This window comes from Rhodoferax sp. GW821-FHT09E07 (assembly GCF_059416145.1).
This window is the reverse complement of sequence record NZ_JBWKOP010000002.1, coordinates 227,730-282,544: the sequence shown is the minus strand read 5'-3', so window position 1 is coordinate 282,544 and position 54,815 is coordinate 227,730. Positions and strand designations below refer to the sequence as shown.

General features: G+C 61.2%; 58 protein-coding genes, 1 tRNA gene and 1 other RNA gene (2 of these 60 cut by a window edge). 39 read left to right on the top strand and 21 right to left on the bottom strand.

The features are described from left to right. A protein-coding gene (locus AC07OE_RS04560; protein WP_495069381.1) for a potassium transporter Kup crosses the window boundary here: on the top strand, positions 1 to 1,289 show its 3' portion. It extends 589 nt beyond the left edge of the window; the window shows 1,289 of its 1,878 coding nt (coding positions 590-1,878); the start codon falls outside the window, past its left edge; it ends in the stop codon at positions 1,287 to 1,289. Here AC07OE_RS04560 and AC07OE_RS04555 read toward each other — a convergent pair. Continuing rightward, positions 1,286 to 1,789, bottom strand: coding sequence for an Lrp/AsnC family transcriptional regulator (locus AC07OE_RS04555; protein WP_495069380.1), 504 nt, complete (start codon positions 1,787 to 1,789; stop codon positions 1,286 to 1,288). The two genes, AC07OE_RS04560 and AC07OE_RS04555, sit on opposite strands and share 4 nt — an antisense overlap. A gap of 108 nt (positions 1,790 to 1,897) precedes the next feature. Here AC07OE_RS04555 and hppD point away from each other — a divergent pair, with 108 nt between their 5' ends. The 5 genes from hppD to phhA are packed head-to-tail and all read left to right on the top strand — an operon-like array spanning position 1,898 to position 6,083. Next, complete coding sequence (gene hppD, locus AC07OE_RS04550; RefSeq protein ID WP_495069379.1) at positions 1,898 to 2,995, top strand: 4-hydroxyphenylpyruvate dioxygenase; 1,098 nt, start codon at positions 1,898 to 1,900, stop codon at positions 2,993 to 2,995. Positions 2,996 to 3,031: 36 nt separating this feature from the next. Continuing rightward, a complete protein-coding gene (locus AC07OE_RS04545; RefSeq protein ID WP_495069378.1) occupies positions 3,032 to 3,577 on the top strand; it encodes a VOC family protein in 546 nt (181 codons plus the stop codon). Further along, on the top strand, positions 3,574 to 4,860 hold the full coding sequence (gene fahA / locus AC07OE_RS04540; RefSeq protein WP_495069377.1) for a fumarylacetoacetase: 1,287 nt from the start codon (positions 3,574 to 3,576) through the stop codon (positions 4,858 to 4,860). The genes AC07OE_RS04545 and fahA overlap by 4 nt, the downstream gene beginning before the upstream one ends. 12 nt (positions 4,861 to 4,872) lie before the next feature. Then, positions 4,873 to 5,187 (top strand): 4a-hydroxytetrahydrobiopterin dehydratase, encoded by a 315-nt coding sequence (locus tag AC07OE_RS04535; RefSeq protein WP_495069376.1) that lies wholly within the window; start codon positions 4,873 to 4,875, stop codon positions 5,185 to 5,187. Further along, complete coding sequence (gene phhA, locus AC07OE_RS04530) at positions 5,184 to 6,083, top strand: phenylalanine 4-monooxygenase (RefSeq protein ID WP_495069375.1); 900 nt, start codon at positions 5,184 to 5,186, stop codon at positions 6,081 to 6,083. Before AC07OE_RS04535 ends, phhA begins: the two co-directional genes overlap by 4 nt. 58 nt (positions 6,084 to 6,141) lie before the next feature. Here the strand turns inward: phhA and pdxR are convergent, their stop codons facing one another. After that, positions 6,142 to 7,599, bottom strand: a complete 1,458-nt coding sequence (gene pdxR, locus AC07OE_RS04525; RefSeq protein ID WP_495069374.1) for a MocR-like pyridoxine biosynthesis transcription factor PdxR — start codon at positions 7,597 to 7,599, stop codon at positions 6,142 to 6,144. Positions 7,600 to 7,677: 78 nt separating this feature from the next. Between pdxR and AC07OE_RS04520 the strand changes: the two genes are divergently transcribed. The 3 genes from AC07OE_RS04520 to AC07OE_RS04510 are packed head-to-tail and all read left to right on the top strand — an operon-like array spanning position 7,678 to position 9,106. Beyond that, a complete protein-coding gene (locus AC07OE_RS04520) occupies positions 7,678 to 7,977 on the top strand; it encodes a hypothetical protein (RefSeq protein WP_495069373.1) in 300 nt (99 codons plus the stop codon). Positions 7,978 to 8,000: 23 nt separating this feature from the next. Next, positions 8,001 to 8,642 (top strand): FMN-binding negative transcriptional regulator, encoded by a 642-nt coding sequence (locus tag AC07OE_RS04515; RefSeq protein ID WP_495069372.1) that lies wholly within the window; start codon positions 8,001 to 8,003, stop codon positions 8,640 to 8,642. Next, positions 8,639 to 9,106: a GNAT family N-acetyltransferase gene (locus tag AC07OE_RS04510; RefSeq protein ID WP_495069371.1), complete on the top strand. Its 468-nt coding sequence runs from the start codon at positions 8,639 to 8,641 to the stop codon at positions 9,104 to 9,106. Before AC07OE_RS04515 ends, AC07OE_RS04510 begins: the two co-directional genes overlap by 4 nt. 58 nt (positions 9,107 to 9,164) lie before the next feature. On the opposite strand, the gene AC07OE_RS04505 is transcribed toward AC07OE_RS04510, so the two are convergent. Then, a complete protein-coding gene (locus AC07OE_RS04505; protein ID WP_495069370.1) occupies positions 9,165 to 9,623 on the bottom strand; it encodes an Lrp/AsnC family transcriptional regulator in 459 nt (152 codons plus the stop codon). Positions 9,624 to 9,749: 126 nt separating this feature from the next. Here AC07OE_RS04505 and AC07OE_RS04500 point away from each other — a divergent pair, with 126 nt between their 5' ends. From AC07OE_RS04500 to gloA2, 3 genes are read left to right on the top strand one after another with little or no spacing between them, the layout of a single operon-like run. Beyond that, positions 9,750 to 11,324 (top strand): aminotransferase class V-fold PLP-dependent enzyme, encoded by a 1,575-nt coding sequence (locus tag AC07OE_RS04500; RefSeq protein ID WP_495069369.1) that lies wholly within the window; start codon positions 9,750 to 9,752, stop codon positions 11,322 to 11,324. Next, complete coding sequence (locus AC07OE_RS04495) at positions 11,321 to 13,084, top strand: thiamine pyrophosphate-binding protein (protein WP_495069368.1); 1,764 nt, start codon at positions 11,321 to 11,323, stop codon at positions 13,082 to 13,084. Before AC07OE_RS04500 ends, AC07OE_RS04495 begins: the two co-directional genes overlap by 4 nt. Continuing rightward, on the top strand, positions 13,081 to 13,485 hold the full coding sequence (gene gloA2, locus AC07OE_RS04490; protein WP_495069367.1) for an SMU1112c/YaeR family gloxylase I-like metalloprotein: 405 nt from the start codon (positions 13,081 to 13,083) through the stop codon (positions 13,483 to 13,485). The genes AC07OE_RS04495 and gloA2 overlap by 4 nt, the downstream gene beginning before the upstream one ends. Before the next feature lie 69 nt (positions 13,486 to 13,554). On the opposite strand, the gene AC07OE_RS04485 is transcribed toward gloA2, so the two are convergent. The 10 genes from AC07OE_RS04485 to AC07OE_RS04440 all read right to left on the bottom strand — a co-directional run bounded on the left by AC07OE_RS04485 (position 13,555) and on the right by AC07OE_RS04440 (position 23,226). Further along, entirely contained in the window at positions 13,555 to 14,583 is a 1,029-nt protein-coding gene (locus AC07OE_RS04485; RefSeq protein WP_495069366.1) for a TRAP transporter substrate-binding protein, read from the bottom strand. A 35-nt stretch (positions 14,584 to 14,618) separates the two neighbouring features. Continuing rightward, complete coding sequence (locus AC07OE_RS04480; protein ID WP_495069365.1) at positions 14,619 to 15,911, bottom strand: TRAP transporter large permease; 1,293 nt, start codon at positions 15,909 to 15,911, stop codon at positions 14,619 to 14,621. A 5-nt stretch (positions 15,912 to 15,916) separates the two neighbouring features. Further along, positions 15,917 to 16,414, bottom strand: coding sequence for a TRAP transporter small permease subunit (locus AC07OE_RS04475; protein WP_495069364.1), 498 nt, complete (start codon positions 16,412 to 16,414; stop codon positions 15,917 to 15,919). Next, on the bottom strand, positions 16,411 to 16,917 hold the full coding sequence (locus AC07OE_RS04470; RefSeq protein WP_495069363.1) for a gluconokinase: 507 nt from the start codon (positions 16,915 to 16,917) through the stop codon (positions 16,411 to 16,413). The genes AC07OE_RS04475 and AC07OE_RS04470 overlap by 4 nt, the downstream gene beginning before the upstream one ends. Positions 16,918 to 17,056: 139 nt before the next feature. Next, the gene (locus tag AC07OE_RS04465) at positions 17,057 to 18,685 is read right to left on the bottom strand and encodes an ABC transporter substrate-binding protein (protein ID WP_495069362.1); all 1,629 of its coding nucleotides are present in this window, start codon (positions 18,683 to 18,685) and stop codon (positions 17,057 to 17,059) included. Between the two features lie 28 nt (positions 18,686 to 18,713). Beyond that, positions 18,714 to 19,718 carry a dipeptide ABC transporter ATP-binding protein gene (locus tag AC07OE_RS04460; RefSeq protein WP_495069361.1) on the bottom strand — a complete coding sequence of 335 codons (1,005 nt, stop codon included), beginning with the start codon at positions 19,716 to 19,718 and terminating at the stop codon, positions 18,714 to 18,716. Further along, positions 19,715 to 20,692: an ABC transporter ATP-binding protein gene (locus AC07OE_RS04455; RefSeq protein WP_495069360.1), complete on the bottom strand. Its 978-nt coding sequence runs from the start codon at positions 20,690 to 20,692 to the stop codon at positions 19,715 to 19,717. The genes AC07OE_RS04460 and AC07OE_RS04455 overlap by 4 nt, the downstream gene beginning before the upstream one ends. Positions 20,693 to 20,713: 21 nt before the next feature. Beyond that, a complete protein-coding gene (locus tag AC07OE_RS04450; protein WP_495069359.1) occupies positions 20,714 to 21,613 on the bottom strand; it encodes an ABC transporter permease subunit in 900 nt (299 codons plus the stop codon). Continuing rightward, complete coding sequence (locus tag AC07OE_RS04445) at positions 21,613 to 22,623, bottom strand: ABC transporter permease subunit (RefSeq protein ID WP_495069358.1); 1,011 nt, start codon at positions 22,621 to 22,623, stop codon at positions 21,613 to 21,615. Before AC07OE_RS04445 ends, AC07OE_RS04450 begins: the two co-directional genes overlap by 1 nt. Before the next feature lie 168 nt (positions 22,624 to 22,791). After that, a complete protein-coding gene (locus tag AC07OE_RS04440) occupies positions 22,792 to 23,226 on the bottom strand; it encodes an SWIB/MDM2 domain-containing protein (RefSeq protein WP_294769943.1) in 435 nt (144 codons plus the stop codon). A 178-nt stretch (positions 23,227 to 23,404) separates the two neighbouring features. Here AC07OE_RS04440 and rraA point away from each other — a divergent pair, with 178 nt between their 5' ends. After that, on the top strand, positions 23,405 to 23,926 hold the full coding sequence (gene rraA / locus AC07OE_RS04435; protein ID WP_495069357.1) for a ribonuclease E activity regulator RraA: 522 nt from the start codon (positions 23,405 to 23,407) through the stop codon (positions 23,924 to 23,926). Here the strand turns inward: rraA and AC07OE_RS04430 are convergent. Continuing rightward, positions 23,910 to 24,875, bottom strand: a complete 966-nt coding sequence (locus AC07OE_RS04430; RefSeq protein ID WP_495069603.1) for a DMT family transporter — start codon at positions 24,873 to 24,875, stop codon at positions 23,910 to 23,912. The two genes, rraA and AC07OE_RS04430, sit on opposite strands and share 17 nt — an antisense overlap. A 195-nt stretch (positions 24,876 to 25,070) precedes the next feature. Here AC07OE_RS04430 and AC07OE_RS04425 point away from each other — a divergent pair, with 195 nt between their 5' ends. The 24 genes from AC07OE_RS04425 (at position 25,071) to AC07OE_RS04310 (ending at position 47,996) form a co-directional block, all read left to right on the top strand. Next, positions 25,071 to 26,438: a glutamine synthetase family protein gene (locus AC07OE_RS04425; protein ID WP_495069356.1), complete on the top strand. Its 1,368-nt coding sequence runs from the start codon at positions 25,071 to 25,073 to the stop codon at positions 26,436 to 26,438. A 26-nt stretch (positions 26,439 to 26,464) separates the two neighbouring features. Continuing rightward, positions 26,465 to 27,859, top strand: coding sequence for an aspartate aminotransferase family protein (locus AC07OE_RS04420; RefSeq protein ID WP_495069355.1), 1,395 nt, complete (start codon positions 26,465 to 26,467; stop codon positions 27,857 to 27,859). 84 nt (positions 27,860 to 27,943) lie between these two features. After that, entirely contained in the window at positions 27,944 to 29,098 is a 1,155-nt protein-coding gene (locus AC07OE_RS04415) for an extracellular solute-binding protein (protein WP_495069354.1), read from the top strand. 91 nt (positions 29,099 to 29,189) lie between these two features. Beyond that, positions 29,190 to 30,290, top strand: coding sequence for an ABC transporter ATP-binding protein (locus tag AC07OE_RS04410; RefSeq protein WP_495069353.1), 1,101 nt, complete (start codon positions 29,190 to 29,192; stop codon positions 30,288 to 30,290). 7 nt (positions 30,291 to 30,297) lie between these two features. After that, positions 30,298 to 31,227 carry an ABC transporter permease gene (locus tag AC07OE_RS04405; RefSeq protein WP_495069352.1) on the top strand — a complete coding sequence of 310 codons (930 nt, stop codon included), beginning with the start codon at positions 30,298 to 30,300 and terminating at the stop codon, positions 31,225 to 31,227. A gap of 10 nt (positions 31,228 to 31,237) precedes the next feature. After that, positions 31,238 to 32,098: an ABC transporter permease gene (locus tag AC07OE_RS04400; RefSeq protein ID WP_495069351.1), complete on the top strand. Its 861-nt coding sequence runs from the start codon at positions 31,238 to 31,240 to the stop codon at positions 32,096 to 32,098. A 42-nt stretch (positions 32,099 to 32,140) separates the two neighbouring features. After that, entirely contained in the window at positions 32,141 to 33,610 is a 1,470-nt protein-coding gene (locus tag AC07OE_RS04395; RefSeq protein ID WP_495069350.1) for an aldehyde dehydrogenase, read from the top strand. Between the two features lie 423 nt (positions 33,611 to 34,033). After that, the gene (gene aceA, locus AC07OE_RS04390; protein WP_495069349.1) at positions 34,034 to 35,365 is read left to right on the top strand and encodes an isocitrate lyase; all 1,332 of its coding nucleotides are present in this window, start codon (positions 34,034 to 34,036) and stop codon (positions 35,363 to 35,365) included. 258 nt (positions 35,366 to 35,623) lie between these two features. Next, entirely contained in the window at positions 35,624 to 37,537 is a 1,914-nt protein-coding gene (gene thrS / locus AC07OE_RS04385; RefSeq protein WP_495069348.1) for a threonine--tRNA ligase, read from the top strand. A gap of 88 nt (positions 37,538 to 37,625) precedes the next feature. Continuing rightward, positions 37,626 to 38,225: a translation initiation factor IF-3 gene (gene infC, locus AC07OE_RS04380; RefSeq protein WP_495069602.1), complete on the top strand. Its 600-nt coding sequence runs from the start codon at positions 37,626 to 37,628 to the stop codon at positions 38,223 to 38,225. Between the two features lie 165 nt (positions 38,226 to 38,390). After that, positions 38,391 to 38,594: a 50S ribosomal protein L35 gene (gene rpmI / locus AC07OE_RS04375; RefSeq protein WP_094481090.1), complete on the top strand. Its 204-nt coding sequence runs from the start codon at positions 38,391 to 38,393 to the stop codon at positions 38,592 to 38,594. Between the two features lie 25 nt (positions 38,595 to 38,619). Continuing rightward, complete coding sequence (rplT, locus tag AC07OE_RS04370) at positions 38,620 to 38,979, top strand: 50S ribosomal protein L20 (protein WP_087494119.1); 360 nt, start codon at positions 38,620 to 38,622, stop codon at positions 38,977 to 38,979. A 113-nt stretch (positions 38,980 to 39,092) separates the two neighbouring features. Beyond that, positions 39,093 to 40,163, top strand: a complete 1,071-nt coding sequence (gene pheS / locus AC07OE_RS04365; RefSeq protein ID WP_479598602.1) for a phenylalanine--tRNA ligase subunit alpha — start codon at positions 39,093 to 39,095, stop codon at positions 40,161 to 40,163. Between the two features lie 51 nt (positions 40,164 to 40,214). Beyond that, positions 40,215 to 42,650 carry a phenylalanine--tRNA ligase subunit beta gene (gene pheT / locus AC07OE_RS04360; RefSeq protein WP_495069347.1) on the top strand — a complete coding sequence of 812 codons (2,436 nt, stop codon included), beginning with the start codon at positions 40,215 to 40,217 and terminating at the stop codon, positions 42,648 to 42,650. Positions 42,651 to 42,684: 34 nt separating this feature from the next. Further along, the gene (locus AC07OE_RS04355) at positions 42,685 to 43,020 is read left to right on the top strand and encodes an integration host factor subunit alpha (RefSeq protein ID WP_495069346.1); all 336 of its coding nucleotides are present in this window, start codon (positions 42,685 to 42,687) and stop codon (positions 43,018 to 43,020) included. Between the two features lie 102 nt (positions 43,021 to 43,122). After that, entirely contained in the window at positions 43,123 to 43,572 is a 450-nt protein-coding gene (locus AC07OE_RS04350; RefSeq protein ID WP_495069345.1) for a MerR family transcriptional regulator, read from the top strand. A gap of 38 nt (positions 43,573 to 43,610) precedes the next feature. Further along, a tRNA-Pro gene (locus AC07OE_RS04345) sits at positions 43,611 to 43,687 on the top strand. A 91-nt stretch (positions 43,688 to 43,778) separates the two neighbouring features. Then, positions 43,779 to 44,155, top strand: a transfer-messenger RNA (tmRNA) gene (ssrA, locus tag AC07OE_RS04340). Positions 44,156 to 44,383: 228 nt separating this feature from the next. Then, complete coding sequence (locus AC07OE_RS04335; RefSeq protein ID WP_495069344.1) at positions 44,384 to 45,622, top strand: tyrosine-type recombinase/integrase; 1,239 nt, start codon at positions 44,384 to 44,386, stop codon at positions 45,620 to 45,622. A gap of 119 nt (positions 45,623 to 45,741) precedes the next feature. Continuing rightward, positions 45,742 to 46,692, top strand: a complete 951-nt coding sequence (locus AC07OE_RS04330; protein ID WP_495069343.1) for a hypothetical protein — start codon at positions 45,742 to 45,744, stop codon at positions 46,690 to 46,692. Between the two features lie 129 nt (positions 46,693 to 46,821). Then, a complete protein-coding gene (locus AC07OE_RS04325; protein WP_495069342.1) occupies positions 46,822 to 47,052 on the top strand; it encodes a helix-turn-helix transcriptional regulator in 231 nt (76 codons plus the stop codon). An 11-nt stretch (positions 47,053 to 47,063) separates the two neighbouring features. After that, complete coding sequence (locus AC07OE_RS04320; protein ID WP_495069341.1) at positions 47,064 to 47,372, top strand: helix-turn-helix domain-containing protein; 309 nt, start codon at positions 47,064 to 47,066, stop codon at positions 47,370 to 47,372. Next, positions 47,359 to 47,511 (top strand): hypothetical protein, encoded by a 153-nt coding sequence (locus tag AC07OE_RS04315; protein ID WP_495069340.1) that lies wholly within the window; start codon positions 47,359 to 47,361, stop codon positions 47,509 to 47,511. Before AC07OE_RS04320 ends, AC07OE_RS04315 begins: the two co-directional genes overlap by 14 nt. Further along, positions 47,508 to 47,996, top strand: a complete 489-nt coding sequence (locus AC07OE_RS04310) for a hypothetical protein (RefSeq protein ID WP_495069339.1) — start codon at positions 47,508 to 47,510, stop codon at positions 47,994 to 47,996. Before AC07OE_RS04315 ends, AC07OE_RS04310 begins: the two co-directional genes overlap by 4 nt. Positions 47,997 to 49,413: 1,417 nt before the next feature. Here AC07OE_RS04310 and AC07OE_RS04305 read toward each other — a convergent pair. From AC07OE_RS04305 to AC07OE_RS04275, 7 genes are read right to left on the bottom strand one after another with little or no spacing between them, the layout of a single operon-like run. Then, positions 49,414 to 49,983: a thymidine kinase gene (locus AC07OE_RS04305; protein ID WP_495069338.1), complete on the bottom strand. Its 570-nt coding sequence runs from the start codon at positions 49,981 to 49,983 to the stop codon at positions 49,414 to 49,416. A 45-nt stretch (positions 49,984 to 50,028) separates the two neighbouring features. Beyond that, positions 50,029 to 50,607 (bottom strand): hypothetical protein, encoded by a 579-nt coding sequence (locus AC07OE_RS04300; protein ID WP_495069337.1) that lies wholly within the window; start codon positions 50,605 to 50,607, stop codon positions 50,029 to 50,031. Further along, positions 50,604 to 52,028, bottom strand: coding sequence for an exonuclease domain-containing protein (locus tag AC07OE_RS04295; RefSeq protein WP_495069336.1), 1,425 nt, complete (start codon positions 52,026 to 52,028; stop codon positions 50,604 to 50,606). The genes AC07OE_RS04300 and AC07OE_RS04295 overlap by 4 nt, the downstream gene beginning before the upstream one ends. Further along, positions 52,028 to 52,177 (bottom strand): hypothetical protein, encoded by a 150-nt coding sequence (locus tag AC07OE_RS04290; RefSeq protein ID WP_495069335.1) that lies wholly within the window; start codon positions 52,175 to 52,177, stop codon positions 52,028 to 52,030. Before AC07OE_RS04290 ends, AC07OE_RS04295 begins: the two co-directional genes overlap by 1 nt. After that, complete coding sequence (locus AC07OE_RS04285) at positions 52,158 to 52,703, bottom strand: NUDIX hydrolase (RefSeq protein WP_495069334.1); 546 nt, start codon at positions 52,701 to 52,703, stop codon at positions 52,158 to 52,160. Before AC07OE_RS04285 ends, AC07OE_RS04290 begins: the two co-directional genes overlap by 20 nt. An 8-nt stretch (positions 52,704 to 52,711) precedes the next feature. Further along, positions 52,712 to 53,407 (bottom strand): fumarylacetoacetate hydrolase family protein, encoded by a 696-nt coding sequence (locus AC07OE_RS04280; protein WP_495069333.1) that lies wholly within the window; start codon positions 53,405 to 53,407, stop codon positions 52,712 to 52,714. Positions 53,408 to 53,420: 13 nt separating this feature from the next. Further along, on the bottom strand, positions 53,421 to 53,723 hold the full coding sequence (locus AC07OE_RS04275) for an antibiotic biosynthesis monooxygenase family protein (protein WP_495069332.1): 303 nt from the start codon (positions 53,721 to 53,723) through the stop codon (positions 53,421 to 53,423). A gap of 74 nt (positions 53,724 to 53,797) precedes the next feature. On the opposite strand from AC07OE_RS04275, the gene maiA reads away from it, so the two are divergent. Both maiA and pgeF read left to right on the top strand, forming a co-directional pair. Then, a complete protein-coding gene (maiA, locus tag AC07OE_RS04270; protein ID WP_495069331.1) occupies positions 53,798 to 54,451 on the top strand; it encodes a maleylacetoacetate isomerase in 654 nt (217 codons plus the stop codon). Next, positions 54,448 to 54,815, top strand: partial view of a peptidoglycan editing factor PgeF gene (pgeF, locus tag AC07OE_RS04265; RefSeq protein ID WP_495069330.1) — the beginning only. Its footprint extends 430 nt past the window's final position; the window shows 368 of its 798 coding nt (coding positions 1-368); the start codon lies at positions 54,448 to 54,450; its stop codon lies beyond the right edge, outside the window. Before maiA ends, pgeF begins: the two co-directional genes overlap by 4 nt.

Sequence of the window (54,815 nt, the reverse complement as noted above, 5' to 3'; positions counted from 1 at the left end):
TTCTGGCCGCGCTCAACCCGCTGGAGGCGCTGGCCTTTCTGCGTGCCCAGGGCTGGCATGTGTTTGTGGTGGTGGGGGCTATCGTGCTGGCCTTCACCGGGGCCGAGGCGCTGTATGCCGACATGGGCCACTTTGGCAAACGCCCCATCCAATTGGCCTGGACCGGCTTGGTTCTGCCTGCGCTGGCGCTGCACTATATGGGGCAGGGCGCTTTGCTGATGCGTGATGCCACGGCGCTGGACAACCCGTTCTACCGCATGTTCCCGGACGCCTGGGTCATCCCCGCGGTGGCGTTGTCCACTGTGGCCACGGTGATTGCCTCGCAGGCTGTCATCTCGGGTGCCTTCTCCATGACCCGGCAGGCGATTCAGCTGGGCCTGTTGCCGCGCATGCAGGTGCTGTTTACGTCTGCCAAAGAGGCGGGCCAGATTTACCTGCCCGGTGTGAACTGGTTGTTGTTGGTGGCTGTGTTGCTTGCGGTGTTTGGCTTTGGCAGCTCCTCAGCCCTGGCCTCGGCCTACGGCATTGCCGTCACCGTGACCATGCTGATCACCACGGTGCTGACCTTCTTTGTAGTGCGCCACGCCTGGCGGTACCCGCTGCCGTTGGCCATTGCAGCCACCAGTGTGTTTGTGGCGCTGGATGTGCTGTTGGTGGTGTCGTGCTCGCTCAAGTTCTTGCAGGGTGGCTGGTTCCCGCTGGTCATGGGCCTGGGTATCTTTTTGGTCATGGCCACCTGGCGCCGCGGCCGCGAATTGCTGGTGGACAGCATTCGCCATGACGACCCCGAGCTGGCCCCGTTTGTGGCAGCCCTGGCACAGGATGGCGTGCACCGCGTTGCACGTACGGCGGTCTACGCCGTGGCCAACCCCGAAACGGTGCCCCAGGCGCTCATGCACAACCTCAAGCACAACCAGGTGCTACACGAGCGCAACATCATCCTCAATGTGGTGTTCCACGATGTGCCCTGGATTCCGTTTGACGAGCGTGTGGTGGTGGAGACCCTGGCCCCAGGTTTCTGGACGGTGCAACTGCATTACGGCTTCAAAAACACGCCAGACGTTCCGAAGGCGCTGGAGCTGTGCCGCGCCCAGGGCCTGCCCATCAACCTGTTCGAGACCTCGTACTTTTTGAGCCGCGACATCGTCGTGCCTACGCGCGGTTCGGGCATGGCGCACTGGCGTGAGGCCTTGTTTGCAGTGATGTCCCGCAACGCGGGCAGCGCGGCTGACTTTTTTCGGCTGCCCAACAACTGTGTGATTGAGCTGGGCGCGCGCGTGCAACTCTAGGCAGTGCGGCGCAAGTGCGACAAGGGCAGCTCGGTGCTGCTCTTGATCCGGGCCAGCACAATGTTGGAGCGGATGCTGCCCACGCCTTGGATGCGGGTGAGGCGACGCAGCACCTGCTCGGACAGCACGCTGAGGTCGGCCGCCACGATCTGCAGGATGTAGTCTGACTCGCCGGCTACCGAATAGCACTCCAGCACTTCGGGAAAGCCGGCAATCTCACGCTCAAACGCCAAGCCCTCGTCACCGCTGTGGCGGGTCAGCGTGACATAGGAGATGGCGCGCACGGCCAAGCCAATGGCCGCCGGTTCCAGCAGTGCCACATAGCGACGGATGATGCCTGCGGCCTGCAGTCGCTGCACCCGGCGGCTGACCTGCGAGGCGGACAGGTGCACCTGATCCCCAATTTGCTGGTGGGTGGCATGTGCATCGCGTTGCAGTGCAGCAAGAAGACTGATATCAAAGCTATCCAGCAATGAATCTTCGTGTTTCTCTTGTTTCATGCACAAATTATGCATCGTGTGGGCGTTGAGACCTGTAACTTGCACGCCATTTGCGCGTCCAATTGACCACAATCAAGGCTTCAAGAACAGCGTTTGAGGAGCATGACCATGGCCACCCAACCCGGTGATTTGTTTGACAACCCGATGGGCCTGATGGGCTTTGAGTTTGTGGAGTTCGCGTCGCCGTTGGCCGGTGTCATCGAACCCGTGTTCGAACGCATGGGATTCACGCTGGTGGCCAAGCACCGCTCCAAGGACGTGGTGCTGTACCGCCAGGGCGGCATCAACTTCATCGTGAACCGCGAGCCCAAAAGCGTAGCGGGCTACTTCGCTGCCGAGCATGGCCCCAGCGCCTGCGGCATGGCGTTCCGCGTACGCGACTCACATCTGGCCTACAAACGTGCCTTGGAGCTGGGCGCGCAGCCCGTGGAACTGCGCCCCGGCCCCATGGAGCTGAACCTGCCCGCCATCAAGGGCATTGGCGGCGCGCCGCTGTACCTGATTGACCGCTACGAGGACGGCAAGTCCATCTACGACATCGACTTCGAATTCATCGAGGGCGTGGACCGCCGCCCCGTGGGCCATGGCTTCAGCGTGGTCGATCACCTCACGCACAACGTGTACCGGGGCCGCATGGCCTACTGGGCCGACTTCTACGGCAAGCTGTTCAATTTCCAGGAGATCCGCTACTTCGACATCCAGGGCGAATACACCGGCCTCACCTCCAAGGCCATGACTGCGCCAGACGGGCTGGTGCGCATTCCGCTCAACGAAGAAGCGCGCCAGGGTGGCGGGCAGATTGAAGAATTCCTGATGCAGTTCAACGGCGAGGGCATCCAGCACATCGCGCTGTTATGCGAAGACCTGCCCGGCGCCATCGACAAATTGCAGATGGCGGGCATTCCGTTGCTGACGGCGCCCAACGACGTGTACTACGAGAACCTGGCCACACGCCTGCCGGGCCACGGCCAGCCGGTGGGCGAGTTGCAGGCACGCGGCATTCTGCTGGACGGGACGACCGAAGGTGGCAAGCCGCGCCTGTTGCTGCAGATCTTCTCGCAGCCACTGCTGGGCCCGGTGTTCTTTGAGTTCATTGAGCGCAAAGGCAACTACCGAGAGGGCTTTGGCGAAGGCAATTTCAAGGCCCTGTTCGAGTCGCTGGAGCGCGACCAGATCAACCGCGGCGTGCTCGAAGCCGTCAAGTGAACCCAGTCGAACCCAGCCCAACCCAGGAGCAGCACCATGAAAATCGACCGCATCCACCACGTGGCCTACCGCTGCAAGGACGCCAAGGAAACAGTGCTCTGGTACCAGAAGATGTTGAAGATGGATTTTGTTCTGGCCATTGCCGAAGACGTCGTGCCCAGCACCAAGGCACCGGACCCGTACATGCATATCTTCATGGACGCTGGCATGGGCAATGTGCTGGCGTTCTTTGAGCTGCCCACGCAGCCGCCCATGGGTCGCGACCCGAACACGCCCGAGTGGGTGCAGCACATTGCGTTCCGCGTGAAGGACCGTGCGGAGCTGCTGGAGTTCAAGGCCCATCTGGAAGCCAACGGTGTGGACGTGCTGGGCGTGACCGACCATGGCATGTTCCACAGCATCTACTTCTTCGACCCCAACGGCCACCGCCTGGAACTGGCCTGCCCGGACCCCGAAGAGATCGCCAAGATCGCCCAGGCAGATGCCGTGAAGTGGCAGATGCTGGAAGAGTGGAGCGTGACCAAACGCGCGCCCAAGCACGCCGCGTTTCTGCACGCAAAGGAACTCGGAGCCAAGGCATGAGCGCTGCGCTGACCACGCTGGATGCCACACACGACCCCGCCACGTTGAGTTGGGTGGATTCGGCCAATGCGGCGGACACAGACTTTCCCATCCAGAACCTGCCATTTGGCCGCTTTCGCCACAACGCACTGGAGCCCTGGCAGATTGGTGTTGCTATTGGCGACCGCGTGCTCAACCTGCACGCCACCGGCCTGATTGACCATCACGACATGCCGCGCCTCATGGCCGCACCAGTGGCCGAACGCCGCGCGCTGCGTCTGGCCATTTGGGAAGGGCTGCGCGAAGGTTCAGCTCTCAAGGCGGTGTGGACCGACGCGCTCTTACGCCAGACCGAGGTGGAGCTGGGCCTGCCCTGTGACGTGGGCGACTACACGGACTTCTACACCGGCATCCACCACGCCACCACGGTGGGCAAGCTGTTTCGCCCGGACAACCCGCTCCTGCCCAACTACCAGTGGGTGCCCATTGGTTACCACGGCCGCGCCAGCAGCCTGGGTGCCAGCGGTCAGCAGTTCCACCGCCCGCGTGGGCAGACGCTCAAGCCTGGCGCCAGCGTGCCGGATTTCGGTCCCACGGCGCGTCTGGACTACGAACTGGAGATGGCGGCGTGGACAGGCATGGGTAATGCGCTGGGCGCTCCTGTTTCCATAGCGGATGCCGAAGAACACATCTTTGGCCTGACCCTGCTGAACGACTGGAGCGCGCGCGATGTGCAGGCCTGGGAGTATCAGCCGCTGGGCCCCTTTTTGGCCAAAAACTTTGCCACCACCGTGTCGCCCTGGCTGGTGACACTGGAGGCGCTGGCGCCGTTTCGCGCCGCCTTCGCACGACCCGCTGGCGACCCGCACCCTCTGGCCTATCTGGACTCGGCCCACAACCGCAGCGCAGGCGCGATTGATGTGCAGCTGGAGGTCTGGCTGCAGACACCCGCCATGCGCGCTGCGGGCAGCGAAGGCGTACGCCTATCGCAGTCCAACCTGCGCGACGCCTACTGGACGCTAGCGCAGCTGGTCACGCACCACACCGTGAACGGCTGCAACCTGCGCAGCGGCGACGTGCTGGGCACCGGCACGCTCTCTGGCCCGAAGCCGGAGCAGGGCGGCTCTCTGCTGGAACTGAGCCAGGGCGGCAAGCAGCCGATCACGCTGGCGAATGGCGAGACGCGTACCTTCTTGCAAGACGGCGACAGCGTCATCCTGCGTGGCCACTGCGAACGGCCGGGCGCACGCCGCATTGGTTTTGGCGACTGCCGCGGCACTGTGCTGGCCGCGCGGGCCCTGTAAAGGAGGTGAAGCATGGAACGCATTGATCCCCATACCTTCAGCACCCTCCAACTCGACTGGAGCCACTGGCACTTCAGCGCAGAGCGCGGTGGCCTGATGGCGCGCACCCTGGTGTTTGCCGACTTTGCGCAGGCCTTTGGTTTCATGGCGCAGGTGGCCATCATGGCGGAAAAGCGCAACCACCACCCCGAGTGGTTCAACGTGTACAACCGCGTGGAGATCACCCTCACCACGCACGATGTGCAAGGCCTGTCGCAGCGCGATCTGGATCTGGCGCGCTATATCGACGCGGTGTTTACCGGCCGTCCACAGGCGGTGCAGCCATGAACCCACAAGCTGCCTCCACCAAACACGGCCTGGCAGCGGGCCTGGCCCCAAGCCGCGCCGACTGGACGATCGATCAAGGCTGGGCCAACTACACCGTCCAGGAGCACGCCACCTGGAAGACCCTGTTCGAGCGCCAGACGGCGCTGCTGCCACAGCTGGCCTGTCGAGAGTTTGTCGAGGGGATGCGCGCCTTGCCGCTCAGTGCGGACGCCATCCCCGAGTTCGCCGCGCTCAACGAGGTGCTGATGCCTCGCACTGGCTGGCAGATCGTAGCCGTGCCAGGGCTGGTTCCCGACGAAGTGTTTTTTGACCACCTGGCCAATCGCCGTTTCCCCAGTGGAAACTTCATCCGTAGCGCCGACCAACTGGACTATCTGCAAGAGCCCGATGTGTTTCACGACGTGTTCGGCCATGTGCCCATGCTCATGCACCCGGTCATGGCGGACTTCATCCAGCTCTATGGCGAAGCCGGTTTGCGCGCCCAGCGCATCGGCAAGCTCACCGAGCTGGCGCGCGTGTACTGGTACACCGTGGAGTTTGGGTTGGTGAAAGAGCAGGTCGCGGGAGCGGAGGCACTGCGCATCTACGGTGCCGGCATTGCGTCCAGCTTCACCGAAAGCACGTTTGCCCTGCAAAGCTCGTCGCCACACCGCATCGGCTTTGACCTGGAACGCGTCATGCGCACCAACTACCGCATCGACGACTTTCAGGAGTGCTACTTTGTGCTGAACAGCCTCGACGATCTGCTCGCTTTGGCGCGGATCGATTTCGACCCAATCTACGAACGGCTCAACAAAGGCCCCACGTTTGCGCCGGGTGAGGTGCTTCCAGAGGACACGGTGTTTAGCCGGGGTGACGCAAGCTACGCACTCAGCCGAATGTCGGCGTTGGCTTGAGCCAGTGTAATTTTCTGAAAACTGCCGCTAGCCCCTGTTCAGCATTGGTCAGCAGCTATCAATTACGTAGCAATTTTCCCAGCGCTGCGGCAGCCTTGCGCAGCGCCACCGCGTCATACCCCGCATAGCCGAACAGCCATCCACGGCGCTTCGACGTGATGGTGTAACGCGACAACGGCGCCAGCAGCAGTCCCGCCTGTTGGGCCCGCGCAGACAGGCTCAGGTCGTCCTGGCCCGCAGGCAACTCGTGCAGCAGGTGCATGCCCTGGTCGCTGGGCTGCAACACCAGTTGGCCCTTGCTGGCCTTGGCCACGGCTTCAATCAGCACCTGCTGGCGCTGTGGGTACAGCTCGCGCATGCGGCGCAGGTGGCGCAGCAAATGGCCCTCGGTGATGAAGCGGGCCAATACATCCTGCGTGTCGCCGGGCGCGTGCCGGTCGGTCAGTGCTCGGGCCATGGAAAAAGCGCCGGCCAGTGCATGCGGCAGCACGATGAAGCCCAGGCGCAACCCAGGGTGCAGCGTCTTGGAGAAAGTGCCCACATACAGCACCCGGTGCGCATGGGGCAGGCTGCACAGGGCCGGCAGGCGGTGCGTGCTGTACTGGAATTCGCCGTCGTAATCGTCCTCCACAATCCAGGACCGTTGCGCATTGGCCCAGTCCAGCAAGGCCAGGCGGCGTGGCAGGCTCATGCGCACGCCGGTAGGGAATTGTGATGTAGGTGTCACCACTGCCAACCGGGCGGCGGGCCACAGTGTGGCGGCCTGCTCTACGACCAGGCCTTCGGCATCCACTGGCACCGGCCGCACGGTGACACCGTGGCCCACCAGGCTGGCCCGTATGCCAGGGTAGCCGGGGTCTTCGACCCAGGCCTCGTCACCCGCATCCAGCAGCAACCGCCCGACCAGGTCGATGCCCTGCTGCGAGCCCGAGCACACCACCACCTGCTCCGCCTCGCAACGTATGCCGCGCGACACCCATAGCCACTGCGCAATCGCATCGCGCAGCGCGCGCGAACCGGCAGGGTCCAGGTACTGGGCCTGGGCCATACGCTGGTCTTTGGACGCTTGCCGCGCCAGCCGGTCCCACAGCGCAAAGGGAAATGTTGCGATTTCGGGCGCGCCGATGCGAAAGGGGAGTGCAGCCTGCAAGGGCGGGTTCCAGCGTGACACGGTGTCGGCCACCAACTGCCCGCGTTGCGACAGGCCGGCCGCGATGGCCGGGCGCAAGCCATTGGCTGCTGTGCCAGAAGAGGCCAGGGCGCCCAGGTTGTCGGCCACGTAACTGCCATCGCCCACACGTGCCACCACATAGCCCTCGGACTGCAAGCGCTCCAACGCCCACAGCACGCTGTTGCGCGACACGCCTAGAGTTGCGGCCTGCGCGCGCGAAGCGGGCAGGCGCGTGCCAGGCTTGAACGTACCCTGCTCAATGGCGCGGCGCAGCTCCAGGTAGACGCGCTGGCGCACGGTTTCGCCGCGGGGTGTGTTGGGGGGAGCATTGGCTCTTTGGGTCATCTCAAATTGGCCCCTTGGGAGGGGTAATTGTTTCTTAAACTAAGGAGCCACTTTAGCAGCTCTACCCAAGTACCCACCATGGCCCAACACAGCAGCACCATCCTCTGGCAGCGTGATGACACCGCCGCCCTTACGGACCACCGCGACAGCCGCCGCCACACCTGGCACTTCGATGGTGGCACCGTCGTAGCCGGCTCATCCTCGCTTCACGTGGTGCCATTGCCCTATTCCGATGCGGCGGCAGTGGACCCCGAAGCGGTCTTCGTTGCCTCGCTGTCCAGCTGCCACATGCTGTGGTTTCTGGACATTGCCGCCCAGGCCTCCTGCTTTATCGCCAACTCGGTGAAGACCGAGGTGCTGTGCGAACCCGTTCTCTAAGCCCACCGTAGACCCCTAAGCCCATGACTTATTTGCCGCCCCACTTTACCGAGACCGACACCGCCACGCTGCACGCTCTGGTGCGCGCCCACCCGCTGGCCACCTGGGTGGTGCAGCAGGAAGGCGAGCTGCTGGTCAACCACATACCTATGCTGCTGGATGCGGACCGCGGCGAACACGGCACGCTGGTCGGCCACGTGGCCCGTGCCAACCCGGTGTGGCAAGCGTTGGCGGCGGGCGCGCAGTCGGTCGCGGTGTTCACCGGGGCGCAAGCCTATGTGTCGCCCAACTGGTACCCCAGCAAACATGCCAATGGCATGGCCGTGCCCACCTGGAACTACGCCACCGTGCATGCCCACGGCGTGCCCCAGGCCTTTGAGGAGGCTGACCGCATCCTGGATGTGGTGACCCGGCTCACGCAAACCCATGAGGCGGGCCAGGCCCTGCCGTGGCAGGTGTCCGACGCCCCCGTCGACTACATCACCAAGCTGCTGCGGGTCATCGTCGGCATTGAGATACCCGTGCAGCGCTGGGTGGGCAAGTGGAAGGTCAGTCAGAACCGCCCGGCGGCCGACCAGCAGGGTGTGGCTGCAGGTCTGGCGGGGCAGCCCGGCGATGCGGCTGCGCAGATGGCCTTATTGGTGCAACAGAGGATCAAGGCATGACTGAACATACAACGAGCCCCAAGGTAGTCGTCGCCATTGACGCGTTACACGCATCCGACTACGCCGCCTGGCAACGCCTTGGTGAGGGTTACAACAGCTTTTACGAGCGGGAACTGTCCCAGGCGACCTATGAGCGAACGTGGCAGCGTCTAATGAACGGCGATGGCATCCACGCCTTTGCGGCGCGGGTCGATGGACATTTGTTAGGCATCACGCATTACCTCTTCCAGCCGAGCATCTGGTCGGCCGATGTGTGTTACTTGCAAGACCTGTTTGTAGACGAATCTGCTCGCGGCCACGGCCTGGCGCAGGCCTTGATCGAGCAGGTGGCGCAGGTCGCCAAGGCACGCGGCGCACCCAAACTGTATTGGCTGACCCACACCACGAATACGCGGGCCAGAGGCCTGTACGACCGCGTGGCCAAGCACCATGGATTTATCCGATACGACTACGCTTTGGGCTGAGACTTGAATTTCACATGAAATTCGCCTCTAGTGCTCGTGGAATATCCGCAAACCGCCATCACAAAGGTAACGCAGTAGTGCTCTTGATCTCTTCCATCGAAAACGCCGACGACACTCCCGCCAGCTGCGCGTTCTGGATCAGGCGTTTGTAGAAGCGGTCGTAGCCAGCGATGTCGGCTGCCACCACCTTGAGCAGGTAGTCCACATCGCCGCTCATGCGGTGGAATTCCATCACCTCGGGCATGCTGGACACCGAGGCGGCGAACTTGCGCAACCAGGCTTCGTCGTGCCGGTTGGTGCGCAGGCTCACAAACACCGTGACCGGCAGGCCAGCCTGTGCACGGTTCACGATGGCCACGCGCTTCTCGATGAGGCCGGCTTCCTCCATGGCCTTCACGCGTTTCCAGCAAGGGGTGGACGATAAGCCCACCTTCTCACCCAATTGGGCGGCCGACAAGGTCGCGTCCTGCTGCAGCGCGCTCAGTATGGCGCGATCCATGCGGTCTAGTTCTTTCATGCTGCAATGTTGCGTTTTTAAAGAATATTTATTCTACAAAAATGTATTATTTGGGTAAATGAAGAATGAATATTAGGAGATGGAAAACTAAGATTTGAGCCATTGCCACCACCGAAGAAGCCGGCCATGCTGACCACCCCGCACGAGATCTATCTGGACTGCAATGCCACTACTCCCTTGTTGCCTGCCGCGCGCGATGCGGCGCTGCAGGCCATGGAGACCCAGTTCGGCAACCCCAGTAGCAGCCACTGCACAGGCCTGCGCGCCCGCGCGCTGGTGGACGAAGTGCGGGCGCGCGCAAGCCGCCTGCTTGGCGTAGGGGCGGGGCGCCTGCTGTTTGTGAGCGGCGCGACCGAAGGCATACAGACCGCGGTGCTGTCCGCCTTGTGCGCGCTGCGGGAGCAGCGGGATGCGGGTGAGCGCGCGGACGGCCCGCTGTTGGTCGGGGCCACCGAGCACAAAGCGGTGCCGCAGAGCCTGGCGCACTGGAACCGTGTGCTGAGCCTCAACTTGCCGATTGTGGAAGTGCCGGTGGACCAGCAGGGCCGCCACGACATGGCTTTTCTGCAGGCGCACATCGCCGGCGCGGGCCTGCTGTGCACCATGGCCGCCAACAACGAAACCGGTGTGGTGTCCGACATTGCAGGGATCGAGGCCTTGTTGAACTCCAGTGGCTCCCGCGCGCTGTGGCTGGTGGACTGTGTGCAGGCGCTGGGAAAACTGGATCTGGACCTGCAGGCCACGCGCATCGACTACGCGCCGTTTTCCGGTCACAAGCTCTACGCGCCCAAGGGCATCGGCATGCTGTATGTGCGCGCCGGCAGCCCGTTCACCCCGCTCATGGTGGGTGGCGGGCAGGAGGGCGGGCAGCGCTCGGGCACGGAGAACATGCCTGGCATTGCGGCGATGGGCGCGGTGCTGCAGGCGTTGGAAGCTGGCCACGCGGGGGAGGGGGCTGTGTTCCGTTCCGCTGCCTTTCTGCAGCAAGCGCGCCGGCGGCTGGCCAATGCCCTGCGCGCAGCCTTTCCCGGCTTGGTGTTCAACATGCCCTTTGAAGGCTCGCTGCCCACCACCCTGAATTTCTCGGTCCCTGGCCTGTCCAGCAAGGCCCTGCTCAACCTGTTTGACGCAGCCGGCATGCGTATCAGCGCGGGCAGTGCCTGTAGTGCGGCCAAGGCCGAACCCAGCTTTGTGCTCTGCGCCATGGGTTTGCCGTCGTGGCAGACCGAGGGGGCGGCGCGCTTGTCCATTGGCGCATGCACTGACGATGTGCTGATTGACGAAGCCTGTGCGCGCATTGCGCGCTGCGGTGCAGCGCTGCAAAGTGCCGTGGCGTCCGTGGCGCAGCCTTTGGACACTGAAGCATCCTGCATGGATGCGGAGCAGGCCGTATTGACCGCTGATGCCTTGCCTACCTTTTTGCAAGACCATCCGGATGCCCTGTTGGTGGATGTGCGGGAGACCTATGAACATGCGGTGGGCCGGCAGAGTCTGCCGTGGTCCGCCCAGGCCCTGTGCAATGTCCCGCTGGCAACCTTGGGCCAGCACCTGCCGGCCTGGCTGAGCGATAGCCACCGCCCCTTGATCTTCTTCTGCCGCAGCGGTGGGCGCAGCCTGCAGGCGGTGCAGGCCCTGCGCGCACGCGGACACTGCCAAGCCTGGCACTTGGCGGGTGGCTTGGCGGCACAATGGAGCGCATGACCGCAGCTATTCCATCCCCCCAACTCGCCGGCCATCTGCTGGTGCAATGCCTTGTGGAACAAGGCGTAACCCATGCCTTTGGTGTGCCCGGTGAAAGCTATCTGGCAGTGCTGGATGGTTTTCATGTCTACCGCAAGCACATTCAATTCATCGTAAACCGGCAAGAGGGCGGTGCTGCCTTCATGGCCGAAGCGCATGGCAAGCTGACCGGGCGGCCCGGCGTCTGCTTTGTCACCCGCGGGCCGGGGGCGACGAATGCCAGCATTGGCGTGCACACCGCGTTCCAGGACTCCACGCCCATGGTGCTGCTGGTGGGCGATGTGGCCAGCGACCAACGCGACCGCGAGGCATTTCAAGAGATGGACTACCGGGTGATGTTTGGCCCCAGCGCGCTGGGCATGGCCAAGCGCGTGGAACGCATTGACGAGGCGGCGCGCATTCCTGAATACATTGCTCGCGCATTTGCAACCGCCATGAATGGCCGCCCCGGTCCCGTGGTGCTGGTATTGCCCGAAGACATGTTGACCCAAGCGGTGGTTCCTGATGCAAGGCGCCAAAGCCCCCGGCCATTGGCCCGGGTGGAACCGGTTGAGGCCTGGAGCGACCCTGGGGCCCTGCGGAATCTGCGCCAGCTGCTATTGAAATCGGAGCGTCCCTTTGTCATTGCCGGCGGTGGCGGCTGGACGCCGCAGGCCGCGCAGGCCCTGCAGCGCTTTGCCGAGAACTGGCGCCTGCCGGTGGGCAACGCGTTCCGTTTCCAGGACACGTTTGACAACCACCACCCGCAGTACGCGGGCGATGTGGGCATCGGCATCAACCCCGCGCTGGCCAAACGCGTGCGCGAGAGCGACCTTATCATTGCCATCGGCCCGCGCCTGGGCGAGATGACCACCGGTGGCTACACGCTGCTGCAGGCGCCCAAGGCGGCGCAGACGCTGGTGCACATCCACAGCAGTGCCGAAGAGCTCAACCGCGTCTACCAGGCCGATTTGGCCATCCACGCGAGCATGGGTGCCGCGGCTCGCTCTCTCGAAGTCTTGACCGCGCCAGTGACCGTGCCCTGGGAGGCGTGGACACAGGGGTGCCACGCCGACTACGAAGCCAACCTGGTGCCTAGCACCATCAAGGACTTGCCGGCTGACAACAAAAACGGCCTGGTAGATATGCCCAGCGTGATTGCCACGCTGCAAAAGCATTTGCCGCCGGACGCGGTGCTGACCAATGGTGCGGGAAACTTTGCCAGCTGGCTGCACCGTTTTTACCGCTACACCGGCCTGGCTGCGGGCCACAAGACCCAGCTGGCCCCCACCAATGGGGCCATGGGCTATGGCGTGCCGGCCGGGATTGCAGCTGCCATCACCACCGGGCGTACCGCCTTCACCATCGCGGGCGATGGCGACTTTTTGATGAACGGCCAGGAGCTGGCCACGGCTGTGCAGCATGGGGCCAAGAGCATCATCCTGCTGCTCAACAACGGCATGTACGGCACCATCCGCATGCACCAGGAGCGCGAGTACCCGGAGCGCGTGGCAGGCACGGCGCTTCAGAACCCTGACTTTGCGGCGCTGGCCCGTGCCTATGGCTACGCAGGCGTGACCATTCGCAAGAGTGCCGACTTCGAGGTCGAGCTGCTGGCCGCACTGGCGCGGCCCAATGGCACGGTGATTGAGGTCGTGCTGGAGCCTGAGCTCATCAGCACACGCGGTAGCCTGGCCGCGTTGACCCAGGCGGCCCTGGTGCAAACGGCGCTGCAGCGATGAGTGTGACCCTGCAAACCGTGCACCATGTGGCGCTGATCGCCTCGGACTACGCGCGCTCCAAGTACTTCTATACCGAGGTGCTGGGCTTGCGTGTGGTGGCAGAGAACTACCGAGCCGAGCGCCAGTCGTACAAGCTGGACCTGGCCCTGCCTGACGGGACGCAGCTGGAGTTGTTTTCCTTTCCCAGCCCGCCACCGCGCCCTTCACGTCCCGAGGCCTGCGGCCTGCGCCACCTGGCCTTTGGGGTGGCCGATGTGGCGGCCTGGAAGCACCAGCTGGAATCGGTGGGCATTGCGGTGGAAGACATCCGGGTCGACGAATTCACAGGCCGGCGTTTCGTGTTCTTTGCCGATCCCGACGGTCTGCCGTTGGAGCTGTATGAAGCGCAAAGCCCCGCCTGAGGGGGGCTTTGATTAAAGGCTGCTACTAAAAGAGAAGCGGTATCCCCAATAAATACGAGGGGTAGAGGCTTATTTCTTGCGCAGCTTGGCCAGTTCGGTCTGGGTTTCGTTCCACAGGTCCATGCCCACGTCGGCACCGATCAGCGCATAGACGCGGGTCAGCTTGTCCCGCATGCGGGCCGATTCGGCGGGCGACAGCTCATTCACCTGCATGCCCTTGGCCTTGAGGTCGGCCACGGCCTTGGAGGCTTCGTCGCGGGTGTCCTTGCGTTCAAAGTCGCGGCTGGCGATCGCAGCGTCGCTGAGGATCTTTTGCTCATCCTTGGACAGCGTATCCCACCACTTCTTGCTGGCCATCACGATCCAGGGGCTGTACACGTGGTTGGTCACCGTCATGTACTTCTGCACTTCGTAGAACTTGCTGGAGAGGATGGTGTTGAACGGGTTTTCCTGGCCGTCTACGGTGTTGGTTTCCAGCGCGCTGAACAGCTCGGAGAACGCCATGGGTACGGCATTCGCGCCCAGGGTCTTGAAGCTTTCCAGGAATACGTTGTTCTGCATGACGCGCAGCTTGATGCCGCCCAGGTCTTCCATCTTGGTAATGGCGCGCTTGCTGTTGGTCAGGTTGCGGAAGCCGTTTTCCCAGTAGGCCAGACCTACGAGGCCCTTGTCCTGCAGCTTGGCGCGAATCTTGTCACCGATGGGCCCATCCAGCAGGGCGTCAGCTTCCTTGGCGTTGCTGATGAGAAACGGCGTGTCCCACAGCGCCATCTCTTTGGTGATGCCCACCAGGGTGGCAGTGGATCCCACCATCATTTCCTGCGCGCCGCCGATGAGCGAGTTTTGCATTTGTACGTCGGGGCCCAGCGCGGAGGCACCGATGGCGCGCACTTTCATCTTGCCGCCCGAGGCTTTTTCCACGGCTTCGGCAAACACCTTGGAGGCGCGGCCCTGGTTGCTTTGCTCGTTCAGGCCATAGCCAAAGCGGATGATGCGTGGTTTGATGTCTTGCGCCAGCGTGGCAAACGAGGCACTGAGCAGTGCGGCACTGGCGGCTGCCACCAGGGTGCGTCGTAGCAGGGTGGGAAGGTGGGTCATGGTTGTCTCCTGGGGTTATGGGTGGGAACGGAGGGCTAGCGCATCCACGCCACGGGCGCGGTCACGATTTGTGGGAACAGCACAAAGAGGAACAGGATCAGCGTGTAGGTGATGAGGAAGGGGTTGACCCCCTTGATGACCTGGTGCAGCGGCAGCCGCCCCACACCGGCCACGACGTTCAGCACGGTGCCCACTGGCGGGGTGATGAGGCCAATGGCGCCGTTCAGCACAAACATCAGGCCGAAGTACACCGGGTCGATGCCTGCCTTCACGGCAATGGGCAGCATCACGGGCGCGAAGATCAGGATGGTAGGTGTCAGGTCCAGCGCGGTCCCCACGATGATGAGCACCACCATCATCACAGTCATGAGCAGGCGCGGACTGTTCACCAGCGGCCCCAGCCAGCCGGTCAGCACACCGGGCAGATCGGCCAGCGTGATCATGTAGCTGGCCACCTGGGCGCCGGCACACAGGAACATGACGATGGCCGTGGTCTTGGCGGCACGCACCAGCACGCCGTGCACTTCGGGCAGGCGCATCTCGCGGTGAACAAACAGGGCCACCATCAGGGCATAGAACGCGGCGACCACGGCGGCCTCGGTGGGCGTGAACACGCCGGTCTTCATGCCACCAATGATGATGATGGGCATGAGCATGGCCCAGAAGGCCTTGAGCGTGGCCTGCAGCCGTTCGCGCATGGGCAGTGGTTGGCCAGCGGGCAAGTCAATCTTTCGCAGCACCAGCTTCCAAGCCACGATCAGGCCCACGCCCATGATCAGCCCGGGCACGATGCCGGAGATGAACAGCGCGGAGATCGAGGTGTTGGTGGTCACGCCGTAAATCACAAACGGCATGCTGGGCGGAATGATGGGCGCGATGATGCCGCCCGAGGCAATCAGCCCGGCCGAGGTGTTCATGGGGTAGCCTTGCTGGCGCATCATGGGCATGAGAATGGTGGCCAATGCGGCCGTGTCCGCCAGGGCCGAGCCACTCATGCTGGCCATCAGCACCGCCGCGCCAATCGCCACGAAGCCCAGGCCGCCGCGAATGTGGCCGACCCACGCCTGCGCCATGGCAATGATGCGCCGGCTGATCCCGCCGGAGTTCATCAACTCCCCGGCCAGGATGAAGAAGGGCACGGCCAGGAGCGGAAAGCTGTCCACCCCGGCGACCAGGTTTTGGGCCAGCAACTGCGTATCCCAGAAGTCGAGCACCCAGGCCATGCCGGCGCCGGTCAGCACCAGCGCCAGGCCCATGTTCATGCCAATGCCCATCAGGGCCAGCATGCCAAAGCAAAAAACCAGAAAGGCGAGACCTTCGTTGCTCATGGTGTTCAGTCCAGTTCTGCGCCGTGGCCCAAGTCCAGCGGCGTGCGTTTCACAAGTTCAAGGAAGGCCATCAATCCGATGGCGACCGAGCACAGCAGGGCTGGCAGCGGTAGCAGCAAATTGGGGTAGCCCATGACCACGGAGTAACTGCCCCAGCCCACCACCGCCTGTTGCCAGGCGCCTACGCCCAGCAGCACGCAGGCCAGCAGCACCAGCAGCCGTATCAGCGCCGTCATGGCGGCCATGGCGAACGGGCGTTGTTGCAGTGCGCCCACCAGGCTGGTGAAGGCCATGTGTTCGCCCAGCGGGTAGGCCGCTGTGGCGCCGATGAACACCATCCAGACAAACAGCAGGCGGGAGAGTTCTTCGCTGGCGGCCACGCCGCTGCCAAAGCCATAGCGCAGCACCACGTTGACGAATACGGCCACGGCCATCACGCCCAGGCACAGGGCAAGCAGGTGGTTGGACCAGCGCTGAAAACGGTTTAGGGGGAGGGGGGTCATACGGCCTCGGTAGTGGAGACCAGCCACGCGCTGACCTCGGTTTGCAAATCGGCCAGCGGGCGCAGCGCATCCACGCGCAATACACCAGGCTCGCCCACGGGCGACTCCAGCGTGGCGAACTGGTTGTCCACCAGGCTGCTGGAAAAAAAGTGGGATGGCGCGCGGGCCACTACGCGCGCCTGGGCGTGGGCCTTGTCGATGTCCATGAATACGAAGCGCAGGGCGGGTGCGGCCTGGCGCAGGCGTTCGCGGTAGCTGCGCTTGAGGGCCGAGCAAGTCACGACCAGTCCTTGCGGCTGGGCGTGCAGGGCGCTGGCCAGCGTGGCCAGCCACCCTTCCCGGTCAGCATCGGTCAGGGCAATGCCCTGGCGCATTTTTTCGCGGCTGGCAGGGCTGTGGTAGTCGTCGCCCTCCAGCAGCGTGAGATGGCAGGCCTGCGCAACAACCGCTGCCAGACTGGACTTGCCGCAACCGGCGACTCCCATGATGACGATGGACTGCATGTGTGCGATGTATTTGGATAGCGCTATCTTATGGCTCGAATTTTCAATCAAGGGGTGGTACTTTCCCTAGAGACTGCTGAAACAGACAAAAAAAGGGCCGGTGAAAACCGGCCCTTGTTAGGTGCGTCGCCTGTGCGGCTTACTTGATGTCCACGCCGTAGAAGGTGTGTTTGGCAAAGGGGCTGAGCTTGTAGTCCACCACCTCTTTGCGCACGGGGGCCAACTGCACCGCGTGGGCAATGGTGAACCAGGGCGCTTGTTCCTTGAAGATCACCTGGGCTTTTTCGTACAGCTTGGTGCGCTCTGCGGGGTTGGACACCACCTTGGCTTTTTGCACCAGGTCTTCAAACGGCTGGTAGCAGAACTTGGCCACGTTGGAGCCGTTGCTCTTGGCCGAAGCGCAGCCCAGCAGGGTGTTCAGGAAGTTGTCGGGGTCACCGTTGTCGCCGGTCCAACCCAGCATGCCCATTTGGTGCTCGCCGTTTTGCATGCGCTTGCGGTACTCGCCCCATTCAAAGCTTTTGATCTCGGCGGTCACGCCCACCTTGGCCAGGTCAGCCTGCATCAGCTCGGCAATGCGCTTCGCATTGGGGTTGTAGGGGCGTTGCACGGGCATGGCCCACAGGTCGGTGGTGAAGCCGTTCGGGTAGCCAGCGGCGGCCAGCAGCTTCTTGGCTTCAGCGGGGTTGTAGGCGTCGTCCTTCAAGGCCTTGTTGTACGACCATTGGCCCGGCGGAATCGGGTTGGTGGCGGCAATGCCGGTGCTCAGGTACACCGCTGACACGATGGCCTTCTTGTCGATGGCCATGTTGATGGCTTTGCGCACGCGCACGTCGTCAAAGGGCTTCTTCGTTGTGTTGTAGGCCAGGTATCCAATGTTCAAGCCTGGTTGCTCCAGCACGGTGACCTTGGCGTCCTTGCGCATGGCGTCCAGATCGGCGGGGTTGGGGTAGGGCATGACATGGCATTCCCCCTTTTGCAGCTTGGCCCAGCGCACCGACGCATCCGGTGTGATGGAGAAGATCAGGTCGTCCACCTTGGCCTTGCCCGCCCAGTACTGGGGAAAGGCCTTGAAGCGGATCAACGCATCCTTCTGGTACTGCACCACCTGGAAAGGGCCGGTACCCAGCGGGTCCTGATCAATCTTCTCCGGGGTGCCAGCCTTCAGCATGGCAATTGCGTATTCCTTGGACTGCACACCGGCAAACTGCATCGCCAGGTTGGCCAGGAAAGGCGCTTCCGGGTTGTTGAGTGTGATCTTGACGGTGTACTCGTCCACCTTCTCCACGGTCTTGAGCAGCGCAGGCATGCCCATGTCGCCGAAGTAAGCGTGGTTGGAACTGGTCACCTTGAAGTAGGGGTCGTTCTCTTTCCACTGGCGTTCGATCATGAACATCACGTCGTCGGCGTTGAAGTCACGGCTGGGTTTGAAGTTTTTATTCGACTGCCACTTCACCCCCTTGCGCAGCTTGAAGACGTATTCCAGCCCATCTTTGGAGATGGTCCAGCTCTCTGCCAAGGCGGGTACCACCTTGGTGCCGCCGCGCTCGAACTGCACCAGGTTGTCGTAAATCTGTTCGGTTACGTCAAACGAGGTGCCGGTGGTGTTGACACCGGGGTAGAAGTTTTCGGGGCTACCTTCCGAACAGTACACCAGGGTCTTGGCGGCCACAGGTGTCAGGGCCAAGGCCGCAGGCAATGCCAGCGCGCACAGCCAGGCACTTTTGGTGCGGCGTGTGGCAGCGGCTTTCTTCAGGTTGGGGGTCATGGGGTTTACTCCTCTGAGGTGATGCTGCCTATGCAGCGGGTTGGCTAAACGTGTGGGCTTCGTGGCAGGCAACCAGCCTGCCATCCAGCATTTGCAGTTCTGGGCGCTCGCTGTGACAACGCGCATTGGCGTGCGGGCAGCGCGTGGAAAACACGCAGCCTGCAGGTGGGTTCAACGGTGAAGGAAGCTCGCCCTTGAGCACGATGCGCTGGCCTTTGCCGGGGCCGTGCATGCCGGGTGTGGAGGCCATGAGTGCGCGGGTGTAGGGGTGCAGCGGGCGCTCGAACAGCGTGGCCTTGTCGCCTTGTTCCACCACTTGGCCCAGGTACATGACCAGCACATCGTGGGCAATGTGGCGCACCACACCCAGGTCGTGCGAGATGAACAAGTAAGCCAAGCCCAGCTCGCTTTGCAGGTCGGCCAGCAGGTTCAGCACCTGTGCCTGGATGGACACGTCCAGCGCGGAAACGGGCTCATCCGCCACCACGAGCGCCGGGTCCAGCATCAGCGCGCGCGCAATGGCAATGCGCTGGCGCTGGCCGCCGGAGAACATGTGCGGGTAGCGGTCGTAGTGCTCGGGGCGCAGGCCCACCTTGGCCAGCATGGCACGGGCCTTGTCCTGGCGCTGCGCCGCAGTCAAACGGGTGTTGATCTCGAGTGGGCCCTCCAGAATCTGGCCAATGCGCTTGCGCGGGTTCAATGAGCCATAGGGGTTCTGGAACACCAGCTGCACTTTTTGGCGCAGCAGTTTTTTTTGGGCCAGGTCAGCGTGGGCGGTCTCCACCCCGGCCAACGTCAATTGCCCCTCGGTAGGAGATTCGATCAGGGACACTATGCGCGCCAGTGTGGATTTGCCGCAGCCCGATTCACCCACCACGGCCAGCGTGCGGCCCGGCATGACCGAGAACGACACACCGGCCACGGCCTGCAATTGGTCCGGCGCGCGCAGAAAACCGCGGCGAATGGTGTACACCTGCCGAAGGCCCTGTGCCTGGACGACCGGGGTCAGTTTTGGGATTGCGGGGGCGCTCATGCAGCCACCTCGTCTGCGTTCAAGGCGAAGTGGCATCGCACCTGCCCGCCTGGCCACGGCGTGAGGGCTGGGCGCTGGTCACAGGCGCCTTCGCGCGAATGGCGGCAGCGTGGCATGAACAGGCAGCCGTTGGGGCGGTCATGCAGGCCGGGCACCATGCCGGGGATGGTGTTCAGACGGCTCTGGTGCAGGCTGCGTTCGGGCATGGCCGCAAGCAGCGCTTCGGTGTAAGGGTGGGCCGGCGCTGCAAACAGTGCATCGGCACTGCGCTCTTCCATCACCTGACCGGCATACATCACGGCGACGCGCTGCGCCATGTCCGACACCACGCCCATGTTGTGGGTGATCAGAACCAGTGCCATGCCGCGGTCTTTTTGCAGGGTCTTGAGCAGGTCCAGGATCTGCGCCTGGATCGTTACGTCCAGTGCGGTGGTGGGTTCGTCCGCAATCAGCAACTTGGGGTTGCAGGCAATGGCCATGGCAATCATCACCCGCTGGCTCATGCCGCCCGACAACTGGTGCGGGTAGACCTTGAGGCGACTCTCGGGGGCCGGAATGCCGACCTGTTCCAACAACTCAATCGAGCGTTTGTGGGCGGCCTTGCGGTCCATGCCCAGGTGCAGCTTCAAGGTCTCGGCCAACTGGTAGCCCACCGTGAAGCAGGGATTCAGGCTGGTGGTGGGGTCCTGAAAAATCATGGCCATGTCTTTGCCGGTGAAGCGGCGGCGCTCGCGCTCGCTCAGGCCCAGCAGGTCATGGCCGTCAAAGCGCAGCGTCTTGGCCTGCACCCGGCCGGGATAGGCCACCAGGCCCATCAGCGCCATCATGGTCACGCTTTTGCCTGAGCCGGATTCACCCACCACGCCCAATACCTCACCCGCATCGAGCGAGAGGCTCACGTCCTGGACTGCATGCATCACGCCGCTGTGCGACGGAAACTCGACGGAGAGGTTTTCAATTTCCAGCAGGGCCATGATGGGGTCCGGATTCGCGGGTCAGCGTTTGAGCTTGGGGTCCAGCGCATCGCGCAGGCCATCGCCCAGCAGGTTGAACGCCAGCACGGTGATCAAAATGGCCAAGCCCGGGAAGGTCACGACCCACCAGGCGCGCAGCACAAACTCTCGCGCATCGGCCAGCATGGTGCCCCACTCGGGCGAGGGTGGTTGTGCCCCCAGACCCAGAAAGCCCAGCGCGGCAGCATCCAGAATGGCGGTGGAAATGCCCAGCGAGGCCTGCACGATCAGCGGTGCTGTGCAGTTGGGCAGCACCTCGCTGAACATCAGGCGCAGATGCCCGGCCCCTGTCATGCGTGCGGCGGTTACGTAGTCGCGCGACGTCTCAGCAATCACTGCGGCGCGGGTAATGCGCACATAGTGCGGCAGCACCACGATGGAGACGGCCAGCATGGCGTTCACCAAGCCCGGCCCCAGGATGGCCACGATCACGATAGCTAACAGCAGGCTGGGCAGGGTCAGGATGATGTCCATCATCCGCATGATGGCGATCTCCAGCAGGCCTTTGAAATAGCCCGCCAGCAGACCCAGCACCGTGCCCAGCACCACCGAGAGGGACACCACGGCCATGCCAATCACCAGTGAGAGGCGCGCGCCATGCATGAGGCGCGACAGCACATCGCGGCCGATGGCGTCGGTGCCCAGCAGGTGCGCCGTGGACCCACCGGTCTGCCAGAACGGCGGCGAGAGAAACACCGTGTTGTCGGTGAGGTCGGGCGGGTAGGGGGCCAACCAGGGGGCCAGCAATGCCACCAGCAACACCAGGACCACCACGGCCAAACCGGCCAGCGCACCACGGTTGGTTTTGAAGTAGAGCCAGAAATCCTGCACAGGGTGAAGGGGCTGCACCGACGCGGGCATGGGCAAGCTGGGCGAGGACATTATTTTTGGTGCCGGATGCGGGGATTGATGATGCCGTAGGTGATATCCACAAGCAAGTTCACGGCCATAACAATCACACCCAGTAACAACATTCCGCCTTGCAGCACGGGGTAGTCACGGCGGGCAATGGCCTCAATGAGCCACTTGCCTACACCTGGCCAGGAGAAGATGGTTTCGGTCAGGATGGCGCCGGTGAACAACACACCCACTTGCAGGCCAATCACGGTGACCACGGGAATCAGCGCATTGCGCAGCGCATGCACGGCCACCACGCGCAGGCCCGTGAGGCCCTTGGCACGCGCGGTGCGGATGTAGTCTTCGCCCATCACTTCGAGCATGGCCGAGCGGGTCATGCGCGCAATCACCGCCAGTGGGTTGGTGCCCAGCACGATGGTGGGCAAGATCAGGTGTGTGCAAGCTGACCAGAAGGCGCCCTTGTCTTCGGACAGCAGGCTGTCGATCAGCAAAAATCCTGTGGTGGGCTCGATGAAGTATTCCACCGCGATGCGGCCCGACACAGGTGTCCAGTCCAGTTGCACCGAGAACAGCAGGATCAGCAGCAGGCCCCACCAGAAGATGGGCATGGAGTAGCCGGCCAGTGATACCCCCATGACACCGTGGTCGAGAAACGAATTGCGTTTGACGGCGGCCAGAATGCCGGCCGGAATGCCGATCAGCAGTGCGAAGACGATGGCGCACAGTGCGAGCTCGATGGTCGCAGGGAACAGCGCTGCGAACTCGCTGAGCACGGGTTCCTGCGTGATGATGGATTTGCCCAGATCGCCCTTGAGCACTTTGCCGATGTAGATGCCGTACTGCATCATGACCGGCTGGTCCAGACCATAGGCCTTGAGCAGTACCGCATGGCGGGTGGCGTCAATGCCGCGCTCACCGGCCAGCGTCTCGATCGGATCACCCGGCACCAGCCGGATCAGAAAGAAGGCGAGCAAGGTCATCCCGAAAAAGGTGGGGATGATGAGGCTCAGTCGCGTAAGTAAGAAGCGCAGCATGAAGGGGCGGATTCTAGGCGTGCACCGCGGTGCAAAACCGGAGTTGAAACCTATAAAGACTAGTGAGTTTCCCTTATGGTGCCAAGCACCAGTCGTGCCAAGCGCGCAACCAATGGCATAAAAAAAGGCCGGGGTTAGCCGGCCTTTTTTGCGTTGTGCAAGTAGTGCTTACTTGAGGTGCTTGCCGATCAGGCCAGCCATCTCAAACATGGAGACTTGCGCCTTGCCGAAGACTTCCTTCAGCTTGGCATCTGCATTGATCATGCGCTTGTTGACAGCGTCTTGCAGTTTGTTCTTCTTGATGTATGTCCACAGCTTGCTCACCACTTCGGTGCGGGGCAGAGCAGCTGCACCGACCACAGCCGCCAATGCGGAGCTCGGAGTCAGAGCCTTCATGAACGCGGCGTTCACGGTGCGCTTCTTGGCGGGAGCCTTCTTGGCTGCTACCTTTTTAGCGGGAGCCGCTTTCTTGGCGGGAGCCGCCTTCTTTGCGGGTGCTGCTTTCACAGCGGCCTTTTTCGCGGGAGCGGCTGCCTTCTTAGCAGGAGCCGCCTTCTTTGCGGGTGCGGCTTTTTTTGCCGGTGCTTTTTTCGCAGTTGCCATGATTGATTGTCCTTCTAGAAGATTGATTAATCACCAGCAAAAAACTGCTTCTTCACTGGTACTGCGGATGCTAATGGCAAAAAAGCGCGTTTCCAAGGGAGAAACTGCATTTTTCCCTCGGGGATGTTGTTTTTTTCATTGGAGAATAGCCCGCAACGCTGAAAAGGAGTGCCCCCAGATGACCCAGCCATTTACAACCTGTGACCTTTGCGATGCCCACAAGGGCGACACTTCGGGCGTGTTTCGGGTGCTGCCGCCGGTGTTTCGCGACTTCGGCAAGGTGCTGAAATTTGCCGGTCCTGTGGTCACGGTGAAGTGCTTTGAGGACAACACGCTGGTGAAAGCTGCGGTGGATTCACAAGGCTGGCTGGACACTCCCGCAGGGCGTGTGGCCCAGGTGCTGGTGGTCGATGGCGGAGGCTCATTGCGCAAGGCTTTGCTCGGTGGCAACCTGGGTGCTGCGGCCGCCCGCAATGGCTGGGCAGGTGTTGTCATCGACGGTTGTGTGCGTGACACCGCAGAGCTGGCGCAGCAAGCAGTGGGCATACGTGCGCTGGCGGCCATGCCGCTGCCTACCGAGAAACGTAACCAGGGGCAAACCGGTGTGCCCGTGCAGTTGCAGGGCGTGTGGGTGCGTCCTGGCGACTGGCTTTACGCCGACGAAGACGGCATCGTGGTGTCGACTACGCCGTTGGTGTAACCGCAGCGCTGCGGGAGGGCAGGGTGGCTAGCACCACGCCCAAGAGTGCAATACCAAACGCCAGCATCTGCATGCCGCCCAGGTGTTCGCCCAGCACCAGCACACCCACCAGTGCGGCCGAGATGGGCAGCATCACCGTGAAGACGCCAGCGCGAGCTGCGGGCACGGTCTTCAGGCCCGTCATCCACAGCCACACGGTCCACACACTGGCGGCCAGCGCATAGAACACCAGCAGCACCCAGGAGCCCATGGCCACCGAGGCGAAGTTGAAGCGCCACGCCATGTACAGGCCCATGGGCGTCATGAGCGCAAAGCCCCAGAGGTTGATGAGCGCGGTGATGCGCTTGGGGGACAGGGCGCCCGTGAGCTTCTTGCCGATCACCGCATACGCTGCTTCGCAGAGCACGGCACCAAACACCAGCAAATTGCCCCACAGCAGTTGCTTGTGCGCCAAATCGCCCTCTGGCCCCGATGAACCGTGCGCCGACAGCTCTCCTTTTGATAGCGCCAGCAAACCGATGCCGAGCGCGCTGCAGGCCACCGCTGCCCACGTGCGCAAGCCAATGCGCTCCTTCAGGAAGACCCAGCTCATGAGCGCCACCACCGCGGGAATGGACGCCATGATCACGCCCGCGGACACGGCTGTGGTCATGCTCACACCAAACAGCATGCAGATCGAAAACAGGAAGTTGCCCAAGAGCGACTCCAGAAACACCAGCTTGCGCGTGGCCGGTGTCATGGGCAGTTCAGTTGCGGGGCGCTTGAGCCAGTGCACCATCGCCAGCCCACCGATGCCAAAGCGCAGCCAGGCCAGCAGAAACACGGGAAGGGCTGCGACCAGCGGTTTGGACAAGGCCACATAGCTGCCAACCAGGGACATGCTGAGTGCCAGAAGACTGTAGGCGATCCAGCGTGGGGGATGGGCAAGGACAGCGGGGGCGTGGGTCATGCAAGAGGGCGTGCGGTGGGAATGAAGCGCACGACGATACACCATGGCAAAGGCGGCCTTGGTCAGGGCAGGGCCATGCACTTGGGTGGTGCATTTATGCAGCACAATGGCATCAGGCTCTTGTAGCCAAGCCAGCACCGCGTTGCCACCCGCGATGGGCACGCCTCTTGCGGTGCATACAGCAAGGAGTAGGGAATGAGTGAAAACAAACCAATGAACTTCAACGATCTGGAGCAATGGCTCAATGAACGGCGAGTGACGGAGGTGGAATGTCTGGTGCCCGACTTGACGGGCGTAGCGCGCGGAAAAATCTTGCCGCGCGCCAAGTTCACCGAAGACCGCGGCATGCGCCTGCCGCAAGGCATTGTGGCCATGGGGGTGACGGGCGAGTTTCCCGAGAGCGGCCCGTACTACGACGTGGTGGACCCCACCGACAAAGACATGCAACTCCGGCCCGACCCCTCCTCGGTACGCATTGTTCCCTGGGCCACCGACCCCACGGCGCAGGTGATTCACGACTGCTTTGACCACGAAGGCAAGCTGGTGTCCTTTGCCCCGCGCAGCGTACTGCGCCGCGTGTGTGACCTGTACGCGGCCGAAGGCCTGCAGCCTATCGTGGCGCCCGAGCTGGAGTTTTACCTCACGGCCCGCAACACCGATCCCAACACATTGCTGCGCGCGCCCATTGGCCGCAGCGGGCGCGCCGAGACCTCCCGCCAAGCCTATAGCATCGACGCAGTGAACGAGTTCGATCCGCTGTTTGAAGAGATCTACGACTATTCCGACAAGATGGAGCTCAACGTGGACACGCTGATTCACGAAGTGGGCGCCGGTCAGATGGAGATCAACTTTTTCCACAACCAGCCACTGGGCCTGGCGGACGAAGTGTTTTTCTTCAAGCGCACAGTGCGTGAGGCGGCCTTGCGCCACGACATGTATGCGACCTTCATGGCCAAGCCGATTGCGGGCGAGCCCGGCAGCGCCATGCACGTGCACCAAAGCCTGCTGAATGTGCAGACCGGCAAGAATGTGTTCAGCAATGAGGACGGTACGCCCTCCGAGTCTTTCTTTCACTACATCGGTGGTTTACAGCGCTACATTCCTGCGGCCATGGTGCTGGTGGCGCCCTATGTGAACAGCTACCGCCGCCTGTCGCGCAACACGGCGGCGCCCATCAACATCGAATGGGGCTACGACAACCGCACGGTGGGCATCCGCTCGCCGATTTCATCTCCCGCGGCGCGCCGGGTGGAGAACCGCGTCATCGGCGCCGACGCCAACCCCTATGTGGCCATGGCCATGACACTGGCCTGCGGCTACCTGGGGCTGAAAAACAGGATCAAGCCCAAGCCCGAAATGCGGGGCGATGCCTACTTGTCACCCTATGCATTGCCGCGCAGCCTGGGCGAGGCGCTGGATTGGCTGCGCAAGGAAAGCGACCTGCATGAGGTGTTGGGCAAGGAGTTCGTCACGGTCTACACCGAGATCAAGGAGCTGGAGTTTGACGAGTTCATGAAGGTGATCTCGCCATGGGAGCGGGAACACTTGTTGCTCCACGTCTGAGACCAATTCAATCCGCAAAGACTGCCATGACTACCTCTGTTGATACCGCCCTGATCCAGTCGCTGGACAGCGCGCATTTCCTGCATCCCTTCACCGATTTCAAGGACCTCTCCAGCCGGGGCGCCCGCGTGATTACGCGGGCTGAGGGGATCTATGTCTGGGACTCCGAGGGCCACCAGATTCTGGATGCCATGAGCGGCCTGTGGTGTGTGAATGTGGGCTATGGCCGCAAGGCCCTGGCCGATGCAGCCCATGCGCAGATGATGACGCTGCCCTACTACAACAGCTTCTTCCAGACCACCAATGTGCCAGCCGTGCAGTTGGCCGCGCGCCTGGCCTCCATGGCGCCCTCGGTGGGGGATCGCAGTTTTCAGCATGTGTTCTATTCCAGCAGCGGCAGCGAGAGCAATGATTCCAACGTACGCATGGTGCGCCGCTACTGGGACCTGCTGGGCCAACCGCAGCGCAAGGTCATCATTGGCCGCATCAATGGCTACCACGGCAGCACCATGGCTGGCGCGTCGCTGGGCGGCATGAGCGGCATGCATGCGCAGGGCGACTTGCCGATCCCCAACATCACCCACATTGAGCAGCCGTACTACTTTGAGAACGCGATTCCCGGCGAGTCGCGCGAGGAGTTTGGGGTACGGGCCGCGGGCTGGCTGGAGGCCAAGATCCTGGAGGTGGGGCCTGACAAGGTGGCGGCCTTCATTGCGGAGCCCCTGCAGGGTGCGGGCGGAGTGATTATTCCGCCGTCCACCTACTGGCCTGAGATCCAGCGCATCGTGGACAAGTACGGCATCCTGCTGATCAGCGACGAGGTGATTTGCGCTTTTGGCCGCCTCGGCCACTGGTTTGGCTACGAGAAGTTTGGCTATAAACCGGATCTGGTGACTTTTGCCAAGGCCATCACCAGCGGCTATGTGCCCCTGGGCGGTGTGATGGTGGGCAACCGCGTGGCCCGGGTGCTGATAGAGCAGGGCGGCGAGTTCACCCACGGCTACACCTACAGTGGTCATCCTGTGGCCTGCGCGGTCGCCATGGCCAATCTGGACATCATGGTGGCCGAACAACTGCCGCAAAAGGTGCACGGCGAGATGGGGGCCTACTTCGCACAGCGCTACGCCGAGCTGAACGACCACCCGCTGGTGGCCCACGCAGAGACCTGCGGCTTTGTGGGCGGGCTGGTGCTGGTGAAGAACAAGAAAACCCTGGAGCGTTTCCATGCCGACGACGGGGTGGGCATGATCTGCCGCGGCCATTGCTTTGGCAATGGCCTCATCATGCGGGCGGTGGGTGACCGGATGATCATTGCGCCGCCGTTGGTCATGACCCAAACTGATATTGACGAGCTGATGCGGCTGATCCATCTGGCCCTGGACCGCACTTTGGTGGATCTGAAGGCCCGAGGGCTGGTCTAAGCACTTCTATAATCTTTTGGTCTGTTTTTTGCTTCGCATATTTCTGACTTTTCTTCCTCTATTTTTGTAACGGAGAGCTCCAACATGAAGTACACCCTGTGTTCCGTCGCCGTAGCGGCGCTGGTTTTGACGGCTTGTGGCAAAAAAGAGGAGCCCGCAGCGGCTGCTCCCGCACCTGCGGCGGTGGCCAGCGCGCCTGCGGCCAATGCGGAAGAAAAAGTCCTGAACATCTACAACTGGCCGGACTACATCCCTGAAGGCATGGTGGCGGCGTTCGAGAAGGAAACCGGCATCAAGGTGAACTACGACACCTTTGAAACCAACGAAGCGCTGCAAGCCAAGCTGGTGGCGGGCAACACCGGCTATGACCTCGTGGTGCCCGGCACCGTGTTCGCCAAGGGCCAGATCGAAGGCGGCCTGCTGCAGCCCTTGGACAAGTCCAAGATCAAGAACCTGACCAACCTCGACCCCGCCCTGCTGGCCGTCATGACCAAGGCCGACCCCGAGAACAAGCACTTGGTACCATGGGCCTGGAGCTTCACCACGGTGGGTATCAACAAAACCAAGGTTGAAAAGGCCCTGGGCGGCATGCCCATGCCTGAGAACGCATGGGACCTGGTGTTCAACCCCAAGTACACGGCCAAGCTGAAGTCCTGCGGCATTGCTTACCTGGATTCGCCCACCGAAATCCTGCCCGCAGCCCTGCACTACCTGGGCAAGGATGCCTATTCCAACAACGCCGATGACTACAAGGCAGCCACGGCGATGCTGGCCAAGGTCCGCAAGGATATCCGCCTGTTTAGCGCCACCATGATTGACGACATCGCTGGCGGCAAGGCGTGTGCGGCCATCGGCTGGGCAGGTGACATCAACATTGCTGCAGGCCGTGCCCGTGACAACGGCTCCAAGGATGTGATCGAAGCCTTGCTGCCCAGTACCGGAGCATTGATTTTCATCGACTCCATCGCGATGACCAAGGATGCCAAGCACCCCAACAACGCGCTGGCCTTCATTGACTTCTACCTGCGTCCTGAGAACGCTGCGCAAATGGCCAATGAAATGACCTACAACACCGGCAACAAGGCTGCCGTGGACAAGGTCAAGCCTGAAATCGCCGGCAACAAGACCATCTTTGTGGATGCCGATTACCTGGCCAAGATGGTTCCTCCCAGCAGCTTCAGCAATGAAGCCCGTGAGGCACTGGCCAACGCTTACAACGCGTTCAAAAAAGGCAAGTAAAGGTTTGGTGTAAACGCCAACAGGGGCTGTTTGTACGTCTGTATGAACAGCCCTTTTTCATGGCGCAGTCGTATTCAGCAGGGATCAATTGATGACAGCACTAGCGGACAACGCGGGTTACTTGGTGACCGAAAAACTGGTCAAGCGCTTCGACGAAGCGCTGGCGGTGGACGAAGTATCGCTCTCCATCGGCCAGGGGGAGATTTTTGCCCTGCTGGGTAGCTCGGGTTGCGGCAAGTCCACGCTGCTGCGCATGCTGGCCGGGTTCGAATCGCCCACGTCGGGCCGCATCTTGCTGGGTGGTCAGGACGTGGCCAAACTGCGCCCTTATGACCGGCCCATCAACATGATGTTCCAGTCGTACGCGCTGTTTCCGCACCTGGACATCTGGGAAAACGTGGCTTTCGGCCTGAAGCGTGAGGGCTTGCCCCGCGATGAGATCAAGCTGCGCGTGGGGGAGATGTTGGACTTGGTGCAACTGGGCGCCTATGCCAAACGCAAGCCGCACCAGCTCTCGGGGGGACAACAGCAGCGTGTGGCGCTGGCACGCAGCTTGGCCAAGCGGCCCAAGTTGTTGTTGCTGGATGAGCCTCTGGGGGCGCTGGACAAGAAGCTGCGCGAACAAACCCAGTTTGAGCTGGTCAACATCATCGAGAAAGTGGGCGTGACCTGCGTGATGGTGACCCATGACCAGGAAGAGGCCATGACCATGGCCAACCGCATTGCAGTGATGAGCAAGGGCCGTGTGCTGCAGGTCGGCTCGCCCGAAGAGGTGTATGAGCACCCGGCCAACCGCTTTGTGGCGGACTTCATCGGCAATGTGAACATCTTTGACGGCCACCTCAGCGTAGACGAGCATGACCGCTGCGCCGCGGTCACCGGGATTGGCGAGATCCATGTGGGCCACGGGGTGAGCGGCACGCTGAACATGCCCGTGGGCATTGCCGTACGGCCAGAGAAGATCGAGATCAGCAAGACGCGGCCCAACGTGGCGCAAAACGTGTTCACCGGCCAGGTCAAGGAGATTGCCTACTTTGGCTCGTACAACACCTATATTGTGGTGGCCACGGATGGCACCAAGGTGAAGATCATGGAAGCCAACACCCGGCGCCAGGAGCTCAGCGACATCACCTGGGAAGACAACGTCTACTTCTGGTGGGGTGACCGCTCCGGCATCGTGCTGCGCGACTAGGCCCGACATGCAGCCTACATCTCGCTTTCCCATGCCCGGCCGGCGCTTTGTGATCGGTGTGCCGTTCACCTGGCTGACCGTGTTCTTTTTGCTGCCGTTCCTCATCCTGGCCTACATCAGCTTTGTGGACATGGCGGGGGATATTCACCCCTTCAAGCCCATTTGGGACACCCAGACCGGTCTGCTCAAGCTCAAGTACGAGAACTACTGGTCCATCTTTCGCAACGGCGAAGACGGAAGCCTGTTCCGCACGCTCTATATCGAGGCCTATCTGCGCTCGCTCTGGTACGCGCTGTGCACCGCACTGCTGTGCCTGGGTATTGGCTACCCGTTTGCGTATTTCATTGCACGCTCCAAGCCCACGGTGCGCCCGGCTTTGCTGATGATGGTGATGCTGCCGTTCTGGACTTCGTTTCTGCTGCGCGTCTACGCCTGGAAGGGCATCTTGGCCGACCAGGGCGTGGTGAACCAGGCGCTGCTGTATCTGGGCATCATCAACGAGCCCATCCAGATGCTGTACACCAATGTCTCCATGCTGGTGGGCATGACCTATGTGTACCTGCCCTTCATGGTGCTGCCGCTGTACGCCAACCTGGTGAAGATGGACTTCCGCCTGCTGGAGGCTGCCTATGACCTGGGTACCTCGCCATTCAAGGCGTTCTGGCTTGTGACCGTGCCACTGTCCAAGGCAGGCATTGTTGCTGGCTTCATGCTGGTGTTCATTCCTGCGGTGGGCGAGTTTGTGATTCCCTCATTGCTGGGCGGGCCGGAGAACATCATGATTGGCCGCGTGGTGTGGGACGAAATGTTCACCGCCAACAACTGGCCGCGCGCCACGGCGCTGGCGGTGGTGATGATTGCCATCATCATCGTGCCCCTGGCCATGTACTACCACTACACCGGCGAGGCTTCCGAGCAGTCCGGTGGGCGTCATTGAGGGCCACACGATGAAAGCATTTGTGGAAAAGAATTTTGGCAAGTTGTGGCTGACGGTGGTGTACGTGTTTTTGTATGTGCCCCTGTTGTTCATGGTGGTGTTCTCCTTCAACAGCACTAGGCAGGACGCCAACTTCACCGGCTTCTCCCTGCGCTGGTACGACGCGCTCACACGCGACACCAAGATCGTTGAAGGCTTCTGGCTCTCCGTCAAAGTGGCCACGGTCACCGGCGTGCTGTCGGCAGTGCTGGGCACCTTCGCTGCCTTTGTGCTGGTGCGCTATCGCCGCTTCATTGGCCGCACCGTGTTTTCCGGCATGGTGAACGCGCCGCTGGTGATGCCCGAGGTCGTGATTGGCCTCTCGCTGCTGCTGCTGATGGTGGGGGCACAGAACTTCATGGGTTGGCCCGAACGCGGCATGCTCACCATTGTGCTGGGTCACACGCTGTTGGGCATGGCCTACGGCATGGTGGTGATCCAGTCGCGCCTGCTGGAAATGAACCGTTCCATCGAAGAAGCCGCCATGGACCTGGGCGCGCGGCCCCACCAGGTGTTCCTGCTGATCACGCTGCCGCAGATTGCGCAGGCGATCTTTGCCGCCTTCCTGTTGTCATTCACGCTGTCGTTTGACGATGTGGTGATCTCCGAGTTTCTGTCTGGCCCTGGCGTCAGCACCTTGCCGCAAGTGATCTTCAGCTACGCGCGCCGGGGCATCAACCCGACCATTTACGCCGCCGCCACCTTGCTCATCACTACCGTGACCTGCGTCATCGTGGGCTACAGCGTGTGGGTGGCGCGCCAGTCGCGCAAGCGTGAGCGCGAGATTGCGGCGGCCGCGCGTGCAGAAGTCGCTGCGCTGAATCCGGTTTGACCCATTGCGGCGCTGCGGGCCGCGCGATACAAGGAATGTGCCATGCCTGCTTTGACGTTTGATGGACGTGCGCTTATCAACGGAGCCCGTGTGGGGGCCCAGAGCGGCGCACTGTTTGACTGCATTTCCCCTGTGGATGGCAGCCTCTTGACGCAGGTGGCGCGCTGTAACGACACAGACATTGACCTGGCTGTACGCAGCGCCCGTGCAGCGTTTGACGACAAGCGCTGGCGTGGCCTTGCCCCGGCACAGCGCAAGCGCGTGCTGATCCGCTTTGCCGACTTGGTGCTGGCCCACGGCGACGAGCTGGCGGTGACCGAAGCCTGGGACATGGGCAAGCCCGTGAAGTACGCGCGCGCCGTGGACGTGAACAGCGCCTCCAACTGCCTGCGCTGGTATGGCGAGGCGGTAGACAAGGTGTACGACGAAATTGCCCCCACGCCCGACACCGCACTGGCCCTGATTACGCGTGAGCCCGTGGGGGTAGTGGGCGTCATCGTGCCCTGGAACTACCCCATGATCATGGCGGCCTGGAAGATAGCACCGGCCCTGGCTGCAGGCAACTCCGTGGTGCTGAAGCCCAGCGAGAAGTCGCCGCTCACGGCCCTGCGCCTGGGCGATCTGGCGTTGGAAGCCGGCATCCCAGCCGGCGTGCTGAACGTGGTGCCCGGCTTCGGCCCCGAAGCGGGGTCGCCGCTGGCCCTGCATATGGATGCGGATTGCATCGCCTTTACGGGCTCCACGCGCGTGGGCAAGCAGATCCACGTGATGGCGGGGCAGAGCAACATCAAGCGCGCCTGGACCGAACTGGGTGGCAAGTCGCCCAACATCGTGTTTGCCGATTGCCCGGACCTGGACCGGGCGGTTCAGGCCGCCGTGGGCAGCATCTTCTTCAACCAGGGCGAAAGCTGCAACGCGCCGTCGCGCCTGTTTGTGGAAGCCGGCATCAAGGATCGCTTTTTGGAAAAAGCCCTGGCGCTGGTGCCGGGCTATGCGCCGGCCAACCCCTTGCTGCCCGAGACGGTGATGGGCGCGCTGGTGGACAAGGTGCAGATGGAGACGGTGCTGCGTTACATCGACAGCGGCAAGCAGCAGGGTGCGGCCTTGATCGCGGGTGGTGAGCAGGTGCTGCAGGGAAGTGGCGGCTGCTATGTGCAACCCACCATTTTTGATGGTGTGCGCCCCGACATGACCATTGCACGCGAGGAGATCTTCGGGCCAGTGCTGGCAGTATCCGCCTTTACCGATGCTGCGGACGTGGTGCGCCAGGCCAACGACAGTATCTACGGCTTGCAGGCGGGGGTTTGGACGCGTGACATCAACAAGGCCCATGGTGTGGCGCGTGCACTGCGGGCGGGCACCGTGCATGTGAACCAGTACGACGAGGATGACATCACGGTCCCCTTTGGTGGCTACAAGCAGAGCGGGGTAGGGCGCGACAAGTCCCTGCACGCTCTGGACAAGTACACCGAAACCAAGACCACCTGGATCCGCATCGACAGTCCGGTGTAGGTCGGCGCCGCGGCACACGCGGTGCTCCTCTTTTGATAGCTTCTCGCGCATATTCGGCGGGGGCTAGGCCCACTTTTCATTCAAAAACTGCTCTGTAGCAGTGCACGCAGGCTGTGGCTTGGCACTGGTGCAGTTCCTGCGTGCAGGCGTCTGCATGCGTGTATTTTTGCGATGCGTCATTTCATTTCATATTGTGGTTTGAAAATGGGGCTGCGATTGCATCTGCATTTCACATGCATGTCAAACATTCCACTATCCAATATGCATTCTCTAAGTCATTGAATTTGAACAAATAAATTTAAGTCTTATATAAGACATAAGATTAAAAATATGTCTTATATAAGACATAGAATTCATCCATCGGCACTGGAATTGCACGACAAAACCGGGCCGCAATGTTTAACCAACCCTAGGAGTGCTCTCATGACGCAAAACCTCAACTCGCAACTGAGCCGCGAACAACAAATCGCCGCACTGGAAAAAGACTGGGCGACCAACCCTCGCTGGAAGGGCGTGAAGCGCGGTTACAGCGCTGCTGACGTAGTGCGTTTGCGCGGCAGCCTGCCGATCGAGCACACACTGGCCAAGCGCGGTGCAGAAAAGCTGTGGGACAAGATCAATGGCGGTGCCAAGAAGGGCTACGTCAACGCTTTCGGCGCCATCTCCGCTGGCCAAGCCATGCAGCAAGCCAAGGCTGGCCTGGAAGCCGTGTACCTGTCGGGCTGGCAAGTCGCCGCCGACGGCAACACGTCCGAAACCATGTACCCCGACCAGTCGCTGTACGCCTACGACTCGGTGCCCACCATGGTGCGCCGCATCAACAACACGTTCAAGCGCGCTGACGAAATCCAGTGGGGCCGTGGCATCAACCCCGGCGACAAGGAATTCATCGACTACTTCCTGCCCATCGTGGCCGACGCCGAAGCCGGTTTCGGTGGCGTGCTGAACGCCTTCGAACTGATGAAGAACATGATCCAAAGCGGCGCTGCTGGCGTGCACTTTGAAGACCAACTGGCTGCCGTGAAGAAATGCGGCCACATGGGCGGCAAGGTATTGGTTCCTACGCAAGAAGCCTGCGAAAAGCTGATCTCCGCACGTTTCGCGGCCGACGTGATGGGTGTGTCCACCATCGTTCTGGCCCGTACCGACGCTGAAGCGGCCAACCTGATCACGTCGGACCACGATGCCAACGACAAACCTTTCCTGACCGGCGAGCGCACCCAAGAAGGTTTCTACCGCGTCAAGAACGGCCTGGAACAAGCCATCAGCCGCGGCGTGGCCTACGCACCCTACGCCGATCTGGTGTGGTGCGAAACCGGTGTGCCCGATATCGGCTTTGCCCGTGAATTCGCGCAAGCCGTACACGCTGCATGCCCCGGCAAGCTGCTGTCGTACAACTGCTCGCCTTCCTTCAACTGGAAGAAGAACCTCAACGACAGCCAGATCGCTTCTTTCCAGGAAGACCTGTCCGCGCTGGGCTACAAGTACCAGTTCATCACGCTGGCAGGTATCCACATCAACTGGTTCAATACGTTCCAGTTCGCCCACGCTTACGCCAACGGCGAAGGCATGAAACACTATGTGAACATGGTGCAAGAGCCTGAATTCGCGGCACGTGACAAGGGTTACACCTTCGTATCTCACCAGCAGGAAGTCGGCGCCGGTTACTTCGACGATGTGACCACGGTGATCCAGGGTGGTTCGTCCTCCGTGAAGGCCCTGACGGGTTCCACCGAAGAAGAGCAATTCCACTAAGCCATTCGCACCGGAATAAAGGCTAGGCTGCTTGCAAGGCGCCCGGCCTTTTTTATTGGGTAAAATGCGAACTCAACATTTGTATAAGAGCGAGAAAGGCAGTTTGGTTATGACACCGCGAACTACACCGGCGACATCCATCAGCGAATAAGGCCGTAGTCCGCGCGCCTTGTGCGCTGCCAGCTACCAAATTCATAGTAAAGCGCGGACATTTCCGCGCTTTTTCTTTTGGCTCTCGACTCTTTGTTAGGCACCCCCATGATTCAAATTACGCTCCCCGACGGCTCCCAACGTGAATTCCCCGGTCCGGTCACCGTGGCCGAAGTCGCTGCATCTATCGGCGCCGGACTGGCCAAGGCGGCCCTGGCTGGCAAGGTCGATGGCAAGGTGGTGGACACCAGCTACCAGATGACGTCCAACAGCGCGCTGTCCATCATCACGGCCAAGGACGCCGATGGCCTGGAAGTCATCCGCCACTCCACCGCCCACTTGCTGGCCTACGCCGTCAAAGAGCTGTTCCCTGATGCGCAAGTAACGATTGGACCCGTTATCGAACACGGTTTCTTCTACGACTTCTCGTACAAGCGTCCGTTCACGCCAGAAGATTTGGCTGCCATCGAGAAGAAGATGACCCAGCTCGCCGCGCTGGACGAGCCCGTGGTGCGCCGCGTGCTGCCGCGTGACGAAGCGGTGGCCTATTTCAAGGGGCTGGGGGAAAACTACAAGGCCGAAATCATCGCCAGCATTCCCAGCAATGAAGACGTGTCGCTGTACCGCGAGGGCAAGTTCGAAGACCTGTGCCGTGGCCCCCATGTGCCCAGCACGGGCAAGCTGAAGTTCTTCAAGCTCATGAAGGTGGCCGGTGCCTACTGGCGCGGTGACCATCGCAATGAAATGCTGCAACGCATCTACGGCACCGCCTGGGCCACCAAGGACGAGCTGCAGCAGCATTTGACGATGCTGGAAGAAGCCGAAAAGCGCGACCACCGCAAGCTGGGCCGCGAGCTGGACCTGTTCCACATCGACGAGCATTCCCCCGGCACCGTGTTCTGGCACCCCAAGGGCTGGACCCTGTGGCAGGGCGTGGAGCAGTACATGCGCAAGGTCTACCAGGACAACGGTTACCAGGAAGTCAAGGGCCCGCAGATCCTGGACCAGGGCCTCTGGGAGAAGACCGGCCACTGGGACAAGTACCGCGAAAACATGTTCGTGACCGAGTCCGAAAAGCGCGACTACGCCCTGAAGCCCATGAACTGCCCGGGCCACATCCTGATCTACAAGCAGGGCATCAAGAGCTACCGCGACCTGCCGCTGCGCTTTGGCGAATTCGGCAACTGCCACCGCAACGAGCCTTCGGGTGGCTTGCACGGCATCATGCGCGTGCGCGCCTTCACGCAGGACGACGGCCACATCTTCTGTACCGAAGACCAGATCCAGGAAGAAGTGACGAACTTCACGACTTTGCTGCAGAAGGTCTACGCGGACTTTGGCTTCCACGACATCATCTACAAGATCGCAACCCGCCCGGAAAAGCGCATTGGCACCGAAGAAAGCTGGGACCGTGCCGAGGCAGCATTGGCGGAAGGTCTGCGTGCCTCCGGCTGCGAGTTTGAGTATCTGGCGGGCGAGGGCGCTTTCTACGGCCCCAAGATCGAATACACGCTGAAGGACGCGCTGGGTCGCCCCTGGCAGTGCGGCACCATCCAGATTGACCCCAACATGCCGGAGCGCCTGGACGCAGAATTTGTTGGCGAAGACGGGGCCCGCCACCGCCCCATCATGCTGCACCGCGCCATCGTGGGCAGCCTGGAGCGCTTTATCGGAATTTTGATTGAAGGCAGCGCTGGCGCCCTGCCAACCTGGTTGGCTCCGGTGCATGTGGCGGTGCTCAATATCACCGATGCACAGGCCGAATACGCCCGGTCCGTGGCTAAAACGCTGCAAAATCAAGGGCTTAGGGTCAATTTAGACCTGCGCAACGAGAAAATAACCTATAAAATACGGGAGCATTCGATGCAAAAGCTGCCGTATTTGGTCGTCATTGGCGACAAAGAGATGGCAGCAGGCGCTGTCGCAGTGCGCGCCCGGGGTGGTCAAGACCTCGGTGCAATGTCCCTCGATGCCTTTGTACAAAGAATCACCAGTGACATTGCCAACAAATCAGCGGCTTGAGGTTTATCCCAAGAAAACCCTGTTTGGCGGCGCCAACTGTGCGGCAACCGCTACTGTTTGTGTAGCAAAAATTGTGAAGGATTGAGCCATCGCTACTGAATTTCGTGACCGCCGTCAGCGTGAAGAGCGCAAACACCGTCTAAACCGGGAAATCATGGCCCCTGAGGTTCGCCTCTCTGGCCCCGAAAACGAACCCCTCGGTGTCGTCAGCCTGATGGAAGCCCTGCGCATGGCAGGAGAGCTGGATGTGGATCTGGTTGAAATTGCCGCTACTGCCAACCCGCCTGTGTGCAGGTTGATGGACTACGGGAAGTTCAAATACCAAGAACAGAAAAAGGCGGCGGAAGCGAAAGCCAAGCAGACGGTCATTGAGATCAAGGAAATCAAGTTCCGCCCGGGTACTGATGACGGCGACTACAACATCAAGATGCGCAACATCCGGCGCTTCTTGGCGGATGGCGACAAGTGCAAGATCACTTTGCGTTTCCGGGGTCGCGAAATCACCCACCAAGAAATTGGTCTGGCCATGTTGCAGCGCATGCGAGACGAGCTGGGTGACACCATCATCGTGGAGCAATTCCCTAAGTTGGAAGGCCGCCAGATGATCATGATGATTGCACCGGGCCGTAAGAAGCCGGGTGGTGGCGCAGCCAAACCCGCAGTGGAAACTCCCGCAGCGGCGGCTTAAGAAAGATTCTTTCGGCAGGTCTGGTCACCTTCCGGAATGAAGTGGATGCCGAAAGGCGCCACACCGTGGTGAGTGAAATACTCGCCACACAAGTGGCTCGGGGCCAACAAGGCTGGGAGTAGTTTTCCGGACGCCTCACGAGCACAAATGAAAAGGAGCATGAACATGCCCAAAATGAAGACCAAGAGCGCGGCGAAGAAACGCTTCCGCGTCCGTCCAGGTGGCACCGTCAAGCGCGGTCAAGCCTTCAAACGTCACATCTTGACCAAGAAGACCACCAAAAATAAACGCCACTTGCGCGGCTCCACTGGAGTTCATGAGACCAATATGGGTCACATGGCACAGATGCTGCCCGGTCGTGGTATTTAATTAACGACGAACAAGGAGTAATCACATGCCTCGCGTCAAACGTGGTGTAACGGCTCGCGCCCGCCATAAAAAAGTTCTGGCCCTTGCAAAAGGTTTCCGCGGTCGCCGCGGTAATGTCTTCCGTATCGCCAAAGAAGCGGTAATGAAGGCTGGGCAATATGCCTACCGTGACCGCCGTACCAAGAAACGTGTGTTCCGTCAGTTGTGGATCGCGCGTATCAACGCTGCTGCCCGCCAGTGCGGTCTGACATACAGCCAGTTTGCCAATGGTCTGAAGAAAGCGAACATCGAGATCGACCGCAAGGTTCTGTCCGATATCGCTATCCATGACATGGCTGCTTTTGCTGGCATCGTGGAACAAGTGAAAGCCAAACTGGCTGCTTGAGTTCGCGGCTGAATGCTACTGATTTTGTAGCGCTCAGCACACCAGAAACAAGGGCTAGCGCTTGAAAAAGCACTAGCCCTTTTTCAATGACATAGACAGTCACACAAGAATTTATGACCGAGTTGAACGCCATCGTTGACACCGCCAAAGCCGCCTTCGCGCAGGCCGTGACGCCCGCCGATCTGGAAAATGCCAAAGCCCTGTTTCTGGGCAAGTCCGGCCGCATGACCGAGCTGATGAAAGGCATGGCCGCGCTCAGCGTGGAAGAGAAAAAGTCAACCGGTGCCGCTATCAACGTGGCCAAACAGGCCATCGAAGCCGCGCTGACCGAGCGCCGCCAGGCGTTGGCAGATGCCGAGCTACACAAGCAACTGCAGGCAGAAGCGCTGGACGTGACCCTGCCAGGTCGCCAGCGCGGGCAGGGCGGTTTGCACCCCGTGTCGCTGACGCTGGAACGTATCGAAGCCATCTTCGGCTCCATGGGCTTTGAAGTGGCGCAGGGCCCCGAGATTGAGTCCGACTGGTTCAACTTCACCGCGCTCAATACGCCCGAAGATCACCCCGCACGCTCCATGCACGACACCTTCTATGTAGAAGGCGGCTCGGAGACCGCGCCCAATCTGCTGCGCACCCACACCAGCCCCATGCAGATCCGCTATGCGGTGCAGCACGTCAAAACACATCGCGCGGCCGCAGGTGCCTCCGCTGACGGCTTGTTCTCTGGCGACATGCCCGAGATCCGCGTGATCGCCCCTGGCCGCACCTACCGTGTGGACAGCGACGCGACTCATTCCCCCATGTTCCACCAGTGCGAAGGCCTGTGGGTGGGAGAGAACGTGAGCTTCAAGGACCTGAAGTTCGTCTTCACCGATTTCTGCCGCACCTTCTTTGAATCGGACGATCTGGTGCTGCGCTTCCGCCCAAGCTTCTTCCCCTTCACAGAGCCCAGTGCCGAGATCGATATCCAGTTCCAGACCGGCCCGCTGGCCGGCCGTTGGCTGGAAGTGGCTGGTTCCGGCCAGGTGCACCCCAATGTGATTCGCAACATGGGCCTGGACCCCGAGAAATACATTGGCTTTGCCTTTGGCATGGGACCTGACCGCCTGACCATGCTGCGCTACGGCGTGAATGATCTGCGCCTGTTCTTTGACGGTGACATCCGTTTCTTGTCCCAGTTCCAGTAAACCGACAAGCACCTGCCACTGCCCACCGCCAAATACCTCGCCTGACTGACCATGCAATTTTCTGAATCCTGGCTGCGTACCTTCTGCAACCCCTCCATCTCTACCGCCGAGCTGGCGGAGACGCTCACCATGGCGGGCCTGGAGGTCGAGGAACTCAAGCCCGTTGCTCCCCCGTTCACCAAGATCGTGGTGGGCGAGATCAAGGAAGCCGAACAGCACCCCAATGCCGATCGCCTGCGCGTCTGCAAGGTGGATGTGGGTCAGCCCGAGTTGCTCAACATCGTCTGTGGTGCGCCCAATGCGCGCGTGGGCATCCGCGTTCCCTGCGCCCTGGTAGGTGCCGAGTTGCCGCCCGGTGAAGACGGCAAGCCCTTCCTGATCAAGGTAGGCAAGCTGCGAGGCGTGGAAAGCCAGGGCATGCTGTGCTCGGCCCGCGAACTGAAATTGTCCGAAGACCATGGTGGTCTGCTGGAACTTCCTCTGGACGCACCTTTGGGTCAAGACATCCGCCAATACCTGGACCTGGATGACACCTTGTTTACCCTCAAGCTCACGCCCAATCTGGCGCATTGCCTGAGTGTGTATGGCGTAGCCCGCGAAGTGGCGGCGCTGACCGGTGCGCCGATGGTCACCGCGCCCATTGCCCCCGTGGCAGTGACGAACCAGGACAAGGTTGCTGTGAAGATCAGCGCGCCCGACCTGTGTGGCCGTTTCTCCGGCCGCGTGGTGCGCAACGTCAACACCAAGGCCAAGACGCCGCAGTGGATGGTGGATCGCCTCGCGCGTAGTGGTCAACGCAGCGTGACGCCGCTGGTGGACATTTCCAACTACGTGATGTTCGAACTGGGCCGCCCATCCCACATCTTTGATCTGGACAAGATCCATGGCGGTCTGGATGTGCGCTGGGGCAAGCCGGGCGAACAGCTCAAGCTGCTCAATGGCAACACCGTTACCGTGGACGACAAGGTCGGCGTGATTGCCGACGATGCCCAGGTAGAGTCGCTGGCCGGCATCATGGGCGGTGACGCCACGGCCGTGTCCGACGACACGCAGCATATTTATGTGGAAGCGGCGTTCTGGTGGCCTAAGTCGATCGCTGGTCGTTCGCGCCGCTTCAACTTCTCCACAGATGCGGGGCACCGCTTTGAACGCGGTGTGGACCCAGCGCAAACCGTGGAACATATCGAGCGCATCACGCAGCTGATCATCGATATCTGCGGTACCCCAGCCACCACCTGTGGCCCGGTGGACGACCAAAAGGCGAATGTGCCCACGCCAGCGCCAGTCACCCTGCGTGTAGCACGAGCCGTCAAGGTCATCGGCATGCCGCTGACCCAGGCGCAGTGCGTAGACGCCCTGACGCGCCTGGGCCTGCCCGTGACGCAAGGCGAAGGCACGGTCACCGTGACGCCCCCCAGCTACCGCTTTGACCTGCAGATCGAGGAAGACCTGATCGAAGAAGTGGCCCGTATGGTGGGCTACAACAACCTGCCACACACGCCGCCACTGGCGCCCATCACGGCCAAGATCCGTGCCGAGGCGCAGCGCAGCCCGTTTGCCGTGCGCCGTGCACTGGCCGCCCTGGGTTACCAGGAAACCATCAACTTCAGCTTTGTGGAAGAGCGCTGGGAGCATGAGCTGGCCGGCAACCCCAACCCGATCAAGCTGCTCAACCCGATTGCCAGTCAGATGAGCGTGATGCGCTCTTCGCTCATTGGCTCGCTGCTGCAGGTGCTGCGCTTCAATGCGGCCCGCAAGGCACCGCGCGTGCGTGTGTTTGAACTGGGGCGCGTGTTCCTGCGTGATGCGTCTGTCAAGAGCACCGACAGTACCGTTGAAGGTTTCGACCAGCCCATGCGCATCGCCGGCCTGGTGGGCGGCAGCGCCGATGCGCTGCAGTGGGGCCGCAAGGAGCAGGGCGTCGATTTTTTCGACGCCAAAGGCGACGTGGAAGCCCTGCTGGCACCGCTGAAGGCACAGTTCGCACCCGGCACCCACCCCGCGATGCACCCCGGCCGCTGCGCCCAGGTGGTGCTGGACGGCAAGGTGATTGGCCATGTGGGCGAGTTGCACCCCAAGTGGCGCCAGTCGTATGAGCTGGCGACGGCGCCCGTGGTGTTCGAGCTGGCGCTGGACGCCGTGCTGGCCCGCCCCGTGCCCGAGTTCAAGCCCGTGGCTAAGTTCCAGGCTGTGCAGCGCGACATCGCCGTGGTGGTGGGCGACAGTGTGACGCACGCTACGCTGATGGCCGCCGTGTGGGCTGCGCCTACATCGGGCTTGTTGCGTGACGCTCAACTGTTCGATGTATACCGCCCCAAGCCCGCCAAAGACTTAGTAGCTGTGGAAGGCGCTAACGACCGCAGCCTGGCCGTGCGCCTGACGCTCAACAGCGACGAAGCCACCCTGACCGAAGAGCAGATTGAAGCCGCGGTGAAAGCAGTGGTGGACCAACTGGTTGTGGCTGTCGGTGCCCGCCAGCGCGTTTGACTTGACCCATCCATCAGAGAAGGTTCTAGCCACCATGGATTTTTCTGTTGAAAGCCTGGAAACACCGGCGCTGACCAAAGCCCAGTTGGCCGACATGCTGTTCGAGCAAATCGGATTGAACAAGCGCGAGTCCAAGGACATGATCGACGCGTTTTTTGACCTGATCGCGGCCAGCCTGGTGGATGGCACCGATGTGAAGATCTCCGGCTTTGGCAACTTCCAGATCCGCACCAAGGCGCCGCGGCCCGGCCGCAATCCGCGTACTGGCGAGGCCATTCCGATCCAGGCACGCCGCGTGGTGACCTTCCATGCCAGCCACAAGCTCAAAGAGCAAATCCAGGACGAGACCAAAGTCACGACCGTGATTTAAGCCACAGTCCCGCTCTATTTGTGGGCGCAATCCATTTGGGCTTTGCACTCCAGGTAAAGTTAGAGTAACCTCTGCGCTTTGCCTCGTACAGCATTGATTTCAATGGAGAAAACTCTCCCCCCCATTCCCGCCAAACGCTATTTCACCATCGGTGAAGTGGGGGATTTGTGCGGCGTCAAACCTCACGTGCTACGGTATTGGGAGCAGGAATTCACGCAGCTGCGCCCCATGAAGCGCCGCGGCAACCGCCGCTACTACCAGCACCACGAGGTGCTCATGATTCGCCGAATCCGTGATTTGCTGTACGACCAGGGTTTCACCATCAGCGGTGCGCGCAACAAGATGCAGGAACTGTTGCAAAGCGAGCGCGACAAAAAGCGCAATGGCGAGGTCATGTTGGATGGTCTGGAGGTTGTCGAAGTTGACGACATGGACCTTGAAGACTTTGAAGACAGCCAAAGCATGGACAGTCTGGATGTGCCATCCATGGAGCTGGTGCAACTCAAGCGTGAATTATTTGAAATTCGTGAACTTCTTGCTGAGGCAGCCTGAGAATCACCTAGAAGCCGGGTTATAATTTGAGGCTCGATCGGTGTGTGGCGCAGCCTGGTAGCGCACTTGCATGGGGTGCAAGGGGTCGAAGGTTCGAATCCTTTCACACCGACCAAAATTGACGAGGGTTAGCTGGACATCCAGCTAACCCTTTTGTCTTTGTGGGGGTCTTGCAATTTGCAGAAGACTCCTAAAATAGAGTTTCAGGGGCTGCACTGGTTTCGACACGGGTTCGGACGCGCAGCAGGGCATGTCGAGCTGAATGCGCTCGTAAAACAGATTCAAACAAACTAACTGCAAACGACGAACGTTTCGCACTCGCTGCTTAATTGCTAGTGAGGCTCACAACAGCAAGCCGATAGGCTGGGCAAGGGTGGCGCAAGCCGTCCAGGCTGTGGGCTAATTTCATTCGGCTGGGCCTGCCTTGGGTAACTTAGGGTGGGTCGAGATAATAGGTTGCTGGCGTCTTGCATAGCGTGCCACTGCGCGATGTAGGGAGCGAGATCCAAACCAGATGGCTACACATGTAGAACTGTTCGAAGAAGGCTTGTGGACGGGGGTTCAAATCCCCCCAGCTCCACCAACACCCTGTATAAAGGCCGCTAACTAGCGATAGTTAGTGGCCTTTTTCTTTGGTAAATCAAGGAGTTACAGTGCATTAGCCTACAGGGGCTGCTATTGACTGCCACCGCGAAGCGGGGGAACAATGGGGGGAACAGGGCAGGATTTTTGAGGTTTTCGGGGGACGTTCCCCCACTTCCTAGGGAAAACGGCCCCTTTTGTTCCCCCATCCCCGTGAAGGTGTTCCCCCATGTTGACCGATGCAGAGTGCAAAAACGCAGTTTGTTCCCCCGACAAGAAGCGGGAGCGGCTGGCGTGTTCTGGTGGCCTGTACTTGGAGGTAACGCCTAAGGGGTCTAAGCGCTGGTTTTGGAAATACCGCAAAGACGGCAAAGAAGGGCGCATGGCGCTGGGTAGCTATCCCGATGTTGGCGCAAAGCAGGCACGCGCGGCCCGTGACGCGGCCAAGGCGCAAAAATCTGATGGGGTTGACCCTGTGCAGGCCCGCAAGCTCGACAAGCTCAAAAACACCCGTTCAACGGGCGACACGTTCAAGGCCATTGCTTTGGAGTGGTACGGCAAGCAGGCTTCGCAGTGGAGCGAGATGCACGCCAACCGGACATTGCGGCAACTGGAGCGAGATCTGTTCCCATGGATTGGGGAGCGGCCCATTGCCGATATACACGCTTTGGAGCTACTGGCGGCCCTGCACAAGGTGGAGGAACGCGGCGCGCTGGAAACTGCAGATCGTGCCCGCATGGTGGCTTCGCAGGTTTGGGATTACTGGCTACCCACGGCAGACGTGCAGCAACGCAACATCACCGAGGGATTGAAGGCGCGGCTTACCCCCTACCGTGGCAAGAGCTTTGCGGCCATCGTGGAGCCTGCCCGCATGGGGGAGCTACTGCGCGCCATCAAAAGCTACAGGGGCGGCCCCATCGTGCGCACGGCGCTGCAACTGGCCCCCATGCTCTACCAGCGGCCCGGCAACCTGCGGGAAATGGAATGGGCAGAGCTAGACCTGGAGGGCGCGCTGTGGACTATACCCAGCATGAAAATGAAACGCACCAAGCTGGAGAAGGAGAACGGCGAGGCGCATGTCGTACCCCTGCCCACGCAAGCCGTGGCGCTGCTACAGGCCATCCAGCCCCTGACAGGGCACGGGCGTTACGTGTTCCCCGGTGAGCGCAGCCACGATAGGCCCATTTCCGACAATTCGGTACGCAGCGGCCTGTATGCCTTGGGCTTTGGCAAAGAGCAGACATGGCACGGCTTCAGGGCCAGTGCCCGCACGATGCTGGTGGACGAATTGAACCTGGACCCTTTGGCAATTGAGGCAAACCTGGCCCACGCCGTGAAAGACGCCAACGGGCGCAGCTACAACCGCACGCAATACCTAAAGCAACGGTTTGACATGGTGCAGCAATGGGCGGACTACTTGGACAAACTGGCGCGCGGCGCTGAAGTGATACCGTTCAAGACTGCATAAGAAGATTTGAGCCACGCCTAGCTATCGGCTGATCCCCGATAGTGAAAACCGGGACACCCTGACTCGGCGGCGCTGGCATCTAATTCAGGTGCGAGACAGGGGACGAGATGAGCAAGCTTATGAAACTGAAGCAGTGGTTTACTGTTGCAGACACCGCGCGGCAATTGACATTGGCCTTTGAGGAGGAGGTTACCGAAGCGGACGTTTTACAGTTGGCTCTGGAAGGGCGACTGAAGCTTTCCATCAACTTTGTAAATTCCGTGAAGGTACGACCCGGAACGATTGTCCCAATTGACGCGGCCACTTATCGGGAAGTCCCCGACCTAAACGGTAGTCCAATTCGGTTGTACGAAGGGCCCCGAATATTCATGAATGAGGAGCAGACACACGTACTTGAATTGGAAAAACGGATTTTGACTGCAAGTGGTGTCTACGATTTACCAATGATTGGGGGCGAGCGATTGCATGTTGAGCGTTTGTATTTGCGTTTGACAGATGGTCCGGAGGTAACTGCAGTCGCCTTTGACGGCGCATTTATCGATGCGGGTTCAAACGTTATTTGTCAGATACAGGAGGATTCCGAACAAGAGATAAGTCTTCTCGGTTCAAAGGCTAGGCAGGACAGATTCAAAGAGACAATTGAAAAACATGGAATGCCTGAGAACTGGCGCGAACTCTACAAAAAGCAGGAAAAGGAGCGCACTGAATTTCTAGATCGCAGAGGTAGGCAGGAGGAATATCAGCGCTATTTCCCGGCGAATAGGCTGCCCGAAGATCACGTCATTGTCATTCGCGCCTCTGCTCTACAAGATTTCCTGAAATCTGCAGTTGAATCAAAGGCGGTAGATGAAATTAAGCCACTCCAATCTCGCGAACGCGCTGGAATGCTGCGAGTTATCGGTGGGCTTGTCGAGCTACTGTTGGATAAAAGAACAACTCGAGCCAAGACGGATGTTGCCTCAGACGTCATCAATGCATTGGTGCTAGCTTACGGCGACAAGGACGGTATCTCCAAGCGCAATCTTGAAGCCAAGTTTGCAGAAGCCAAACAAACCTTAGATGCCGATTAGTCGACCGCAAGTACGGTGCGAACTACCGCAATTGCGGTGACGGGTTCAACTCAAAATTTCAGACTTCACCCCATCGCAACAACGGCAGACAAAGCCGTATGAAAGGGGCCAGAAATGTCGATCTGGAGAATGCCAGCCGTCAAAGCGGAAACCGGGCACCGCAGCCACGCCAGCATCTACAACGCAATTCATGCGGGGCTATTTACTAAGCCTGTGCCGATTGGACTGCGATCTGTAGGCTGGCCATCGGAAGAAGTCAAGGCCATCAATGCCGCGCGTATTGCTGGCAAGACTGAGGCCGAACTTCGTGAGCTGGTTCAGCGTTTGCACGTCAAGCGCACCGAGCTGGAAACGGTCTAAGGGGAAAAGCCATGCAAAAAGAAAAGGCCACTTCCCCCGAAAAGAAAGCAGCCCTGGAAGCGATCCGGGCGCAGTCTAAAGGCACCGCAGGCGCAGCGCAAGCAAAAAGGTTGTTGGAGGCTTTGCGCAGCTTTTCCATCACCACGTTTGAGGCCATGCGCTACCTGGACGTGTACCACTGCCCGGCGCGAGTGCTCCAGCTTCGCAAGCAGGGCCACAAGATCGCTACACACTGGCAATCGATAGTTACCGAGGCGGGGGAAACCCATCGCGTGGGCTTGTATGTGCTGGAAAGCGGGGCAAGCCATGAAACTGCCTAACGACTGGTTGAAAGAGCTGGAGCTGCTGGTGTGGCGCTTTGCGCATCTGGGCTTTGGCCCTGATCTGGCGGGAATGACGGCGATTGAGCTGGCCGGGCTGTATCGCTACCTGGTGCGGCTGGCTGACGCGGCAAGATGAGCAGCAAGCCACACAAGGGCACGAAGCACACTGAGCCCTTTGTGGCCTTCCCCCGAAGTGTTTTAGAGGCTCCCAGCTTCTTTGCCCTGAGCGGCCACGCCTACAAGTTGCTGATGGATATTGCCGCGCAGTACAAGGGCGACAACAACGGCAACTTGACGGCGGCATGGTCGATTCTCAGTAAGCGGGGCTGGAAGTCGAAGACAACGCTATGGCGCTGCAAGTCAGAGCTGATAAACGCTGGCTTTCTGTATGTGACCCGAATAGGGCACCTGCCAAACACCTGTGAACTGTTGGCCCTGACCTGGTTCCCTTTGGACGTTTCACCCAAGTTCGACGCTGATGCACTGCATGGGTTTCAACCCAAAGCCTATCGGCCCAAGGTCGATTTACCCATGCCGAATATGAAGCCCAAAAGGGATTGGACGTTGCCAAACGGTGGACAAAAGGTTGCCAAAGAAACACCGTCCCCTGTCCATATTTGAAACCATGGGCAGGTCCATAAGTCCAGAAATGAAACCATGCGAAGCTGAAAGGCAGGGCCATGTTTTCAAAAGTGGACTTGTAGGCCCCTTTCCTGCCAGTCGGAAGTTTTCAAATCTGGACATCTTTATAGAGAAGCCATTCCCTGTTCTTTCTTTTCGTGTCTGCCAGCTCCGCAAAACAGGTGCAAAGACCCTGGCGGCCCCCACTGAAAAGCAACGACGCCCGAACACTACGCGCGCGAGTTGTGGCGCTTTTACGCATTGCTACGCATGAAGCTCACTTTCTTGCAAATCGAGCAAGCCCACGGGCGCGCAGTCTATGGCGAGTCGGTGCGATCCATAGCACGCAGCATGGGAGTGACAGAGGGCGCTTTGCGTTTCCACTTCCGCAGAGGGACACCCCCCAGAGAAATACGACGGCTGGCCAATGAGCTGCACGCTGCGCGGCAACTGTTGGAATGCCTGAGCACCGCAGAGCGCAAAGCCTGTGAGCAGAGGGCTGCAAGGCTGTTAAAGGCCAGCCCCAGACGCACGGAAAAGCGCTGATTCCCAGACGCCAGTAATGGCAGATACACAAGAGATTTCGTTTTCAGTGAGGGCACGAACATGGCAAAAGGTGGCTTGAGGTTTGGGGCTGGCAGACCGGCCCATAGGGTCAAGGGTGAACAACTTTTCAGGATAGACGCTCGAGATTGGGCGCGGCGCGGCTTGTTCGCTGCTGATCGGTCATTCACTTGGACCTGGAGCAGGGGCGGCGACCCTTGCGGCAATATGGGGGTGAGCGTGAAGGCTAGGCAGTCTGTCCAGCTCGCCTATTCCGTAACGAGAGACAACAAAGCGCAACACATAGACGAACGGGTGAGCCTGTTCTACAGGGTGTGCAACTTTGGCGGCGCGCGGCCTTGGTTTCAGTGCCCACGCTGTGCCCGGCGGGTAGCAGTTCTTTACATGCGATCCGGGCGCTTTGCTTGTCGGCATTGTCAGCGGGTGGCGTACAGCTCGCAGTCTGAGGATGTAATGGATCGGATGTGGCGCAAACAGCAAGGCATAGAGGCCCGCCTAGGTGATAACTGGCAACGGCCTAAAGGAATGAAGCAGCGCACCTATGAGCGGCTGAGGGATCGGCTGAGGGATTGCGAAATGAAGCGGGAGGAGGCGCTTTATGTGGTGGCTGCGCGACTCTGGCACAGCATGTAGCTCGGGGCTTTTCGTGATGGGCCTGCAGCCCAAAAATTAGGGGTAGCGAATACCAAGCGGGGGAACAGACGGGGGAACGTTGAGGTATTGAAAAGCCGAAAAGCTAATATCCATGCAGGTTCCCGAGGTTCTTTCAATTGACCCCAGCCCATATCCCCAGGCAAAAGCCGCTCACCATCACTGGTGAGCGGCTTTTTTCTTGTGTGGGTAAACGCTGAATTCAGCCCGCAGGTTCACTGTAAAAACACCGCGCGCAGACCTGCAGATAGCGGTTGTTGCCGCCAATCTCGACTTGCTCTCCTTCGCGCACGCGTTTGCCGTGGTCGTCCATGCGGATGTTCATCGTCGCCTTGCGGCCGCAGGCGCAAATGGTCTTGATTTCTTCGATGTCGTCGGCCAACGTGAGCAGATGCGCGGCGCCGGGAAACGGGTTGCCCTGGAAATCCGACCGCAGGCCAAAGCAGATGGTGGGAATATTGACGGTATGCGCCAGCTGGTGCAGCTGGCGCACCTGGGCAGGTTGCAGAAACTGCGACTCGTCGATCAACACACAGGCCAGCTCGGTCCGGCCGCCCAGCAGGGCCAGAAAGTCGGTGTCCGCGTCGAACACATCGGCCTGGCGCTGCAGGCCCAGGCGCGATGCGATGCGGCCCTTGCCACTGCGGTCGTCAATGCCGGCGGTGAACAGCTGCACGGTTTGGCCCTGCTCCTCGTAGTTGTAGGCGATTTGCAGCAGCGAGGTGGATTTGCCGGCATTCATTGCCGAGTAGCGAAAGAAGAGTTTGGCCATGGAATGCTTCTGTTTTTATAGCGGCTTGCGCAATGTTCACGGGGGCTAGGCCCCTTTTTTATCTTCAAACAAGGCGACGGCGTTCTGCGCGACCTGCAACGTGTCGTAGTAGGCATACGCACCCACGCTGACCGCACCCAGCAGCGGCACAAAGCGCGATGCGCCCTTGCGCAGCGCGGCCACGGCCAGCGCGCCGCCCAGCTTTTGGGCCAAAGTCTGCAGCACCTTGACGGTGGTGGGGCGCACCACCACGCGCTCGCCCATGCGCACCGCCAGGTCGCGAAACAGTTGGGCCGACACCTGCTTGAAGAGGCAGTACAGCAGGTGTTCGCGTCCCAGCGTGTGGTGCTGCCCGTAGACCGCAGCGATGTCGGCCACCATTTGCGCCTGCAGCTTCCAGACGCCCACCATTTCCGGCAGCACGGTGACCCAGCCCAGCCATCCCGGCGGCAGCGAGAGGGAGCCTGCCACCAGACTGGCCTTGCGGGCGGTGGCTCGCGCAATGGCGTGGGCGCGTGCGGCCGGGTGCGCTTGGGTAGGTTCATCGCTGGCGGGCACCTGCACCACCAGGTCCAGAATTGCGTCCGCCATCTGCGTGCGCAGGTGTGCGGGAACCTGGGTCATGGCTGCACCTGCGGCAGGTGGAATACCGCGCGTTCACGCCCCAAGGGGGCGGTCAGCCGTTTGACGAGCAAGCGGTAGGTGTCCAGGTCGAAGGCCAGCACTTCTTGCCTGCTGTGTTGCAGATCGTCCAACCCATCCTCGCTGTGCACGGTGGCCACATGGCACCAGCGGTCGAAAACGTGGATGTCGGTACGCCCGGACGGCGCATGGTGCTCGCGCACACCCACGCGCCCCGGATGCGGCCAGGCCCGCAGACGATGCTGCGCCAAGGCCATTTGCAGGCGCACACGGTGCAAGGCACTGGACTCACGGCCTGCACATACGCCTTTGCACTTGCCAATCTGGTGGGCGAAGCAGGGGCCTTTTCCGGACTCCAGCCCCAACGCTTGTGGGCACAACTGGTGGGTGTCGGCGAGAAGGCGCAAGGCGTCCATGGCCTGCCGCTTGGATCGGTACACCCCGTGCAGTTGCCCCATCGCCGTGGCCTCCACCTCGTCCATGCGCACCAGTTGCACCAGGGGGCGTGCGTCCGGGCTGTCGTGCAGCTTCCAGGCGCTGAGCTGGCGCTCTTTGCGTAGCTGGCGGTTGTGCAAGGGTTGCAGCTCTTTGACCAGGCGCGACTCCAGCAGCAGGGCGCCCAGTTCGCCTGCGGTCTCGCGCCATTCCACCCGGCGGATCTCCTGCAGGATGCGCATTTCGCGGGCGACCTTGGACGCGCTCTGGAAGTGGGACAACACGCGCGTGCGCATGTTGATGCTCTTGCCCACATACAAAGGAATGCTGCCTTCGCCATAGAAAAGGTACACCCCGGGCGTATCGGGGATGTCCTCCAAGGCGGTCTCCAGATGCGGTGGCAGGCTGGCGCTGCCTTGCAACAGGGCCAGGGCCTCTCGCTGCAGTACCTCGGCACCCAGCTCGGCCTGCGCCAGTTGCAGCCACTGCAGCACCACCTCCACATCGCCCATGGCGCGGTGGCGCGCTTGGGTGCGCAGGCCGTGGCGCTGCATGATGGCGTCCAGCCCATGGCCCTTGTGTTGTGGATACAGCTTGCGCGACAGGCGCACGGTGCACAGCGTCTTGACCTTGAGTGCTCGCTCCAGCCGGGCCAGCTCGTTCACCACAAATCCGTGGTCAAAGCGTACGTTGTGGGCCACAAAGACGGCGCCGTTCAACAGCTCCAGCAGCCTGGGGGCCACCTGTGCAAACGTGGGGGCATCTTCCACCATGGCGTCGGTAATGCCGGTCAGGCTTTGGATGAAGGGCGGTATGGATGCACCGGGATTGACCAGTGTGCTCCAGCGATCCACCACCACCCCGTTTTCCACGCGCACGGCTGCAATCTCGGTGATGCGGTCATGCACCGCGCTGCCCCCGGTGGTCTCCAGGTCCAGCATGACAAAGCAGGGCAGCAGGGTGCTCATCAGCAAAACATCAATGCCAGCCAGACCGGCTCGTCCAGCAGGTTGATGACCACATAGATACCAATGCGGTAGGTCCAGGCCTGCAGGCGTGCACGTTGCGCATCGTCCATCCGGCGGCTCAGCCAGCCTTCAAACAATGTCAACGGCATGGATACCAAAATGGCCGGCACGGCGGTCCGCAAAGTAGTGTTCCAGCGTTTCCTTGACGGTGCGAAACGCAATCTCGTCCCAAGGAATTTCGTCCTCGCGGAACAACTTGGCCTCGATGGTCTCCGTCCCGGGGTTGAACTGGTTGCTGGTCAGGCGGGCGCGGTAGAAGATGTGTACTTGGCCCACGCGCGCCACATTCAGCAGGGTGAACAGGCCTTCCATTTCAAACTGTGCGCCTGCCTCTTCATCGGTCTCGCGCGCGGCACCTTCGGCCGTGGTTTCGTTGAGCTCCATGAATCCAGCGGGCAACGTCCATTTGCCAAAACGTGGCTCGATATTGCGTTTGCACAGCAGCACCTGGTCGCCCCAGTGCGGCACGGTACCGACCACGTTGAGCGGGTTCTCATAGTGGATGGTGTTGCAGGCCGGGCAGACCGCGCGCTCTTTGGTGTCACCGTCATCCGGCACACGGTAGACCACGGCGGTGCCGCACTGCTTGCAATGGCGAATGGGGGGACGCAGCATGGGCGCGCTCAGACCAGCTGCATGTGCAGGGGCTGCAGCCCCTCCACGCTGGCCAGCAACGCGTCGCCCCGCACCACGGCACCCACGCCTTCGGGCGTGCCGGTGAAGATCAGGTCGCCGGGCTGCAGCGTCCAGGCGGCCGACAGTTGCTCGATGGTTTCTGCAATGTTCCAGATCAGCTTGGCAATCGTGCTGCGCTGGCGGTCCTGGCCATTCACCTGCAGTGCAATGGCCGCGCTCTGGATGCCGGGTACTTGGGCCGCCGGGGTGATGGGGCCAATGGGCGCTGAGAAGTCAAAGCCCTTGCCAATGCACCAGGGGCGGCCCTGTTTCTTCATCTCGTTTTGCAAGTCGCGCCGTGTCATGTCCAGGCCCACGGCGTAGCCGTAAATGTGCTGGTGCGCGTCGGCCGCGGCAATGTTGGCACCGCCCTTGCCAATGGCCACCACCAGTTCCACTTCGTGGTGCAGGTTGCTGGTCAGCGTGGGGTAGGGCATGGACACGGTCTGGCCGGCCTCGGCCACCAGCGCGGCGTCGGCCGGTTTCATGAAGAAAAAAGGCGCCTCACGGCCCGTGTGGCCCATTTCCTTGGCGTGCTCCTCGTAGTTCCGGCCCACGCAGTACATGCGGTGGATGGGAAAGCGGGCCGACTCGCCCACCACGGGGATGGAGGGAATGGCGGGGGGCGTGACAACAAAGCTCATGGCGCGTTTCCTCTTAAACCGACTTCACCACCAGGTCAAAGTGCTCGACCACGGGCGGCGACGCAAAGAAGGGGCCAACGATGGCGCGCCACTGGGAAAACAGCTCGCCCCCGCGGAATCCGACGGTGTGGTCTTCCAGTGTGTCCCAGAAGATTTGCAGGATGTAGCGCTCGGGGCTCTCGATCCCCTTGTTCACCTTGTAGCCCTGGTACCCCTTGGCCTTGGAGATGACGTCGCGCAGGCCGCGCGCAATGGCTTCGTCAAAGGCGGCGTTTTGGCCGGGGTGGATGCGGATGTCGGCGAGTTCCAGAATCATGGGGGCTCCAGGCGAGGGGATGGGTCATTGATAGGGTCTCCAATGGTAACGGCTTCGGGTTTATCCTCACGGGCATGAAGCTGTACAACTACTGCCGATCGTCCGCCTCGTTTCGCGTGCGCATCGCGCTCAACCTCAAGGGCCTGCCGTTTGACTACATCCCCGTGCACCTGGTGCGTGGCGAACAGCTGCAGGATGCCCACCGGGGGCGCTCGCCCGATGCGCTGGTGCCGGTGCTGGAGGTGGATGGCCACACGCTGAGCCAGTCCATGGCCATCATCGAGTACCTGGAAGAAACCCGTCCCGCGCCGCCGCTACTACCTGCCAGCCCCTTGGGTCGCGCCCAGGTGCGGGCACTGGCGCAAACCATTGCCTGCGAGATCCACCCGCTCAACAACCTGCGTGTACTCAAGTACCTGACCGGCACCCTGCAGTGTGACGAAGACGAAAAGGCCACCTGGTACCGCCACTGGGTGCGCCAGGGCCTGCTGGCGTTTGAGCGCCAGTTGGACGCGCTGCACGCCCAGGGCCTGCGCCCCACGGCCTATTGCTATGGCGATGCGCCCACGCTGGCCGACTGCCTGCTGGTGCCGCAAATCTTCAACGCCCGTCGCTTTGACACTGACCTCAGTGGCCTGCCCCACGCCATGGCGGCGTTTGACGCCTGCATGGCGCTGCCCGCGTTTGACGCGGCCCAGCCCAGCCGCTGCCCGGACTTCACGCCATGAGCGTGCTTGCAGACTGGCTGGTCCCTGACTGGCCGGCGCCCGCCAACGTCAAGGCACTGTGCACGACGCGCAACGGCGGCCAGTCTCGCCCGCCCTACGACAGCCTGAACCTGGGCACCCATGTGGGCGACGATCTGGCTGATGTGCAGGCCAACCGCGCCGTGCTGCAGCAGGTGCTGGGCGTGCGGCCGGTGTTTCTGGAGCAGGTGCACGGCACGCAGGTGGCGGCGCTGGCCGCCAACACGACAAATGGCGCGGTAGCCGACGCCTGCCTGGCGACGCAGCCGGGTTTGGCCTGCACCATCATGGTGGCGGACTGCCTGCCCATCCTGCTGTGCGACGCTAGCGGTACCTGGGTGGCGGC

Coding starts and splice junctions, on each gene's coding strand:
- AC07OE_RS04555 (WP_495069380.1), bottom strand. CDS start 1,789: ATGAAACAAGAGAAACACGAAGATTCATTGCTGGATAGCTTTGATATC.
- hppD (WP_495069379.1), top strand. CDS start 1,898: ATGGCCACCCAACCCGGTGATTTGTTTGACAACCCGATGGGCCTGATG.
- AC07OE_RS04545 (WP_495069378.1), top strand. CDS start 3,032: ATGAAAATCGACCGCATCCACCACGTGGCCTACCGCTGCAAGGACGCC.
- fahA (WP_495069377.1), top strand. CDS start 3,574: ATGAGCGCTGCGCTGACCACGCTGGATGCCACACACGACCCCGCCACG.
- AC07OE_RS04535 (WP_495069376.1), top strand. CDS start 4,873: ATGGAACGCATTGATCCCCATACCTTCAGCACCCTCCAACTCGACTGG.
- phhA (WP_495069375.1), top strand. CDS start 5,184: ATGAACCCACAAGCTGCCTCCACCAAACACGGCCTGGCAGCGGGCCTG.
- pdxR (WP_495069374.1), bottom strand. CDS start 7,599: ATGACCCAAAGAGCCAATGCTCCCCCCAACACACCCCGCGGCGAAACC.
- AC07OE_RS04520 (WP_495069373.1), top strand. CDS start 7,678: ATGGCCCAACACAGCAGCACCATCCTCTGGCAGCGTGATGACACCGCC.
- AC07OE_RS04515 (WP_495069372.1), top strand. CDS start 8,001: ATGACTTATTTGCCGCCCCACTTTACCGAGACCGACACCGCCACGCTG.
- AC07OE_RS04510 (WP_495069371.1), top strand. CDS start 8,639: ATGACTGAACATACAACGAGCCCCAAGGTAGTCGTCGCCATTGACGCG.
- AC07OE_RS04505 (WP_495069370.1), bottom strand. CDS start 9,623: ATGAAAGAACTAGACCGCATGGATCGCGCCATACTGAGCGCGCTGCAG.
- AC07OE_RS04500 (WP_495069369.1), top strand. CDS start 9,750: ATGCTGACCACCCCGCACGAGATCTATCTGGACTGCAATGCCACTACT.
- AC07OE_RS04495 (WP_495069368.1), top strand. CDS start 11,321: ATGACCGCAGCTATTCCATCCCCCCAACTCGCCGGCCATCTGCTGGTG.
- gloA2 (WP_495069367.1), top strand. CDS start 13,081: ATGAGTGTGACCCTGCAAACCGTGCACCATGTGGCGCTGATCGCCTCG.
- AC07OE_RS04485 (WP_495069366.1), bottom strand. CDS start 14,583: ATGACCCACCTTCCCACCCTGCTACGACGCACCCTGGTGGCAGCCGCC.
- AC07OE_RS04480 (WP_495069365.1), bottom strand. CDS start 15,911: ATGAGCAACGAAGGTCTCGCCTTTCTGGTTTTTTGCTTTGGCATGCTG.
- AC07OE_RS04475 (WP_495069364.1), bottom strand. CDS start 16,414: ATGACCCCCCTCCCCCTAAACCGTTTTCAGCGCTGGTCCAACCACCTG.
- AC07OE_RS04470 (WP_495069363.1), bottom strand. CDS start 16,917: ATGCAGTCCATCGTCATCATGGGAGTCGCCGGTTGCGGCAAGTCCAGT.
- AC07OE_RS04465 (WP_495069362.1), bottom strand. CDS start 18,685: ATGACCCCCAACCTGAAGAAAGCCGCTGCCACACGCCGCACCAAAAGT.
- AC07OE_RS04460 (WP_495069361.1), bottom strand. CDS start 19,718: ATGAGCGCCCCCGCAATCCCAAAACTGACCCCGGTCGTCCAGGCACAG.
- AC07OE_RS04455 (WP_495069360.1), bottom strand. CDS start 20,692: ATGGCCCTGCTGGAAATTGAAAACCTCTCCGTCGAGTTTCCGTCGCAC.
- AC07OE_RS04450 (WP_495069359.1), bottom strand. CDS start 21,613: ATGTCCTCGCCCAGCTTGCCCATGCCCGCGTCGGTGCAGCCCCTTCAC.
- AC07OE_RS04445 (WP_495069358.1), bottom strand. CDS start 22,623: ATGCTGCGCTTCTTACTTACGCGACTGAGCCTCATCATCCCCACCTTT.
- AC07OE_RS04440 (WP_294769943.1), bottom strand. CDS start 23,226: ATGGCAACTGCGAAAAAAGCACCGGCAAAAAAAGCCGCACCCGCAAAG.
- rraA (WP_495069357.1), top strand. CDS start 23,405: ATGACCCAGCCATTTACAACCTGTGACCTTTGCGATGCCCACAAGGGC.
- AC07OE_RS04430 (WP_495069603.1), bottom strand. CDS start 24,875: ATGACCCACGCCCCCGCTGTCCTTGCCCATCCCCCACGCTGGATCGCC.
- AC07OE_RS04425 (WP_495069356.1), top strand. CDS start 25,071: ATGAGTGAAAACAAACCAATGAACTTCAACGATCTGGAGCAATGGCTC.
- AC07OE_RS04420 (WP_495069355.1), top strand. CDS start 26,465: ATGACTACCTCTGTTGATACCGCCCTGATCCAGTCGCTGGACAGCGCG.
- AC07OE_RS04415 (WP_495069354.1), top strand. CDS start 27,944: ATGAAGTACACCCTGTGTTCCGTCGCCGTAGCGGCGCTGGTTTTGACG.
- AC07OE_RS04410 (WP_495069353.1), top strand. CDS start 29,190: ATGACAGCACTAGCGGACAACGCGGGTTACTTGGTGACCGAAAAACTG.
- AC07OE_RS04405 (WP_495069352.1), top strand. CDS start 30,298: ATGCAGCCTACATCTCGCTTTCCCATGCCCGGCCGGCGCTTTGTGATC.
- AC07OE_RS04400 (WP_495069351.1), top strand. CDS start 31,238: ATGAAAGCATTTGTGGAAAAGAATTTTGGCAAGTTGTGGCTGACGGTG.
- AC07OE_RS04395 (WP_495069350.1), top strand. CDS start 32,141: ATGCCTGCTTTGACGTTTGATGGACGTGCGCTTATCAACGGAGCCCGT.
- aceA (WP_495069349.1), top strand. CDS start 34,034: ATGACGCAAAACCTCAACTCGCAACTGAGCCGCGAACAACAAATCGCC.
- thrS (WP_495069348.1), top strand. CDS start 35,624: ATGATTCAAATTACGCTCCCCGACGGCTCCCAACGTGAATTCCCCGGT.
- rpmI (WP_094481090.1), top strand. CDS start 38,391: ATGCCCAAAATGAAGACCAAGAGCGCGGCGAAGAAACGCTTCCGCGTC.
- rplT (WP_087494119.1), top strand. CDS start 38,620: ATGCCTCGCGTCAAACGTGGTGTAACGGCTCGCGCCCGCCATAAAAAA.
- pheS (WP_479598602.1), top strand. CDS start 39,093: ATGACCGAGTTGAACGCCATCGTTGACACCGCCAAAGCCGCCTTCGCG.
- pheT (WP_495069347.1), top strand. CDS start 40,215: ATGCAATTTTCTGAATCCTGGCTGCGTACCTTCTGCAACCCCTCCATC.
- AC07OE_RS04355 (WP_495069346.1), top strand. CDS start 42,685: ATGGATTTTTCTGTTGAAAGCCTGGAAACACCGGCGCTGACCAAAGCC.
- AC07OE_RS04350 (WP_495069345.1), top strand. CDS start 43,123: ATGGAGAAAACTCTCCCCCCCATTCCCGCCAAACGCTATTTCACCATC.
- AC07OE_RS04335 (WP_495069344.1), top strand. CDS start 44,384: ATGTTGACCGATGCAGAGTGCAAAAACGCAGTTTGTTCCCCCGACAAG.
- AC07OE_RS04330 (WP_495069343.1), top strand. CDS start 45,742: ATGAAACTGAAGCAGTGGTTTACTGTTGCAGACACCGCGCGGCAATTG.
- AC07OE_RS04325 (WP_495069342.1), top strand. CDS start 46,822: ATGCCAGCCGTCAAAGCGGAAACCGGGCACCGCAGCCACGCCAGCATC.
- AC07OE_RS04320 (WP_495069341.1), top strand. CDS start 47,064: ATGCAAAAAGAAAAGGCCACTTCCCCCGAAAAGAAAGCAGCCCTGGAA.
- AC07OE_RS04315 (WP_495069340.1), top strand. CDS start 47,359: ATGAAACTGCCTAACGACTGGTTGAAAGAGCTGGAGCTGCTGGTGTGG.
- AC07OE_RS04310 (WP_495069339.1), top strand. CDS start 47,508: ATGAGCAGCAAGCCACACAAGGGCACGAAGCACACTGAGCCCTTTGTG.
- AC07OE_RS04305 (WP_495069338.1), bottom strand. CDS start 49,983: ATGGCCAAACTCTTCTTTCGCTACTCGGCAATGAATGCCGGCAAATCC.
- AC07OE_RS04300 (WP_495069337.1), bottom strand. CDS start 50,607: ATGACCCAGGTTCCCGCACACCTGCGCACGCAGATGGCGGACGCAATT.
- AC07OE_RS04295 (WP_495069336.1), bottom strand. CDS start 52,028: ATGAGCACCCTGCTGCCCTGCTTTGTCATGCTGGACCTGGAGACCACC.
- AC07OE_RS04290 (WP_495069335.1), bottom strand. CDS start 52,177: ATGCCGTTGACATTGTTTGAAGGCTGGCTGAGCCGCCGGATGGACGAT.
- AC07OE_RS04285 (WP_495069334.1), bottom strand. CDS start 52,703: ATGCTGCGTCCCCCCATTCGCCATTGCAAGCAGTGCGGCACCGCCGTG.
- AC07OE_RS04280 (WP_495069333.1), bottom strand. CDS start 53,407: ATGAGCTTTGTTGTCACGCCCCCCGCCATTCCCTCCATCCCCGTGGTG.
- AC07OE_RS04275 (WP_495069332.1), bottom strand. CDS start 53,723: ATGATTCTGGAACTCGCCGACATCCGCATCCACCCCGGCCAAAACGCC.
- maiA (WP_495069331.1), top strand. CDS start 53,798: ATGAAGCTGTACAACTACTGCCGATCGTCCGCCTCGTTTCGCGTGCGC.